Annotated in this window: 47 protein-coding genes and 1 riboswitch; all 47 genes read left to right on the forward strand. The window is 50.1% G+C overall.

Going from position 1 to position 57,671, the window contains the following annotated elements:
- Positions 1-395 precede the first annotated feature (395 nt).
- The 47 genes from prfA (at position 396) to BLQ82_RS22500 (ending at position 57,561) form a co-directional block, all read left to right on the forward strand.
- Positions 396-1,463, forward strand: coding sequence for a peptide chain release factor 1 (gene prfA, locus BLQ82_RS22270; protein ID WP_020426793.1), 1,068 nt, complete (start codon positions 396-398; stop codon positions 1,461-1,463).
- Positions 1,464-1,467: 4 nt separating this feature from the next.
- Positions 1,468-2,484: a N5-glutamine methyltransferase family protein gene (locus BLQ82_RS22275; protein WP_143013520.1), complete on the forward strand. Its 1,017-nt coding sequence runs from the start codon at positions 1,468-1,470 to the stop codon at positions 2,482-2,484.
- A 619-nt stretch (positions 2,485-3,103) separates the two neighbouring features.
- Positions 3,104-4,288, forward strand: coding sequence for an FtsW/RodA/SpoVE family cell cycle protein (locus tag BLQ82_RS22280; RefSeq protein WP_062521191.1), 1,185 nt, complete (start codon positions 3,104-3,106; stop codon positions 4,286-4,288).
- A 226-nt stretch (positions 4,289-4,514) separates the two neighbouring features.
- Entirely contained in the window at positions 4,515-5,681 is a 1,167-nt protein-coding gene (locus tag BLQ82_RS22285; protein ID WP_062521192.1) for an FtsW/RodA/SpoVE family cell cycle protein, read from the forward strand.
- 91 nt (positions 5,682-5,772) lie between these two features.
- Positions 5,773-6,531 carry a stage II sporulation protein R gene (gene spoIIR / locus BLQ82_RS22290; RefSeq protein WP_062521265.1) on the forward strand — a complete coding sequence of 253 codons (759 nt, stop codon included), beginning with the start codon at positions 5,773-5,775 and terminating at the stop codon, positions 6,529-6,531.
- 117 nt (positions 6,532-6,648) lie between these two features.
- Positions 6,649-7,911 (forward strand): L-threonylcarbamoyladenylate synthase, encoded by a 1,263-nt coding sequence (locus BLQ82_RS22295; RefSeq protein WP_074648499.1) that lies wholly within the window; start codon positions 6,649-6,651, stop codon positions 7,909-7,911.
- Between the two features lie 313 nt (positions 7,912-8,224).
- Complete coding sequence (locus BLQ82_RS22300; protein ID WP_143013521.1) at positions 8,225-8,797, forward strand: manganese efflux pump MntP; 573 nt, start codon at positions 8,225-8,227, stop codon at positions 8,795-8,797.
- Between the two features lie 52 nt (positions 8,798-8,849).
- The gene (locus tag BLQ82_RS22305) at positions 8,850-9,437 is read left to right on the forward strand and encodes a low molecular weight protein arginine phosphatase (protein WP_062521196.1); all 588 of its coding nucleotides are present in this window, start codon (positions 8,850-8,852) and stop codon (positions 9,435-9,437) included.
- A gap of 49 nt (positions 9,438-9,486) precedes the next feature.
- A riboswitch (ZMP/ZTP riboswitch) is annotated at positions 9,487-9,569 on the forward strand.
- 189 nt (positions 9,570-9,758) lie between these two features.
- Complete coding sequence (locus BLQ82_RS22310) at positions 9,759-10,412, forward strand: TIGR01440 family protein (RefSeq protein ID WP_082722564.1); 654 nt, start codon at positions 9,759-9,761, stop codon at positions 10,410-10,412.
- 91 nt (positions 10,413-10,503) lie between these two features.
- Entirely contained in the window at positions 10,504-11,754 is a 1,251-nt protein-coding gene (locus tag BLQ82_RS22315; RefSeq protein ID WP_062521198.1) for a serine hydroxymethyltransferase, read from the forward strand.
- A 1,013-nt stretch (positions 11,755-12,767) separates the two neighbouring features.
- Positions 12,768-13,397, forward strand: a complete 630-nt coding sequence (gene upp / locus BLQ82_RS22320; RefSeq protein ID WP_020426095.1) for a uracil phosphoribosyltransferase — start codon at positions 12,768-12,770, stop codon at positions 13,395-13,397.
- Positions 13,398-13,478: 81 nt separating this feature from the next.
- Positions 13,479-14,633, forward strand: coding sequence for a non-hydrolyzing UDP-N-acetylglucosamine 2-epimerase (gene wecB, locus BLQ82_RS22325; protein ID WP_062521200.1), 1,155 nt, complete (start codon positions 13,479-13,481; stop codon positions 14,631-14,633).
- A 194-nt stretch (positions 14,634-14,827) separates the two neighbouring features.
- Complete coding sequence (locus BLQ82_RS22330) at positions 14,828-15,082, forward strand: AtpZ/AtpI family protein (RefSeq protein WP_062521202.1); 255 nt, start codon at positions 14,828-14,830, stop codon at positions 15,080-15,082.
- Positions 15,075-15,452 carry an ATP synthase subunit I gene (locus BLQ82_RS22335; RefSeq protein ID WP_062521204.1) on the forward strand — a complete coding sequence of 126 codons (378 nt, stop codon included), beginning with the start codon at positions 15,075-15,077 and terminating at the stop codon, positions 15,450-15,452. The genes BLQ82_RS22330 and BLQ82_RS22335 overlap by 8 nt, the downstream gene beginning before the upstream one ends.
- 30 nt (positions 15,453-15,482) lie before the next feature.
- Positions 15,483-16,325 (forward strand): F0F1 ATP synthase subunit A, encoded by an 843-nt coding sequence (gene atpB, locus BLQ82_RS22340; RefSeq protein WP_062521206.1) that lies wholly within the window; start codon positions 15,483-15,485, stop codon positions 16,323-16,325.
- A gap of 102 nt (positions 16,326-16,427) precedes the next feature.
- On the forward strand, positions 16,428-16,652 hold the full coding sequence (gene atpE, locus BLQ82_RS22345; RefSeq protein ID WP_025709067.1) for a F0F1 ATP synthase subunit C: 225 nt from the start codon (positions 16,428-16,430) through the stop codon (positions 16,650-16,652).
- Positions 16,653-16,751: 99 nt separating this feature from the next.
- A complete protein-coding gene (gene atpF, locus BLQ82_RS22350) occupies positions 16,752-17,240 on the forward strand; it encodes a F0F1 ATP synthase subunit B (RefSeq protein WP_020426089.1) in 489 nt (162 codons plus the stop codon).
- A complete protein-coding gene (locus BLQ82_RS22355; RefSeq protein ID WP_062521210.1) occupies positions 17,237-17,788 on the forward strand; it encodes a F0F1 ATP synthase subunit delta in 552 nt (183 codons plus the stop codon). Before atpF ends, BLQ82_RS22355 begins: the two co-directional genes overlap by 4 nt.
- An 11-nt stretch (positions 17,789-17,799) precedes the next feature.
- Positions 17,800-19,311: a F0F1 ATP synthase subunit alpha gene (atpA, locus tag BLQ82_RS22360; protein ID WP_062521213.1), complete on the forward strand. Its 1,512-nt coding sequence runs from the start codon at positions 17,800-17,802 to the stop codon at positions 19,309-19,311.
- A 152-nt stretch (positions 19,312-19,463) separates the two neighbouring features.
- Complete coding sequence (gene atpG / locus BLQ82_RS22365) at positions 19,464-20,339, forward strand: ATP synthase F1 subunit gamma (RefSeq protein WP_062521214.1); 876 nt, start codon at positions 19,464-19,466, stop codon at positions 20,337-20,339.
- Positions 20,340-20,474: 135 nt separating this feature from the next.
- Entirely contained in the window at positions 20,475-21,872 is a 1,398-nt protein-coding gene (atpD, locus tag BLQ82_RS22370) for a F0F1 ATP synthase subunit beta (RefSeq protein ID WP_062521216.1), read from the forward strand.
- A 65-nt stretch (positions 21,873-21,937) separates the two neighbouring features.
- On the forward strand, positions 21,938-22,354 hold the full coding sequence (locus BLQ82_RS22375; RefSeq protein WP_020426084.1) for a F0F1 ATP synthase subunit epsilon: 417 nt from the start codon (positions 21,938-21,940) through the stop codon (positions 22,352-22,354).
- A 223-nt stretch (positions 22,355-22,577) separates the two neighbouring features.
- Positions 22,578-22,835, forward strand: a complete 258-nt coding sequence (locus BLQ82_RS22380; RefSeq protein WP_062521218.1) for a DUF1146 family protein — start codon at positions 22,578-22,580, stop codon at positions 22,833-22,835.
- Positions 22,836-23,039: 204 nt separating this feature from the next.
- The gene (gene murA / locus BLQ82_RS22385; protein ID WP_062521220.1) at positions 23,040-24,422 is read left to right on the forward strand and encodes a UDP-N-acetylglucosamine 1-carboxyvinyltransferase; all 1,383 of its coding nucleotides are present in this window, start codon (positions 23,040-23,042) and stop codon (positions 24,420-24,422) included.
- 141 nt (positions 24,423-24,563) lie between these two features.
- A complete protein-coding gene (spoIID, locus tag BLQ82_RS22390) occupies positions 24,564-25,745 on the forward strand; it encodes a stage II sporulation protein D (RefSeq protein WP_244280935.1) in 1,182 nt (393 codons plus the stop codon).
- A 61-nt stretch (positions 25,746-25,806) separates the two neighbouring features.
- Positions 25,807-26,550: a M23 family metallopeptidase gene (locus BLQ82_RS22395; RefSeq protein WP_062521222.1), complete on the forward strand. Its 744-nt coding sequence runs from the start codon at positions 25,807-25,809 to the stop codon at positions 26,548-26,550.
- Positions 26,551-26,739: 189 nt separating this feature from the next.
- A complete protein-coding gene (gene spoIIID / locus BLQ82_RS22400) occupies positions 26,740-27,027 on the forward strand; it encodes a sporulation transcriptional regulator SpoIIID (RefSeq protein ID WP_019915029.1) in 288 nt (95 codons plus the stop codon).
- Positions 27,028-27,255: 228 nt separating this feature from the next.
- The gene (gene mreB / locus BLQ82_RS22405; protein ID WP_062521224.1) at positions 27,256-28,254 is read left to right on the forward strand and encodes a rod shape-determining protein; all 999 of its coding nucleotides are present in this window, start codon (positions 27,256-27,258) and stop codon (positions 28,252-28,254) included.
- 50 nt (positions 28,255-28,304) lie between these two features.
- Positions 28,305-29,180 carry a flagellar hook-basal body protein gene (locus BLQ82_RS22410; RefSeq protein ID WP_062521226.1) on the forward strand — a complete coding sequence of 292 codons (876 nt, stop codon included), beginning with the start codon at positions 28,305-28,307 and terminating at the stop codon, positions 29,178-29,180.
- A gap of 17 nt (positions 29,181-29,197) precedes the next feature.
- Positions 29,198-30,013 (forward strand): flagellar hook-basal body protein, encoded by an 816-nt coding sequence (locus BLQ82_RS22415; protein ID WP_062521228.1) that lies wholly within the window; start codon positions 29,198-29,200, stop codon positions 30,011-30,013.
- 8 nt (positions 30,014-30,021) lie between these two features.
- Positions 30,022-30,264, forward strand: a complete 243-nt coding sequence (locus BLQ82_RS22420; protein ID WP_020428476.1) for a DNA-directed RNA polymerase subunit beta — start codon at positions 30,022-30,024, stop codon at positions 30,262-30,264.
- 289 nt (positions 30,265-30,553) lie between these two features.
- Positions 30,554-30,976, forward strand: a complete 423-nt coding sequence (fabZ, locus tag BLQ82_RS22425) for a 3-hydroxyacyl-ACP dehydratase FabZ (RefSeq protein WP_062521273.1) — start codon at positions 30,554-30,556, stop codon at positions 30,974-30,976.
- A 48-nt stretch (positions 30,977-31,024) separates the two neighbouring features.
- Entirely contained in the window at positions 31,025-32,743 is a 1,719-nt protein-coding gene (locus tag BLQ82_RS22430; RefSeq protein ID WP_062521230.1) for a phospho-sugar mutase, read from the forward strand.
- 116 nt (positions 32,744-32,859) lie between these two features.
- Positions 32,860-34,896 (forward strand): DUF5693 family protein, encoded by a 2,037-nt coding sequence (locus tag BLQ82_RS22435; RefSeq protein ID WP_062521232.1) that lies wholly within the window; start codon positions 32,860-32,862, stop codon positions 34,894-34,896.
- Entirely contained in the window at positions 34,872-36,038 is a 1,167-nt protein-coding gene (gene csaB, locus BLQ82_RS22440) for a polysaccharide pyruvyl transferase CsaB (RefSeq protein WP_062521234.1), read from the forward strand. Before BLQ82_RS22435 ends, csaB begins: the two co-directional genes overlap by 25 nt.
- A gap of 7 nt (positions 36,039-36,045) precedes the next feature.
- Positions 36,046-36,801, forward strand: a complete 756-nt coding sequence (locus BLQ82_RS22445; protein ID WP_062521236.1) for a WecB/TagA/CpsF family glycosyltransferase — start codon at positions 36,046-36,048, stop codon at positions 36,799-36,801.
- A 116-nt stretch (positions 36,802-36,917) separates the two neighbouring features.
- Complete coding sequence (locus BLQ82_RS22450; protein WP_062521238.1) at positions 36,918-38,045, forward strand: glycosyltransferase family 4 protein; 1,128 nt, start codon at positions 36,918-36,920, stop codon at positions 38,043-38,045.
- A 164-nt stretch (positions 38,046-38,209) separates the two neighbouring features.
- Positions 38,210-42,127: an S-layer homology domain-containing protein gene (locus BLQ82_RS22455; protein ID WP_062521241.1), complete on the forward strand. Its 3,918-nt coding sequence runs from the start codon at positions 38,210-38,212 to the stop codon at positions 42,125-42,127.
- Between the two features lie 153 nt (positions 42,128-42,280).
- The gene (locus tag BLQ82_RS22460; protein ID WP_025704045.1) at positions 42,281-42,622 is read left to right on the forward strand and encodes a hypothetical protein; all 342 of its coding nucleotides are present in this window, start codon (positions 42,281-42,283) and stop codon (positions 42,620-42,622) included.
- A 510-nt stretch (positions 42,623-43,132) separates the two neighbouring features.
- Positions 43,133-45,868, forward strand: coding sequence for an S-layer homology domain-containing protein (locus tag BLQ82_RS22465; protein ID WP_062521243.1), 2,736 nt, complete (start codon positions 43,133-43,135; stop codon positions 45,866-45,868).
- A 92-nt stretch (positions 45,869-45,960) separates the two neighbouring features.
- Positions 45,961-46,515 carry a hypothetical protein gene (locus BLQ82_RS22470; protein WP_062521245.1) on the forward strand — a complete coding sequence of 185 codons (555 nt, stop codon included), beginning with the start codon at positions 45,961-45,963 and terminating at the stop codon, positions 46,513-46,515.
- A 175-nt stretch (positions 46,516-46,690) separates the two neighbouring features.
- Positions 46,691-46,960, forward strand: coding sequence for an alpha/beta-type small acid-soluble spore protein (locus BLQ82_RS22475; protein ID WP_062521247.1), 270 nt, complete (start codon positions 46,691-46,693; stop codon positions 46,958-46,960).
- 258 nt (positions 46,961-47,218) lie between these two features.
- Positions 47,219-48,421, forward strand: coding sequence for a methionine adenosyltransferase (gene metK, locus BLQ82_RS22480; protein WP_062521249.1), 1,203 nt, complete (start codon positions 47,219-47,221; stop codon positions 48,419-48,421).
- Between the two features lie 227 nt (positions 48,422-48,648).
- On the forward strand, positions 48,649-52,674 hold the full coding sequence (locus tag BLQ82_RS22485; protein WP_062521251.1) for an Ig-like domain-containing protein: 4,026 nt from the start codon (positions 48,649-48,651) through the stop codon (positions 52,672-52,674).
- Between the two features lie 214 nt (positions 52,675-52,888).
- Complete coding sequence (locus BLQ82_RS22490; protein WP_082722565.1) at positions 52,889-55,618, forward strand: stalk domain-containing protein; 2,730 nt, start codon at positions 52,889-52,891, stop codon at positions 55,616-55,618.
- A 58-nt stretch (positions 55,619-55,676) separates the two neighbouring features.
- Complete coding sequence (locus tag BLQ82_RS22495; RefSeq protein WP_025703624.1) at positions 55,677-56,834, forward strand: sensor histidine kinase; 1,158 nt, start codon at positions 55,677-55,679, stop codon at positions 56,832-56,834.
- Between the two features lie 4 nt (positions 56,835-56,838).
- Positions 56,839-57,561, forward strand: a complete 723-nt coding sequence (locus BLQ82_RS22500) for a response regulator (RefSeq protein ID WP_062521253.1) — start codon at positions 56,839-56,841, stop codon at positions 57,559-57,561.
- The last annotated feature ends 110 nt before the right edge of the window (positions 57,562-57,671 follow it).

The raw sequence follows: 57,671 nt of genomic DNA on the forward strand, positions 1-57,671 counted from the left end.
GAAATGGAGGAATGAGAGGTAAAAGTACCTTTGAATTGTTCGAAGTAGGCGAAGTGGGTTGAGAGGCGATATAACTAGCTAAGTCCGTCTAACTGTAGTGAGTAGCCTTATCACCCATAGGGTGATTTTGTTCTAAATTATAACGATTAAACTTTTGCTCCCCTTTCCCATTTAATTCACTCGAGCTCCCGTGTTTTGAATAACTTTTCTGCCGGATCACATCATAAGGAATGGAGTTCAACCGGCTCTAAAAATATACAGAGCTGTGCATATGACACTGTAGCCAATCGGCCAGTTCAGTGGTATAATATAAAGTCGTATATCTATCTTTATTGTATCAACAATTTAAAGTATAAATATTGAATCTGAATTTGAATCAGGAGAGGTGAATTCCCTTGTTGGACCGATTGCAATCCCTGGCGGACCGCTATGAGAAACTCAGTGAACTGCTTTGTGACCCGGATGTTGCAAGCGACAGTAAGAAACTGAGGGACTATTCCAAAGAACAATCCGATTTGCAGCCCGCCTTTGAGGCGTATGCCGAATATAAAAATGTAATGGAAGAGCTTGAAGCCGCTAAGATGATGCAGGGCGAAAAGCTTGATGATGAAATGAAAGAAATGGTCAAGATGGAGATTGAAGACCTGTCCTCGCGCCAGACTGCGCTGGAGGAGAAAATCCGCCTCCTGCTGCTGCCGAAGGACCCTAATGACGACAAAAACGTGATCGTGGAAATCCGCGGTGCAGCCGGTGGGGATGAAGCCGCATTGTTCGCATCAGATCTGTACCGGATGTACACCCGCTATGCCGATGCCCAGGGCTGGCGTGTGGAGCTGATGGATGTCAATACGAATGACCTCGGCGGCTTTAAAGAGGTTATCTTCATGATCAACGGGCGCGGCGCGTACAGCAAAATGAAATTCGAAAGCGGCGCACACCGCGTGCAGCGTATCCCGACCACAGAATCCGGAGGACGTATTCATACCTCGACTTCTACCGTATCGGTCATGCCGGAAGCGGAAGAGTTCGAGATTGAAATTCTCGATAAAGATATCCGCGTAGATACCTTCTGCTCCAGCGGAGCGGGCGGACAGTCGGTTAATACGACCAAATCAGCGGTTCGCGTAACCCACGTGCCTACCGGCATCGTGGCTACGTGTCAGGACGGCAAGTCCCAGAACTCCAACAAGGAGAAGGCGCTGCAGGTGCTCCGTGCCCGGATCTCGGATATGAAGCGCCAGGAAGAGGAAGCGAAATATGCCGGAGAACGCAAGAGCAAGGTCGGCACAGGTGACCGCAGTGAGCGTATCCGTACCTATAACTTCCCGCAGAGCCGTGTGACCGACCATCGTATCGGCCTTACGCTGCACCGTCTGGATCAAGTTATGAACGGTGATATTACGGAAATTATCTCGGCCCTGTCGATTGCCGAACAAGCGGAATTGATGGAAAAAGGAGAATAATGCTTTGAAACACGACTCTTATGTCATGCCTGACGTGCAAAGCATCCGGGAAGCCTTTGCGGAGGCTTCTTCTTTTTTGGACAAATCCGGGTGCAATGAGCCGCAGCGCAGCAGCCAGCTTCTGCTGGAGCATGTGCTGGGCTTGTCCGGGGCGGCCTATTATATGGCGCTGGCTGATCCTTTTCCGCCAGCAGCGCGGGCGGCCTGGGAAGCCGGGGTTACCCGCCGGGCAGCCGGCGAGCCGGTGCAGTATATCATCGGCGAGCAGGAATTCTACGGGCGGGTATTCGAGGTAACGCCCGATGTGCTGATTCCCCGGCCCGAGACGGAGCTGCTCGTCGAGGCGGTTCTGAAGTACGGCGCGGAGCTGTGGCCGGACGGCTTGGCAGCGCCGCTGGGCGGAGCGGCGCGGGAAGGCGGGTGCGCTGCGTCCGGAGCCGCGCAGCGTCGTGATGAGGCGGGCGGCATGGCGGCCCGCCGAATGAACGGCGCGGCTGATACGCGCGCGCCCCGACCGCTGACCGCCGTCGACATCGGCGCCGGCAGCGGAGCGATCTCCGTCACGCTGGCGGCGGAAGCGCCGGCGTGGCGGGTCTGCGCCGGCGACATCTCGCCCGGCGCGCTGGCCGTGGCCGGGCGCAATGCGCAGCGGCACGGCACGGCAGTGGACCTGCGGCTCGGCGACCTGCTCGAGCCGTTTGCGGGGATGGAGACGGATATTCTCGTCTCCAACCCGCCGTATATCCCCGGCGGAGATATCGCCGGGCTGCAGCGCGAAGTGCGCGACCATGAGCCGCGCACCGCGCTGGATGGCGGCGATGACGGACTGGACCCGTACCGCCGCATGATGGAACAGCTGCCGCTGCTGCCGGCCCCTCCGCGGCTGGTCGGCTTCGAGCTCGGCCAAGGCCAAGCCGAGCAGGTTGCCGAGCTGCTGCGGGCAGCAGGCCATTGGAGCGAGATCGTCACCATTGACGATCTCGCGGGCATTCCCCGCCATGTGTTGGGTATAGCCCGCTAGAGCGGCGGGCCAAATGCTGTTAATTGCTGGCGATGATTACCCATTGAGCGCGGTCAGTTACCGCCGGGCAGAGACTGCCAGGGCACGCCGGACAAGCCGACTACGCCGGTACGCTGGGCACGCCGGACAAGCCGACTACGCCGGACAAGCAGGGCACGCCGGGATAAGCTGCGGGTATCTCCTGTCCGGAGCATGAACTTCTAAAGCTGAAGTGGAATTTCTCCACTTAACCAGCGGGAGTCCCGCCCAAATTGATGGTTAGTGGGAATTTCTCCACTTAATTCGAAAGAAATCAAGGCTAGTTACTCAAAACAGCCGGATTAGTTCTACTTTTTCCCACTAATGATGATGCTGAGGCCGATAACCGCTAAATTAGTTCTACTTTTTCCACCTATAACTATTAATGAGCGCATAAGTAAGGCATTCGAGTTACCTATTACCGGATATACTGCGCGCTACTATGAACTGGAGTGGTATGAGCAGGCATCCGCGCGCCGGAGCAGAACTGTTCCCGTATGAAATTGTATTTTTGCTGCCCCTTCCTTTACAATGGAATTGACGGGACTTTAGCGAGAGACAAGAAATTAAGAAGACCCAGTACAGAGTAAGGAGACAGAATATGCTTCAGAAGATTAAAAAGATCGACGGCGTCATCGTAATCATTTTAGTGCTGCTGATGGTCGTCAGTATTTTTTCCATATACAGCGTCACGCATGGACGGGATAAGCTGGATGGGGCGCATCTGCGGATGATCAAGTTCTATGTGCTGGGCATTATCGCTTTTTTCGGATTGACCTTTGTGGATTACCGGCTGCTCGTGAAGTACGCGCTGTACATTTATGTTACGGGAATTGGGATTCTGGTGCTGGTCAGCTTTATCGGCAAAGAGCAGAACGGAGCCCAGGGCTGGATTAAATTTGGAGGCTTCAGTCTGCAGCCGGCGGAGCTGTTCAAGCTGATATTGATTCTATTCCTGGCAGCTGTACTGGTGCGCAAGCACAAAAACAAGCTGATGTTCTGGCAGGATGTAGTTCCTTTGGGGCTGCTTACCCTGCTGCCGTTCCTGATCGTCATCAGTCAAAATGACCTGGGCAACGCCCTTTCCTATATCGTAATTCTGGTCGGGTTGCTGTGGATCGGCAATATTAAGTTTACCCATGCGCTGATTGGACTGCTGGTCATAGGCGGTGTCGCAGCGGGGGGGATTACCAGCTACATTCACTACCACGATGAAATCAAAGATTTCCTTACGGACATCGGCCGTTCACACTGGGTGGAGCGGTTTGATCCATGGCTGGTCCCTGACGAAGCGACGGCGAAGGCGAGCTACCATACCAAAAATGCCAAGCTGGCTATCGCTTCGGGCGGGATGAGCGGTGAAGGATACATGGAAGGCAGCTCCGTGCAGACGGACCGGGTGCCTTACACCTATTCGGATTCTATCTTTGTGCAGATCGCTGAGGAGTTTGGCTTTGTAGGCTCGGCGCTGGTGCTGCTGCTCTACTTTATACTGATACACCGGATGATTCTCATTGCACTGGAGAGCAAAGATAGGGGAGGGCCGTTCCTGATCGTCGGAATTGTCGCCATGATGCTCTATCAGATATTTGAAAATATCGGCGCATTCATCGGCCTGATGCCGCTGACCGGCATTACGCTTCCGTTCATCAGCTATGGGGGAACCTCGCTTATGATTAATATGGCCAGTATCGGCCTGGTCATGAGTGTGCGCCTGCACGGTCAGGAAGTGGAAGAGGATCTGCCGAGTCCATCGGTCTACACCTCCCCGGCCAAGCAGGGATAGTTGAATAAAGCAACCCGAAACCGCTGCAGCTCATCTGATGATGGGCCGGCGGTTTTTGCTGTGCAGCAGGCAGCTTAGCCCAGGGATTTGGTGGACAGTTGTGAAAAAATTGTATTTACCCTGCCCCTTGCTTTAAAATGGAAATCAACGGCTTCGCTCTAAATACCGCTCTAAATGCATGTGTAGCGGGCAAGCCTAAATCCGGACATAGTTAGGGGTCTGCACCATGCTGCAAAGGTTCAAAAAGATAGATGGTGTCATTGTCGTTGTGCTGCTGATGCTGATGGCGATCAGTATTTTATCGATATACAGCGTAACGCACGGGCGAAAAGATGATGGATTACACATCCAGATGATAAAGTGGTACGGGGTGGGCTTCGTTGCTTTTTTTGGACTGTCCCTGTTTGATTACCGGCTTCTGGTCAAATATGCACATTATATTTATATACTGGGTGTGGGGATCCTGGTGGTGGTCAGCTTTGTGGGTAAAGTGAAAAACGGGGCACGGGGATGGCTCGAAATTGGAGGGTTAAGTCTACAGCCGGCGGAGCTGTTCAAGCTGATCCTGATTCTTGCGCTCGCTGCGCTGCTGGTCCGCAAAAACAAGGGTGAGCTTCTGTTCTGGCGTGATGTTGTGCCGCTCAGTCTGGTGGCGCTGCTGCCGTTTGCAGTCGTCATTATCCAGAACGATCTGGGCAATGCGCTGAGCTACATGGTCATTCTGGTTGGTCTGCTGTGGATTGGCCGGATCAAATGGTCCCATGCCCTGATCGGTCTGATTATTTTTGGCGGCGCGATATTCGGTTTCATTTACAGCTATATCAACTATCATGAGCAGATGACAAATTTTCTCAGCGAGACCATTGGCCGCAAGCATTTTGTAGCCCGCTTTGACCCCTGGCTGGTCCCGGAGCTGGCCAGCAGCGATGACAGCTATCAGACGCGGAATGCCAAAATAGCCATTGCCTCGGGTGGGCTCAGCGGAGAAGGATATATGAAGGGCGGCTCGGTCCAGTCCGGTAAAATACCGGTGCTGTATACGGATGCGATATTTGCACAGATTGCCGAAGAGTTCGGTTTCGTAGGGGCGGCATTGCTGCTGCTGCTGTTTTTTATTCTGATTCACCGGATGATTATGATTGCTCTGGAATGCCGGGAACGTGCAGGACCTTTTCTGATTATTGGGATGGTGGCGATGCTGCTGTACCAGATTTTTGAGAACATCGGGGCGTATATCGGCCTTATGCCGTTGACAGGAATTACGCTTCCCTTCATTAGTTATGGCGGAACCTCTATTGTGATTAATATGGCCAGTATGGGGATTGCCATGAGTGTGCTGCTGTATGGACAGGATGTGGAGGAAAATCTGCCTGCGCCTGCCGTATATTTTTGAAGGGAATTAATTAATAGATTAATAGGTTTGCAGTCTCTCATCCCTGGGCATACTAGGGGCATAAGAGTTTGTGGGAGAGGGGCTGCTGGAAATGGAATGGAGCAAAACTGGAAAACAGGATTCTTTACGGGTAACTTTTAAGTATACTGCCATTTTAATTTGTTTTTTTATGATCCTCATGATGGCCTGGGAAGGGCAAAAAACCGATGCCGCCGTAGCGGATGCATTGATTCCGCAGGATTCGATACGGCTGCGCATTCTGGCAAACTCGGATGCGGCGGGTGATCAGCTGGTCAAACGCCAGATTCGTGACCGCATAGTCGAACAGATGAACCAGTGGGTGGCCCTGCTGGAAGACCCGCAGAGCCTGGAGCAGGCCCGGAAGCTGATCCGGAGCCATTTGCCGGAACTGAATGCGCTGGTGGCCGGGGAGCTTAAAGAGCGGGGGATTGACTATGGCTATACAGTAGAACTGGGCGTCGTTCCCTTCCCGACCAAAATGTACGGAGGTACTGTCTATCCGGCCGGAGAATATGAAGCGGTACGGGTCACGCTGGGCGCAGGTCAGGGGCAGAACTGGTGGTGCGTGCTGTTCCCTCCGCTGTGCTTTATCGACGCAGGGTCAGGGGATGCGGCAGCGCCTGCCGCGGCTAAGGCACGAACCGTCTCGGCTGCTGCCGCCGGAGAGGGAGCCAAGGTGAACGGGGCAGCGAAGGGAGCCGTTACCACAGCTTCTGACTCTAGTAAAGCTGATGTGGCAAGCGGAGAGGCGGAAACGCCGAAGGTACGATTCTTCTTCTTGGAACTGCTGCAGAATATCTGGAGCTGGATCAGCGGATTGTTCCGCTGAGCTTCTATGAATCTATAACGGGCTATGTTACGATAGAATGTGAATTGAAGCGGTTTTCCTGCGGCGCCACCTGGTGGGGCCGCTTTGTTGAAATTTCTATGAAAGCTTGTGATGTAAATGACCAAACCCCAAGATTCCTCGTTTGCGGTCCAGCGCCGCAGCGGCCAAATAGATTCAACCCGGTACTGGAAGTTGTCACCAGCAGAAGAACCTGGTGCGGATTCCGCACTCTATCCGCAGAGTGAAGGTGACCGGCAAGCCATTGCAGAGGCGGCAGCTCTGCTGCGGGAAGGAAGCACCGTCGCGTTCCCGACGGAGACGGTGTACGGGCTGGGGGCGGATGCCACCAGCACAGCTGCGGTAGAGGCTGTCTTTGCTGCCAAGGGCCGGCCTTCCGACAATCCGCTGATTGTGCATATTGCCCGCCGGAGCGATCTGGACGGGCTGGTGACGGAGGTGCATCCTTCTGCGGCAGCGTTGATTGACGCTTTTTGGCCGGGTCCGCTGACCGTCGTGCTGCCCGTCCGTCCCGGCGTGCTGTCGCCGCTGGTGACGGCGGGGCTGGACACGGTTGGCGTGCGTATGCCGGACCATCCGCTCGCGCTGGCGCTGATCCGCGCGGCGGACTGTCCGGTGGCCGCGCCCAGTGCCAACCGCTCCGGGCGGCCGAGTCCTACGCTGGCCGCCCATGTGCTGGAGGACCTCGCCGGATATATCGGCGGGGTGCTTGACGGCGGCGCGGCCGGGGTCGGCCTGGAGTCGACCGTCGTGCAGGTGCAGCCTGACGGGACGGCCGCGGTGCTCCGCCCCGGCGGCATCACCGCCGAGCAGCTCGCGGCGGTGCTCGGTCCCGGAGCCGTCGCTGCGGCTCCGGCTACTGCCGTGGATTACGCCGCCGGGCCTGGCGGCGCGTCCACGGCACCTGCGGAAGCGCCTGCGGCAGCTTCCGCCCAGCCCCCCGGCGCGGCGCAGGCCGCCGGGGACAGCAGCCCGGCGCCGCGCGCGCCGGGCATGAAGTACACGCACTACGCCCCGCGCGGAGCGCTTGGCGTAGTGCGCGGGGCTTCCGCGCGGCGCGTGGCGGAAGCCGCCGCGGGCCTGCTGCAGGCGGCGCAGCGCGCCGGCGAGATCACGGGCCTGCTCCTCTTCGAGGAGCATAAGGCCCTGTATCCCGCCGGGGCGGCCGCCTGCGTCGTTTCCCTCGGCTCGCTGGCCTCGCCGGAGGAAGGGGCACGCTCCCTGTATGCCGCGCTGCGGCGCTTCGATGAAGCGGGAGCGACCTATATTCTGGCCGAGGCCTGTCCGGATACCGGCCTCGGCGCCGCAATCATGAACCGGCTGATGAAAGCCGCCGGAGGTACCGTCATCGACGCAGACTGACCCGGTGAGTCTTCGGGCTGTCTCCCTTGACAGCCGCTGGCTGAACCAGCGGTGATCTGCCCGCCTCTTTGAACCGCTTTACTGCCGCATTTCCCGGACTGTATATGGTCCTGTTCTTATCGGGAATCATCGCTGCTGTGCGTTGTGATCTGATCTTGGGCTGACTTGTTTTTTAGTGTAAAATGCAATCAGTGCTATACTCCTATATTGGAATTGGAATTTACGTGCTCCGCTGCTTTTCCGCCCAGTCATGAATCCCCCCTTGTCCGCATATGATTGTGGTACAAGACTTTCGGACTTTGGGGGTATGGGCATGGACATGGGGGGAGTATATGCAGGCTGGGGTCAGATTGTAACGATTGCCATTATGGCAATCGCACTGGGGATGGATGCTTTTTCACTCGGTGTAGGCATCGGGATGAAGGGCATCCGTCTTTTGCATGTGCTGCAGCTCAGTCTTCTGATTGCTTTTTTTCATGTGCTGATGCCGCTGCTTGGCTTGTTTACGGGGAGCTATGTCGGGCATTTGCTCGGACAAGTTACTACTTATGCCGCCGGAGGGCTGCTCGTGCTGCTGGGTGGACATATGGTGTTCAACTCCTTCCGGGCGGATCATTCCCGCCGTGATCCCGTCAATCACCGCACATTCTGGGGGATGCTGCTGATTTCGCTCAGTGTAAGTGTAGATTCATTCTCCGTAGGGGTTTCCTTGGGGATGTTTGTGAATAGCATAGCACTAACCGTGCTTGCTTTTGGAGCCTGCGGCGGTCTAATGTCCATTTCGGGCCTGCTGCTGGGCCGGAGAGTCAGCCGTGGATTAGGGGATTACGGAGAGGCGTTAGGCGGCAGTATTCTGCTTGCGTTTGGCTTACTGTTCATCTTTTGATACAATAACGGCACAACAAAAATCAATTTATTCTTTCATGGAGGTGGAAAGTATGCTGCATATTTTATTCGTCTGCACAGGGAATACATGCCGTAGTCCTATGGCAGAGGGGCTTCTCCGGAAACTTGCGAAGGAGCGGGGAATTGACGTGGAAGTGCGGTCTGCAGGCGTTTCCGCCATTTCCGGTACTTCCATGTCCAGACATGCCGCGGCGATTCTGCGGGACGAAGGAATTCATGATCATATCCTGTCCACGCAGCTAAATGCAGAGACAGTAGCCTGGGCGGATCTGGTGCTGACCCTCACAGGGGGGCACAAACGCCACTTGCTGCAGTATTTTCCAGAAGCTGTTGCGAAGACTTATACCCTAAAAGAATATGTCTACGATGAAGAAGCCGTGAACGCAGATATCCGTGAGCTGGATAGCCTCTATGCCGATGCCGAGCTTAGCCTTGCGCTGGGTGCGGAGCCCAAATCGGCCGATCTGCAGCGGATCATAGAAATCCGTCAGCGGATTCCAAGCTTTGATATTTCCGATCCCTTCGGAGGTCCGCGGGAAGATTATGAGCTGGCCGCTGCCGAGATCCGTACAGCGCTGTACAGTCTTCTGGATAAGCTTGAGTCCTTACGTCGTTTGTAAAGAGGTTGATTTTTCGCGGCCATTCCTTTAAGATGAAATAAATATTACCCGGTTCCGGTGTAACTGGCGACAAGTGTGGATCAAACCACGATGGAGCACTGGAATAAACGGCCGGTCGCCTGGGCAAAAGAGCACATCCGCAGCCACCTGCGGACTGCTCTTTTTTGTTTAAAATACAGCATACTTTTAGGCTCAGTTTTTCAATGAAATATAAGGATTTATATGTTTCGCTTGTGAATTATCCTTATATTTCTTGCTGAAACGGTACTGTCCTATAAGGGACAGCAAAGCCGTTCTACTTGCTTGAGGGAGGCTTAAGTGATGGATCATGTCATGAAGCAGGACTCACGGGTGAATCCGGCAAACAGCAATGCAGCCGGAGATGCCGGTCAACCGGCAGCGGCGGAGCTGTCTTTAACGGCTGCAACCGCTGCTGTGGTAAGGGAACTGTCAGACACCGGGAAGCTGGGGCCCGGTAAGATTCTTGTTGTGGGCGCAAGCACTAGTGAGGTGGCCGGGGTCCATATTGGCACCGGCGGCGCGCTTGAGGTGGCGCAGCAGCTGTTGGAGGGAATTGTGCAAGTCGCTGAGGAACGGGGATTTGATCCGGTATACCAGTGCTGCGAGCATTTGAACCGTTCGCTGGTGATGGAACGCTCACTGTTGGAGAAGCTAGGACTGAGGGAAGTATCGGCGGTGCCGATACCGGGAGCCGGTGGTTCAATGGCTGCTGCTGCGTACCGTTCGATGGCTGATCCTGTGCTGGCCGAAACGGTGGAGGCACATGCCGGTATAGATATCGGCGAGACGCTGATCGGCATGCATTTGCGCCGGGTAGCTGTCCCTTTTCGGCCAAGCCTGCGCTACATTGGTTCCGCCCGGGTGAATGCGGCCTGGAGCAGACCTCCGCTTATTGGCGGGGAACGCGCGGTATACCGTAATCCGGAGACCAGCGGATCACGCAGCTGCGATTAAGGAAACACAGTTGGTTGACGGAATGCCGCTGATTATAGTTTGTTTTTACACAGGAAGCATAAACTAAAGGAGCACTAGGGAGGAAATAAGAATCATGGAACAATTGCGTAAGAGTGACCCGGCAGTACTGGAAGCGATGGGACTGGAGCTGAGCCGTCAGCGTGCCAATATTGAGCTTATTGCCTCGGAGAATATCGTCAGCGAAGCTGTAATGGAAGCGATGGGTTCTGTGCTCACGAATAAATATGCCGAAGGGTATCCCGGCAAACGGTATTATGGCGGTTGTGAAGATGTGGATATCGTAGAGAATCTGGCCCGTGACCGTGCCAAGCAGCTTTTCGGTGCCGATCATGCCAATGTGCAGCCGCACTCCGGTGCCCAGGCCAATATGGCAGTTTATCTTGCCGCGCTGAATCCCGGTGACACCGTCCTGGGGATGAACCTGGCGCATGGCGGTCATCTGACACACGGCAGCCCGGTGAATGCTTCCGGATTGCTGTATAATTTTGTGGCTTATGGTGTGCAGGAGGATACGTTCCTGATTGATTATGATGAAGTGCGCAAGGCTGCCTTCAAGCACCGCCCTAAGTTAATTGTAGCTGGAGCAAGCGCGTACCCGCGTACGATTGATTTTGAAGCCCTTGGTTCGATTGCGAACGATGTAGGCGCATTGTTCATGGTGGATATGGCCCATATCGCCGGACTGGTAGCCGCTGGTCTTCATCCGAGTCCCGTTCCGCATGCCCATTTTGTAACGACAACCACACACAAAACACTGCGCGGTCCCCGCGGAGGCATGATTCTCTGCAGACAGCCTTGGGCAGCAGCGATTGATAAGGCGGTATTCCCTGGCTCCCAAGGCGGACCGCTCATGCATGTGATTGCGTCCAAAGCCGTTTCCTTTGGCGAAGCTCTGCAGCCTTCGTTCAAAACCTATGCCGAAAATGTGGTCAAGAACGCCAAGGTGCTGGCAGAAACACTGATCGGTGAAGGAGTCAACATTGTATCCGGCGGTACAGACAACCATTTGATGCTGCTCGATACCCGTAACCTGAACATCACAGGCAAGGATGCGGAAAAGGTTCTCGATTCGATTGGCATTACGGTGAACAAGAATGCTATTCCGTTTGATCCAACCAGCCCGTTTGTAACGAGCGGTATCCGCATCGGTACACCTGCAGTCACTTCGCGTGGAATGAACGAGCAGGCGATGGTAACCATCGGCCGGATTATCGCCAGTGTATTGAAGAATCCGAAGGATGAGGCCAAGCTCGCTGAGGCTGCCCGTGAAGTAGCCGCACTTACTGAGCAGTATCCGATTTATCCAGGTTTGCAATACTAATCTGGCACAGCAGGACCAGCACTTTCAGACAGTGTTTACACAAGCCTCCGCAAACACCGGAACCCCCGGTGCTGCGGGGGCTTTTTATTGTCTATATAAGTTGAACTTTAGTTTTATATGTGGGTATAGTCTTAACTGCGGAGGATGTTTGGACATCAGCCGCTGTTGTCGTAAGAATTCCTTGAATAGAACCGCCTTTAGCTGTTGAAATTGACTGATTATCCTTCCGGGCTCCTGCTCTTGTGGATAAACGGACTAGATACTCAACTAACGCTTACTCACTGGTTTCTTCGTAAGTGATAGTTGGAAAAAGGGAACTTATTTTTCCTGAAAATCAATAATCTTGAGGTTTAGGTGGAAAAAAGAAACCTAATTGGGCTATATTACCCGTCCAATGGTGAAATTAGCTGAATTAGTTAACCTTTTTCCACTTCATCTGCGGAGAACAGATAGCTCAAGTAAATTAGTTAACCTTTTTCCACTTGGAGTTGCCGTAGGGTTCATGGAGGGGGAGTTTGGGGAGGCTGCGTAAGCAATTCACCTGAAAGAGGGAGTCGGATTCAGTATGTTTTCCCGCTATCGGTTGTAGGGCATTAGCAGGAATGTATGTTCTTAATTATTATTTAACCTGCTGCTTGGTTAGAGGAGGAATGAATTACAGGAGACTTGTTGCATAATGTTCACATTTAAAACCATAAATTTGTCGAAAATCCTCGTGAAATATTTATGAAAGTTCATGAAAATTTCAACAATAATGGTGAAAGAAATGTGAAAAGTATTAAATGAGCAAAATGGCACAAACTAAGCCGCGTTAATCATTGAATTAAAGGAGAAAGATCTGGACCCTTCGCAGATTCAACCTGGGCAATAGACGGATTTGCGTCTGCAGAACCAGTCCTTCGTAGGTGAAATACACCCCGGGTGATGATATAATAGACAGGATTTAGCCATGGGAGAAGCAAAAGCGCTTTCTGCGGCTATAAATAAGACTTACAATTACCGGAGGGACAAGAATGGGAAAATTGGTGATTTGCGATCATCCTTTGATTCAGCACAAATTAACATTTATTCGCGACGTGCGGACGAATACGAAAGAGTTCAGAGAGCATGTTGATGAAGTCGCTACACTTATGGCATATGAGATTACACGGGATATTCCGCTGGAGACTATCACCGTGCAGACACCGGTAGCAGAGACACAGAGCAAAGTGATTTCCGGAAGAATGCTGGGTCTAATTCCGATTCTGCGTGCAGGACTGGGCATGCTGGAAGGCGTGCTGAAGCTGCTTCCTGCAGCCAAGGTAGGGCATGTTGGATTGTTCCGTGATCCGGAAACTCTTCAGCCGGTCGAATATTATATCAAGCTTCCTACGGATGTCCAGGAACGCGAATTGATTGTGATTGACCCGATGCTGGCTACAGGCGGCTCTGCCATTGCCGCAATTACCTCGCTGAAGAACCGCGGATGCACCCAGATCAAGATGATGAACCTGATTGCCGCTCCGGAAGGTGTTGCTGCTGTACAAGCTGCCCACCCGGATGTAGATATCTATGTTGCTGCGCTGGATGATCATCTGAATGAACACGGATATATCGTGCCTGGGCTTGGGGATGCCGGTGACCGGTTGTATGGAACCAAATGAACTTCAATGAAGTAGTAGTACTATAGAACAAACAAAGCAGACCAAACAATAATGAAGATTTGTGAAGAGAGGGTAGGGGTTATGTCCAAAATTAAAGTGATGACGATTTTCGGAGTGCGCCCCGAGGCGATCAAAATGGCGCCTTTGGTCCTGGAGCTTGCCAAGCATCCCGAGCATATTGAATCCGTTGTTTGCGTAACAGCGCAGCATCGGGAACTGCTGGATCAGGTGCTTGAAGTATTCAAGATTACTCCTGACTATGATCTGGATGTAATGAAAGACCGCCAGACGCTGAATGAAATTACTATCCGGGTGCTGGAGGGACTGGAGCCGGTGCTTCGGGAAGCGAAGCCAGACCTGGTGCTGGTGCATGGGGATACACTTACCACCTTCCTCGCCAGCTACGCTTCTTTTCTGCAGCAAATTCAGGTGGGCCATGTAGAAGCGGGACTCAGGACCTGGAACAAGCTGTCTCCGTATCCCGAGGAAATGAACCGTCAATTGACGGGGGTTCTTGCAGATCTGCACTTTTCTCCGACCGACTGGTCAGCGGGCAATCTGAGACACGAGAACAAAAAAGAATCAAGTATTTATATCACAGGCAACACCGTAACCGATGTGTTTCAATATACCGTACAGCCGGACTACCGGCATCCTGTACTGGATTTTGCTTCAGGAAAACGACTTATTTTAATGACGGCGCACCGCAGAGAATCTCAAGGCGAACCGCACCGTCATATTTTCCGTGCTGTCAAAAGAATCGCTGATGAATTTGAAGATGTAGCTATAGTCTATCCTGTGCATCCGAGTCCGGCAGTCAAGGAACCGGCGCATGAGATACTTGGCGGACATCCGAGAATCAAGCTGATTGATCCGCTGGATGTCGTTGACCTGCATAATTTTTATCCGCATACCCACCTGATATTGACCGATTCCGGCGGCCTGCAGGAGGAAGCTCCCTCCTTTGGAGTTCCCGTGCTTGTGCTGCGTGATACGACCGAGCGCCCGGAAGGGATCGAAGCCGGAACGCTGGAGCTTGTGGGCACGGACGAGGAGAAGGTGTATCAACGGACACATGCTTTATTGACTGATCAGGAGCTGTATCAGTCCATGAGCCGGGCCGCCAACCCGTATGGAGACGGCAAAGCCTCCGAAAGAATTGTCAATGCGATTTTGCACCATTTCGGCGTAGTTCAAGACCGTCCGGAAGAGTTTCACAGAATGTTCACAAAATGAACAAAGTAGCTTGAAATCGATATTCTGAATGCACCAAAATCAACATACAGTAAAACTGTACGGTTTATATGGTTTTGGAATCTTTTGCTGTGATTATTTTCATACTTTCATCCGAAAAAGCCATTATTTTCGCTGGATTGACAAACTCTTGTAACATTCAGTAAAATGAATGGGACTTCTAAGGATGTGTTGAAATGAAGGGGCCTAATAAGCCTGCAGAACCGCATAAACAGACGGGTCACGCGCTCAAAGCCGTGAGTCTTGTCAGCGCTGTCGGGATCAATTTGGCCGCCTTTACACTGGGCGGTTATTTCTTGGGAGCATGGCTGGACGATAAGTGGAACAGCTCCGGTCTCGGGGTGGCACTTGGTGTCATTGTGGGTGTGTTGTGCGGGGTCACAGGTGTCATCTTCATTATTAAAGCTGTCATGGAGGAAAGTGATGGATGATCTGTCTCGATACCGCAAGGTATTGGCATTGGCAACACTTTGCTTCGTGGTTCTATGCGTTCTGGCTGCGGGCATATTCCCGGACTTCCGGAGTGTAGGCTTCGGCATGGCGCTTGGCGGAGCCATTGGATGCATTAATGTGACCTACCTGGGCTACAAAGTCCGGCAAGTGGCAGATACCATGGCGGGTGAAGGCAAGAGGCGTGTAAGCCTGGGGTATCTGACTCGTGCTGCGCTTAGTCTCTTGGGAGTAATGGTAGCCTTTAAAGCACCGCAGGTTTTTAATATGATTGCGGTGGCCGGCAGTTTGCTCTTGGCTCCAATTCTTCTTATTATAATAGGAATTGGGTTTTCGCGTAGAGAAAGTTAAAGGCTACAATGGAGAAAGGGGTGAGAAAAAATGCATAAATCACCAATTATTATGCTGGGCGGTTTACATATCGACCTTTCGATCGTGCTGATGCTATTAGTGACCTGTACCATTGTTTTTGTGCTTGCGCTTCTGGCAACGCGTAACCTATCGGTCGAGAATCCCGGCAAACTGCAAAACTTCCTGGAGTGGGCAGTTGAATTCGTTCAAGGCCTGATTTCAAGCACCATGGATCTCAAAAAAGGCAAACCGTTCCTTTCTCTAGGTATGGCGCTGATCATGTTTTTGTTTGTCGGCAACCTCCTCGGGCTTCCGTTAGGGATTGTCACGGATTATCACGATGCAGAGCATGCCAAGGTGTTCGGGAAGGAAATTGTTTCGGTAACCAAAGAACTGGACAAACTCCATGCTGATGCTGAAGCGGGAACGGTGAATTCCGACTCTCACGAGGAACCTGAAGTAGGAGTAGCGTGGTGGAAATCTCCAACAGCAGACCCTGCGGTAGCAATGGGACTCGCAGTTATGATTTTCTTGATGACCCATATTGTGGGTATGACGCGCAACACCAAAAACTATTTCAAACACTATTTTGAACCTTACCCATTCTTCTTCCCGATCAATTTGATTGAGCAGGTATCTAAGCTGCTGACACACGGGATGCGTCTTTTCGGTAATATCTTTGCCGGCGAGGTGCTGATATCCGTTATCCTCAAATTGGCTGCGCTTGGTGTAGGGGGCTGGATCGCTTCTGTACTTGGTTTGATTGTATGGCAAGGATTCAGTATATTCATCGGCACCATCCAGGCTTTTATCTTCGTTATGCTGACCATGGTGTATTTCTCACAAATGCTTGAAACCCATGATGAGCACTAAACGCTGGAAATGTAGGAAACAAGATTTATGCCAAGGCGGAAACAACTTTCGAGTCTGGCTGATAATACACACTAAAACATATCTTTGAGGAGGATTTACACAATGGGAGTTATGGCTTATTTGGCAGCTGCAATTGCAGTAGGTTTGGGAGCGCTTGGCGCCGGTATTGGTAACGGTCTGATTGTAAGTAAAACAGTAGAAGGTATCGCACGCCAGCCTGAAGCTAAATCCACACTGCAAACCACAATGTTCATCGGGGTCGCTCTGGTAGAAGCCCTGCCGATTATCGGTGTAGTACTTGCGTTCATGTTCTATGTTGGAGCTTAATTAATTACACATGTTTGGCGGGGAAGGCCACAGCCCTCCGCGCCTTCTTTTTAGAAAAGACCTAAGATATGAACGTGCAACAGAAAGGAGTGTCTAACATTGTCTTTTGTATGGGAATCTTCCGTGCTGGCAATTATTGCCTTCGGGATTTTATACTTTTTGCTGAACAAGTACGCTTTCGGACCGTTGTTCTCTGTTATGGAGAAACGCCGTGAACTCGTACTGCAGCAGATGAATGAAGCTGCTCAGACCCGCGAACAGGCAGTTTCTTATGTTGAAGAGCAGAAACAGGCGCTTCAAACTGCCCGTAAAGAAGCACTCGAGATCATTGAGCAGTCCAGACAAACCAGCAGCAAGCAAACCGAACAGCTGATTGATCAGGCTAAGGTCGAGGCTTCACGCATTAAGGAAGAGGCAGTCCGCGATATCCAGAACGAGAAGAACAAAGCGGTTGAGGAACTGCGCGGTGAGCTTGGAGCGGCATCGGTCAAGATTGCGTCCAAATTGCTGCAGAAGGAAGTCAGCTCCGATCCTGAGCAGGAAGCGCTTGTTGACCAGTACCTCAAAGAGGTTGGAGGCCGGTCATGAGTCAGGATACGATAGTCGCCAAAAGATATGCGAAGGCATTGTTCGAGGTTGCTTTTGAAGAACGGCAGATCATGGAAGTAGAAGAGGATCTGAAAAGCCTGGTTGCTGCGCTGAATTCGGATGTTGAGCTGCAGAGATTTATCAGCTCTCCGCGAATTACCGGTGAACACAAGCTTGCCGTACTGAAAAAAGCGTTGGAAGGCAAGCTGTCGGGGGCGGTTATCAATACTCTGGAGATTCTGATGAAGCGTGGCAGAATGGATATCCTTCCGGATCTGCTGGACAGCTATATCAAGATTGAAGGGGATAGTCTTGGCCTGGCAGATGCCACCGTCTATTCAACCTATTCGCTCAGTAGCAGCGAGCAAACGCAGGTTGCCGAAGAATTCGGCCGTTTGTCGGGCCGGAATATCCGGATCACAAATGTGGTTGATAAGAGCCTGCTTGGCGGACTTAAGGTCATAATTGGCGATACGCTCTATGACGGCAGCCTGTCCGGCAAACTTACGCGTCTTGAGAAATCTTTTAATGATAAGCATAGAAGATAGGGGTGAGGATATTGAGCATTAGACCTGAAGAGATCAGCAGTTTGATCAAAAGTCAAATTGAGCAATATAAAGCCGATATCGAAGTGGCCGAAATCGGCACCGTCATTCAAGTCGGCGACGGTATCGCCCGTGTCTACGGTCTGGAAAACGCGATGGCAGGGGAACTGCTGGAGTTCTCCAACGGAGTAGTGGGCATGGCGCTCAACCTGGAAGAAAGCAACGTCGGTGTTGTTATCCTGGGTGAGTACACGGAGATTCGTGAAGGCGATCAAGTAAAACGTACAGGACAAATTATGCAGGTTCCCGTGGGTGAAGCTATGCTCGGCCGCGTAGTGAACGCGCTGGGTCAGCCGCTGGACGGCAAAGGCCCGATTGCAACAACTGAATTCCGTCCGGTAGAAAACAATGCACCGGGCGTTATCGACCGTAAATCGGTGCATGAACCGATGCAGACAGGTCTGAAAGCCATCGACGCGATGGTGCCAATCGGCCGCGGACAACGCGAGCTGATCATCGGTGACCGTCAAACCGGTAAAACAGCCATCGCAATTGATGCGATTATCAACCAAAAAGGCAATGGCATGAAGTGTATCTATGTTGCCATCGGCCAAAAGCAGTCCACAGTAGCACAGGTTGTTGAAACCCTTCGCCGCCATGGCGCGCTGGAATATACAATCGTAGTAACCGCATCGGCTTCCGAGCCTTCTCCGTTGCTGTATATCGCCCCGTACGCAGGCTGCGCAATGGGCGAATACTTCATGTACAAAGGCGAGCATGTCCTTGTCATCTACGATGACCTTTCGAAGCAAGCGTCTGCTTACCGCGAATTGTCCCTGCTGCTCCGCCGTCCACCGGGCCGTGAAGCATTCCCTGGTGACGTATTCTATCTGCACTCCCGTCTGCTGGAACGTGCAGCTAAGCTTAGCGATGAGCTTGGTGGTGGTTCATTAACCGCGCTGCCGTTCATCGAAACACAGGCTTCCGACGTATCAGCTTACATTCCGACGAACGTAATCTCGATTACGGACGGTCAAATCTTCCTGGAATCTGACCTGTTCAACTCCGGTCAACGTCCGGCGATCAACGTGGGTATCTCTGTATCCCGTGTCGGCGGTTCGGCGCAGATCAAAGCGATGAAGAAGGTTGCCGGCTCACTCCGTCTGGATTTGGCCCAATACCGCGAGCTTCAGGCCTTCTCCCAGTTCGGTTCTGATCTGGATAAATCTACACAAGCCCGTCTGAACCGTGGTGCGCGTATGATGGAGATTCTGAAACAGGGCGTTAACCAGCCGCTGTCGGTTGAGCATCAGGTCATCAGCTTGTATACCGCTGTCAAAGGCCACTTGGACGATATTCCTGTCAAAGACGTAAAACGGTTTGAGAAGGAATTCCTGGCTTATATGGACAGCAATGCTGCTGCCGTTGCCAAGTCTATCACCGATACCAAGGATTTGACTGCTGATAACGAAGCTGCTCTTAAGGAAGCTATCGAGAAGTTCAAAAGAGGTTTCGCGACTAGCTAAGCCCTGCTGCAACTCTACTATTGCTTTAAATCGAGCTTTGGCCTAGCCAAAGCTCTGGAATATGCTTACGAAGTTAGCTTGAATTCGTCAAAGCTCAGATAATGCTTACGAAGTTAGCTTTGACTTCGTCAAAGCTTTAAGGTGGTGAAATCATGGCAAGAAGCATGCGTGATATTAAACGTCAAATCAAGAGCGTTCAGAACACCAGACAGATCACTAAGGCTATGGAGATGGTTGCCGCCTCCAAGCTGCGCAAGGCTCAGGAGAAGGCAGAAGCAGCCCGTCCGTATTCAGAGAAGCTGAAAGAGGTCGTAGCCAGCATTGCTGCCGGTTCTCAGGGTGCTACACATCCGATGCTGGTCAGCCGTCCCGTGAAAAAAACCGCGTATCTGATTGTAACCTCCGACAGAGGTCTCGCCGGCGGATACAACGCTAATATTCTCCGTAAAGTGACAATGCTGCTCGCAGAGCGCCATAAGTCCAAGGACGAATATGCGCTGTTCGTTATCGGCCGCAAAGGCCGTGACTTTCTGCGCCGCCGTGAATATCCGATTGTGGAGGAAATTACTGAGCTCTCCGATACACCGAAGTTTGCCGACATCAAATCGATTGCCTACTCGGCGGTTCAGCAGTTCGAAACAGGCGTCTACGACGAACTGTATCTCTGCTACAACCGTTTCGTGAATGCAATCAGCCAAGTGCCTACGGTAGAACGCTTGCTGCCTATGGAACCTGTAGAGAATCAGGAGAAAAAGGCAGAAGGCTTGCATGCAGCGTACGAATATGAGCCTTCACCAGAAGGTGTACTTGAAGTGCTGCTTCCCAAGTACGCAGAAACACTGATTTACAGCGCTATTCTGGATGGCAAGGCCAGCGAGCTGGGTGCGAAAATGACAGCGATGGGCAGTGCAACGAAGAACGCGTCCAAAATGATCGGGAACCTTACCCTTACGTATAACCGTGCCCGTCAGGCGGCTATTACGCAGGAGATTACCGAGATTGTGGCCGGAGCGAACGCGCAGTCTTAGGATATAAGCGAAGCTATGTCTTCGGCTTATATTTTTCATAAGAAACGGGTGCCGTACATGCGAATGTTGTTCGTCGCTTATGCGGCGCGGTGATTTCTTCTTAATGCAACAGCTTTCGAGGAGGGAAATATTAAGATGAACAAAGGACGCGTTGTAAGCATTATGGGTCCGGTTGTCGATATTGAATTTGAACGCGGCCAGTTGCCCGAGATTTTCAACGCTATCAAGATTGTAACCAGCTTGGCAAACGGCAGCACCGTTGATCTGACCCTGGAGGTTTCCAATCACCTGGGTGACAATCTGGTGCGTTGTATCGCCATGTCTTCCACAGACGGTCTGGTTCGCGGCTTGGAAGCACTTGATCAGGGGGGACCAATCTCGGTTCCGGTTGGCGATGCAACTCTTGGACGGGTATTCAACGTGCTGGGCAATCCGATTGATAACGGTGCTGAAGTTGTTGCGGAGAGAAACCCGATTCACCGCCTGGCTCCGACATTTGATGAATTGTCGACACAAGCGGAGATTCTGGAAACCGGGATCAAGGTTATCGACCTTCTCGCCCCATACGCCAAAGGCGGTAAAATCGGCCTTTTCGGCGGCGCGGGTGTAGGTAAAACCGTAACGATTCAGGAACTGATCAACAATATCGCACAGGAACATGGCGGGATCTCCGTATTCGCAGGCGTTGGCGAACGGACCCGTGAAGGTAATGACCTCTATCATGAAATGACCGATTCCGGCGTTATCAAGAAAACGGCCATGGTATTCGGACAAATGAATGAGCCGCCGGGCGCACGTCTTCGTGTAGCCTTGACCGGTCTGACCATGGCGGAGTATTTCCGCGATGTGGAAGGCCGCGACACGTTGCTCTTTATCGATAACATATTCCGCTTTACCCAAGCGGGTTCCGAAGTATCCGCACTGCTTGGCCGCATGCCTTCTGCCGTAGGTTACCAGCCTACGCTGGCAACGGAAATGGGCCAGCTGCAAGAGCGTATCACTTCCACCAAAAAAGGTTCGGTTACCTCGATCCAGGCGATTTACGTGCCGGCGGATGACTACACTGACCCTGCTCCGGCAACGGCGTTTGCCCACTTGGATGCAACTACCAACCTGGAGCGTAAGATCTCCGAAAAAGGTATCTTTCCTGCCGTTGACCCGCTGGCTTCCAGTTCACGTATCCTCGCTCCGGAAATTGTCGGTGAAGAGCACTATAACGTGGCACAGGGCGTTAAGCAGCTGCTGCAGCGTTATACCGAGCTTCAGGACATTATTGCCATCCTGGGTATGGATGAGCTCAGTGAAGAAGATAAGGTCATTGTAGCCCGTGCCCGTAAGGTTGAGCGCTTCCTGTCGCAGCCTTTCCACGTGGCCGAACAATTCACTGGCTTCAAGGGCAAATACGTGCCAATCAAAGAAACCGTACGCAGCTTCAAAGAGATTCTGGAAGGCAAGCATGATGATCTTCCCGAAGCAGCGTTCCTGTTTGTCGGAACGATCGAAGAAGCGGTTGAAAAAGGAAAATCGATGTAACCCTGAACTATGGATAATGCTTTCGATGCGAGCTTTATTTCGTAAAGCTCTGAGGAGGAATGAAAGTGAATACCTTTCTGTTGGAAATTGTCACGCCGGAGCATCTCGTTTACTCCAAGCAGGTTAACAGCCTGACGGTAAAGGGAGCCGATGGCGATCTGGGTATTTTGCCGGGACACATTCCGCTTGTGACTCCACTTCAGGTTGCTCCGATGTTCATAAAAGCGGATGGTGCTACAGTCACTATCGCTGTTCATGGCGGGTTCGTGGAAGTGCATAAAGACAAGGTGACAGTTCTGGCCGAAAGTGCCGAGCTGCCTACGGAAATCGATGTTGAACGCGCCGAAGCGGCGAAGGAACGGGCCCAGCGCCGCCTTCAGTCCCGCAGCAAACAGGATGAAATTGACCACCGCCGTGCGGAGCTGGCGCTTCAGCGCGCCGTTACACGGATCAAAGTGTCCACCGGAAAAGGACAACAATAATAGCTGTACGGTCAAGCCTGGGGCTTGGCCGTTTTTTTTCAATATAAGGATAAATAAAGGAATCGCGGTGCCATTTCTGCTTGAAAAAGTAAATAAAATGCTAACCTTCATCCTCACATGGCCTGAAAAGTTTAAAAGTTTGTAAAAGTACTGGATTCTTTTCCCCTGCACAAGTATGATATAAGAGTCGATTTCCGAGTAACTTAATACACGGGGGGCTAACATGGATCAAAGGTTCTATGATGAGTTGTCAAGCTCAATCGGCACCAGCGGTTTGGTTTCAATGATCGTTTCTTTATTTTGTGTTGCAATATCTTGGTGGGCACTTCAGAACCTTAAGCTCGATCTGATCATAAGATATCCCAAGAGCCCTCAGGGAAGACTGCTGCATCTATTGCTGGCGATCGTACTGGGCCACTTCGTGGCCGGGTTTCTGCTGGATTATCTGGGCTGGAGCGGGCAGATCCGCAACATGTTTTAAGAAAGGCCGCTTTGGTTATATCAGTCTTAGGCCCTAGGCGGTAAAAAACGTGTCGAATAATACGGTTTTATTATGTCAACACTGATGTTTAAGGAGCGTGCCCGCACCTCGGGCGCAGGTCAGGCAATGGTAGCAAATGAATTATACCCTGAGCATTAATATCAGAAATAATTTCAGAAATAATGGACGCGGAGGGAAACCGTAATGAGCAAATTTATCGTCCGCGGTGGCAACAGATTGACCGGGAGCGTGAAAGTTAGCGGCGCAAAAAATTCCGTACTACCGATCATAGCCGCCTCTCTATTGGCAGAAGAAGGAGTCAGCGTCATTGTGGACGCACCTCCGCTAGACGATGTAATGACCATCAGCAAAGTGTTGGAATCTCTGGGTGCGGGTGTTACATACCAGAACGATGTGATTGAGGTTGATGCCAGAAGCATTACTTCCTATGAGGCACCATACGAATGGGTGCGTAAAATGCGGGCTTCTTTTTTGGTGATGGGCCCTCTTTTGTCCCGACTGGGTCATACGCGCATTTCTTTACCTGGCGGTTGCGCCATCGGAACAAGACCGATTGACCAGCATCTGAAAGGGTTTGAAGCGCTTGGCGCCGAAATTAGTCTGGGTCAGGGATACATTGAAGCGAAATCAAACGGACGGCTGCGCGGAGCCAAGGTATATTTGGATGTGGCCAGCGTAGGAGCGACCGAAAACATAATGATGGCGGCAGCACTCGCCGAAGGCATAACAGTAATTGAGAATGCGGCAAAAGAACCGGAAATTGTAGACTTAGCCAATTACCTGAACGGTATGGGCGGGATCGTGCGCGGCGCAGGGACTGGAGTAATCCGCATTGAAGGCGTGGAACGCCTGCATGGCGTGAAGCACCATGTCATTCCTGACCGGATTGAAGCAGGCACCTATATGGCGGCTGCGGCAATAACGGGCGGTGACGTCTATGTGGAAGGCGCGATTGCGGACCACCTCGGGCCGGTTATCGCCAAGATGGAGGAGATGGGTGTTACGATTATTCCGGATGAGAATGGTGTCCGCGTAATCAGCGACAAACCGCTCAAGGCTGTGGATTTGAAAACACTGCCTTATCCGGGCTTCCCGACCGACATGCAGTCCCAGATGATGGCATTATTGCTTCGTTCTGAAGGGACCAGCGTGGTAACAGAGACGGTATTTGAGAACCGCTTCATGCATGTGGATGAATTCCACAACATGAATGCGGAGATCAAGATTGAAGGCCGTTCCGCTATTGTAACCGGCAACGCTCAGCTGGTTGGCGCCAAAGTGTGCGCTACAGATCTGCGTGCGGGCGCTGCGCTGATTTTGGCGGGCCTTGTTGCCGAAGGTACGACAGAGGTCAGCGGGACCCATCATATTGACCGCGGATACGTAAATTTGGCTGAGAAGCTGTCGGGACTTGGTGCAGATATATGGCGGATTTCCATGGAAGAATCGGATACAGCTGCTACGGCAGTGAAGGAAGAGGTTCTCAAACCGGAAGCAGTCCGAAGCGAATCTTTCAAAAGCGAAGAAGTTAAGCCCCGCTTTCAGATTCAGCCAACCTGGGTATAACAACACAACATTAGGAAAGGTCTTGCCGCTGCTGCGGTAAGGCCTTTTTAGCTTGCTCTTTCTCTCAGAATAGCGTTCTAGCAGTTGCCCGAAATTCATATCTATAAGAATCAACGGTGACTGAGGGAAGGAGACATAGAGATGAAAGATTACTGCTGCCTGCTGCGGCGCAGAATGAAACAGCTGCGGCATAGCATGAATCGGCCGCGGGGCTTCGCGCCCGCGCGGCGCGCGAAGCCCCGGATCAGGCGGCTCGCCCCCGCCGCCTGGCTTGCAGCGCCCCTGCTGGCGGGGCTGCTGCTGCCGCTCGCCGTTGTCCCGCTGCGCGGGGGACAACCGGCGCCGCCGGCCGTGCCGCAGGCCACGGCCTCTCCGGCGCCGCCGGCACCGGCTGCGAAGGAAGCCCCGCAGCCGAAGGTCTCCGTCTATTTGTCGCATAGCGGACAAATTGAGACATTGCCGCTGGAGGACTACGTCAGCGGCGTGGTTGCGGCCGAGATGCCGGCCGATTTTGAGCTGGAAGCGCTCAAAGCGCAAGCCGTCGCGGCGCGCACCTTCATTGTGCGCCGCCTGCAGGCCGGCGACCACAGCGGCGTGCCCGTTCCGGGCGCAGATGTGACGGATACGGTAAGCCATCAGGCTTACGTCTCCAAGGCTGCGCTGGAACGGAAGTGGACGCGCGGCGGCAAAAGCGCCGGGCTGGCCAAGGTCCGCCGCGCGGTCCTGGAGACGCGCGGGGTGGTTATGACTTACCAGGGACAGCCGATCACGGCATCCTTCTTCGCCTCCAGCGGAGGCTATACCGAAAATTCGGAGGATTACTGGAATGCGGCTGTGCCTTACCTGCGAAGTGTGGCAAGTCCATGGGATCAGGACATTACGCCGAATCTGGCGGTGACATATACGTTCTCGAATGCCGAGCTGATACAGAAGCTGGGGATTGCAGACACGGCACTTCCGGCTTCCAGAGATCTTGCAGCTTCTGCACTTGCGAAGCCCGTTTCCTCGTCATCCGTCTCTGGGCTGCCTGCAGAAGTACTGTCCCGGACAGCCGGACACCGGGTGCAGAAAATATCCATCGGCGGTACGGTGTTCACCGGAAGGGAGGTGCGCGAGAAGCTGGGGCTGCGTTCCAGCCAGTTCACCTGGAAGCGGAAGGGGAACAAGGTTCTGATTACAACCTATGGAAACGGCCATGGGGTAGGCATGAGCCAGTGGGGGGCGAACGGCATGGCCAAGCAGGGGAGTACCGCTACGCAAATTCTCAAACACTATTACAGCGGCATCTCTTTTCAGCAAGTCTCAACTCTCCTGAAAAAATAACTTGCAAGATACGTATAAAAGCGAAGCGCCCGGTAACACTGGTTACTGAGGTGATAAACATATGAATGAACAAGACAAAAACAAGACAAACCATGATGAATCTCTCAAAAACAAGCAGGGAGATTCAGGCGCTAAGCCTTCTTCATGGAACAGAATGTTATCTAAACGCTGGGTATTCCCGGCAGTCTACACGGCGGCAGCGGCAATTATACTAACCTTGGTGTGGGTCTATCAGGACGCAGGCCAGAAGCCGCTGAAGCCGGACACCGCGGCCGTCGTTTCCCAGGAAGCCGCAGGTACAGGGACTGAAGCAGGAACAGCCAAAGATGACCCTGCAGCACTCGAAGTAGTTGCTTCGGCCGAGAGTATGGTCTGGCCGGTAGCCAGTCCGGCTGATGTGGAAGTAGTTAAGCCATTCTATGACGAGAACGGGACCGAAGAGAATCACGTGGCAGCCATGGTGCAGTATAATGACACCTTCGTGCCTAACGCAGGTATCGATATTGCCCGTGAAGACAATCAGCCTTTTGATGTCAAAGCTGCACTCAGTGGGGAAGTTACGCGGGTTGAAGATGTTCCGGTATTCGGCAAGGTTATCGAGATCACAAGCGCAGGCAATGTGAAGACGGTCTACCAAAGCCTCGGTGACACCAAGGTAAAACAGGGCGATGAAGTGAAGCAAGGCGACATGCTGGCAACCGCCGGCCGCAGTGAAATCGAGAAGAATCTTGGCAACCATGTGCACTTTGAAGTGTACGAGGATGGCAAGCCAGTTAACCCTTCCGATTTGCTGCCGCAGCGCTAAGCCGGAGAATTGAGCAGGAGGCTGCAGAGCCTCCTGTTTTTTTGCTCAATTGCATCGCCCGTAAGAGCATTTTAGGTTGTCCAGGAAATAAAATGAGCCTTCAGAAGCTTGTCACGTCCTGAAAGCGCGAATATATAGGCCCGCCCCTCATATAATGTACCAAACTATCCACAGTTGGGAGGCGGGAGCGTGCACGATTACATCAAGGAACGGACGATTAAAATCGGACGCTGCATCGTGGAAACCAGGCATACGGTCCGGACCATAGCCAAGGAATTTGGCGTTTCGAAGAGCACGGTGCATAAAGATTTAACAGAGCGGTTGCCCGAGATCAACCCTGATCTGGCCGATCAGGTGAAGCACATTCTCGAATATCACAAATCGATTCGCCATCTTCGGGGGGGAGAAGCCACAAAAATTAAATATAAAAAAACAACAGGAAAAAAGCGTGAGGTCGCCGTGGCCTCAAAGCCATAAGATTTTCGGAATTTAAGGAATAATTCGGTTTTATTTCATTGTATCCATCCCCTAAAGTATGGTATTTTTAAATTTGGGACTAACTAACTATTTTACTCATTTAAGAGGTAACGGCTGCTCTGTTATAGAAGCACGGTATCCGTTCCAGTGAGAAATAGAAGGTTTAAGGTATATGTAAAACTTATACTTTCTTTTATTTTAAAATAACACTTTGGGGGCTCTTTCATTATGCTTAGCAAGGATATCGGAATCGATCTCGGCACGGCCAATGTGCTCATACATGTCAAGGGAAGGGGAGTCGTTCTGGATGAACCCTCCGTGGTCACGCTCGAAAGTGATACGAAGAAAGTCCTTGCTGTAGGCGAACAGGCGCGTCGAATGGTAGGCCGTACACCGGGAAATATTACGACGATCCGTCCACTTAGGGATGGTGTCATTGCAGATTTTGCGATTACGGAAATGATGCTGAAATATTTTATTGACCGCGTAGGCGGCCGTTCCTGGTACGCAAGGCCCCGTATTTTGATCTGCGCCCCCACAAACATTACATCAGTTGAGCAGAAATCAATCCGGGAAGCAGCCGAACGCAGCGGGGCCAAGGAAGTTTTTATGGAAGAAGAGCCCAAAGCTGCAGCGATAGGCGCGGGCATGGACATTTATCAGCCAAGTGGAAATATGGTCGTCGATATTGGCGGCGGAACGACGGACGTAGCCGTGCTGTCTATGGGCGACGTCGTTACCGCCTCCTCGATCAAAATTGCGGGAGACAAGTTCGACGAGGCCATTTTAAGATATATAAAACAGAAGTACAAGCTATTGATTGGCGAGCGTACGGCAGAGGATATTAAGATGAACATCGGATCGGTCCGTCCGGACGGCATGAAGTCCGAAATGGACATCCGCGGCCGCGATATGGTAAGCGGGCTTCCCCAGACGCTGACAATTTCTTCGGGCGAGGTAAAAGAAGCGTTGTGGGACCCGGTTTCCTCCATCGTGGCTGCGGCCAAATCGGTGCTGGAACGCACACCGCCGGAGTTATCGGCGGATATTATCGACCGGGGTGTCGTATTGACCGGCGGAGGCGCACTGCTTAACGGACTGGACGAGCTGCTCTCCGAGGAGCTGCATGTTCCGGTCTGGGTGGCCGAGGATCCGATGCATTGTGTGGTTAAAGGAACCGGAATGATGCTTGATCATTTGGATAAGAACGTTAAGAAAAAATTCTAGGCTGCCGATAATATAAATGAACAGCTCAATCAGGAAGGGGATTAACCCTCATGCTTAGAGGATTATATACGGCGGCTGCCGGAATGGTAACACAGCAGCGCAGACATGATACAGCAACGCAGAATATTGCCAATCTGAATACAACGGGATACAAGCAGGTGGACAGTGTCAGCCATGCTTTTCCCGAGGTGCTCATTTCTGCAATGAGCGGCGGCACGGTAAAGCCTGTCGGCCGAATGAATACAGGGGTATTTGCCGAACAGTCCGTTTCCCAATATCTGCAGGGAGACCTCATTGAAAGCGGCAAGCCGGCGGATTTTGCATTGTCGACTGATCTGCAGGTAGCAGACCCGGCGACGGGTACTAATATTAATTTTGACGGCTCAGGCAAGTATATTACTCCTGACGGCGAAGTAATCTATCGTCCGCAGGCTTTTTTTACGGTTCAGGATAATGACGGTAATCAATTGTATACCCGCAACGGCAGCTTCACAGTAAACGCGGCGGGAGAAGTGCTCAGCGCAGGCGGATTCAAGGTGCTTGACAGCAACGGCAACCCGCTTATCTTGACAGGTCCGCAGGACAATCTTAAAGTAGACGGACAGGGTAACCTGTTGAATCCTGCAACAGGACTTCCTTCAGGAACCCGATTAGGCATCAGTGTGGTTACAAGACCCCAGGAACTGGTTCGTGACGGTAACGGTGTCTTCCACGCCGACGATGTGGAGAACGCGGATATCCGTTTCGCCAATGGGACGGACAATCTGCAGGTGCGGCAGGGATATCTGGAAAATTCCAATGTTGATGCAACCAAGGTGACGGTCGATATGAATGCGGCTTACCGGGCGTATGAAGCGAATCAGAAGGTTATCCAGTTTTATGACAGCAGCTTGCAGAAGGCTGTAAACGAAGTCGGCAGAATCTAGGACAGGAGGAGTAACGTATGAACAACTCAACGATAGGCGCAGCCGTCTCTATGTCCAGTCTCCAGCAGCGGCTGGATATTATAGCCGACAATGTCGCCAATATGTATACCGATGGCTACAAGAGCAAGGAAGGCTCCTTTGAGGATGTGCTGACCCGTGTCCAGCAGCAGTCCAAGGATTATGATCAGCCGGGCCGCAGCACACCGCTCGGTTTTAATATCGGCTTTGGGGTCCGTGTACCCACGGTGACAACCAACTGGGAGGAGGGCCCTCTTAAGGAGACGGGAAATCCGACGGATTTGGCCATTCAAGGTAACGGGTTGTTTGGCGTTCAGGTGAACGGAGCTACTGCTTATACTCGCAAAGGGGACTTTCACTTTGTTCCGGACAGTGCGAATCCGGATAGAATGATGCTGGTAGACAACACAGGGAATCCTGTGCTGAACACGCAAGGCAAACCTTTGACCGTTCTCACAGACGTAAGTGCCGCCATTGATGAGAGCGGACAGGTATGGACGAAGACGGCTGAGAATGCGCCTGCGCGGCGAGGGGAAGCAATTATGATCGTGGAGCCCTTCAGCAAAAGTGCGCTGCAGGCAGTGGACGGGAATTTCTATGTGCTTGCTGATGGAGTCACAGCTCAGCAGGCTTTCAAGGGAGCAGGGGAGCCTTCCACTATAGGCGTCCGGGCCGGATACCTGGAACAGTCGAATGTGGATCTAAGCAAGGAAATCACTGAAATGATGCAAATTCAACGCACTTATCAGCTTGCCGCCCGGGCGCTCACCTCAAGTGACCAGATGCTCGGCCTGGCTAATAACATGCGCGGGTAGGTGAAGGAATGGCTCGTCAGAACAACAGTAAGCCGGAAGCAACACATGAAGCGGAACAGCATCAGCCCGTACGGCGGCGCGGAATTTCCAAATGGACGATCGTTCAGTGGTTTCTGATTCCTGTGCTGCTGGTGGCAGCACTGTGCGGTGGCATGGTTGCCGGGTATGTCGTTCTGGGCAAAAAGGAATTCAGCGATGTGCTTCAGTGGAGTACATGGAAGCATGTGTATGATTTGGTGTTTGCGCCATAACTGTTCATATTAGAACTCCCTTGTTGTATAAGGGAGTTTTCTTTTTTATACTGGAAAATGTATAATGATGGAGGCCCCTGAGAGCAAAAAGGGCCCTCTCCGCCATGTTGCCTTATGCGGTGGAGAAAGCCCCTTATCTCAACCTCCACTGCTGCAGGTGGTGAAGGATATTATAGTTTTTGCCGAAGCTGTCCATATTTATGCAGGCTGGCCGGAAATAAAACTAAAACGCTGCAGTGGCAGACAAGTTACCAGGGTGCGGTTTATATGCGAAGGGAGCTTTGTATCCATGTTGAATATCAATGAAATCCAAGAAATAATCCCCCATCGGCCTCCATTTCTGCTGGTGGACAAAATTACCGAAATAGAAATGGGCAAGCGGGCCGTCGGCATCAAGAATGTAACAGTGAATGAACCGTTTTTTGCCGGCCATTTTCCGGGATATCCGGTAATGCCGGGTGTTCTGATCACCGAAGCACTGGCTCAGGTTGGCGCTGCTGCCATACTTGGAGTTGAAGCCAACAAGGGGAAGATCGGTTTTTTGGCAGGCTTAGACGGCTTCCGTTTCCGTGGTCAGGTGGTTCCGGGAGACACGCTTGTGCTTGAAGTGGAAATTACCCGCCTAAAGGGCAGCATTGGCAAAGGGCAGGCCACCGCGAAGGTTGAAGGCAAAGTGGTCGCTTCCGGGGAAATTATGTTCGCACTGAGCTAGAACCTGTTATAAAATCATATATTATAGATGGAGAAGGAGAGATTTGATATGACTCAATTAAGCCCCAAAGCCGCAGAAACACTGTCACGCTGGCTGCAGGACCCATCGGTTGACGAGAACACGAAGGCAGAACTGAATCTGCTTGCGAATGAGCCGCAGGAGCTGGAAGAACGTTTTTACAGAGATCTGGAGTTCGGCACAGGCGGCTTGCGCGGGGTTATCGGAGCAGGCAGCAACCGGATTAACCGGTATACGGTTGGCAGAGCGACCCAGGGTTTCGCGAATTATATCCTTGAACAGCATTCCGGTGAAGGCAGACCTTCTGTCGTCATTGCGCATGACTCCCGCCGTTTTTCGCCGGAGTTCACCCTTGAGGCTGCGCTGGTATTGGCCGGAAACGGAATTGAGGCCCATCTGTTCCCGTCCCTGCGCTCCACGCCGCAGCTGTCCTTTACGGTCCGTCATCTGAAGGCTACCGGGGGTGTAGTGATTACTGCAAGCCATAACCCTCCGGAGTACAATGGCTACAAGGTGTACAATGCTGAAGGCGGTCAGCTTGTTCCGCATGAGGCTGAAAAAGTCATCTCCTACATCTTGGAGGTGGATTCCTTTAATGGAGTAAAACGCATGTCCCAGGAAGAGGCTGAAGCTGGAGGGCTCCTGCATTGGCTGGGCGAGCAGGAAGATGAAGCCTTCACCGATACAGTAGCGGCTGTCAGCGTTGCCCGTGACGAAATCACATCCACGCTGGGACGTGATTTCAAAATTGTCTATACACCGCTTCACGGGACAGGCAATCTCCCCGTCCGCAGCGTTCTGAACAAAATCGGCTTTACTCAGGTACATGTAGTACCGGAGCAAGAGTTGCCCGATTCAGAATTCTCTACCGTAAAATCGCCAAATCCTGAAGAGCGGGAAGCCTTCACCCTGGCAATCAAGCTGGGAGAGGAGCTGGGTGCTGATCTGCTGATCGGTACAGACCCGGATGCAGACCGCATGGGTGCTGTAGTGCGCGACAATGAAGGCAAGTTCGTTGTTCTCTCCGGGAATCAGTCCGGAGCACTGATGATCCATTACTACTTGAGCCGCCTGCAGGAGCAGGGCAAGCTGCCAAGCAATGGTGCTGTCGTAAAAACCATTGTAACCAGTGAGATGGGAGCAGCTGTAGCCGAGCATTATGGTGCTACCGTATTCAACACGCTTACAGGGTTCAAATATATCGGTGAAAAAATGACCCAGTTCCAGCAGTCCGGTGAATACACCTACCTGTTCGGTTATGAAGAGAGCTATGGCTACCTTGCCGGGAATTATGCCCGTGACAAGGATGCCGTGCTGGCTTCTATGCTGATTGCTGAAGCTGGAGCCTATTACAAAGCCCAAGGGAAAACGCTGTACGATGTGCTTCAGGAGCTGTATAAGCAGTTCGGCTATTTCCTGGAAAGTCTGGAATCACGCACATTGAAGGGCAAGGACGGTGTGGCGCAGATTCAGGGGATTATGAATGACTGGCGCAGCAATCCTCCGCAGGAGATTGCCGGTGCAGCAGTAACTGAGGTTCTGGATTATTCGCTGGGGTTGAACGGACTTCCTAAGGAAAATGTGCTGAAATATTTGCTGTCTGACGGTTCCTGGTTCTGCTTGCGCCCGTCGGGTACTGAGCCGAAGATCAAAGTGTACTTTGCTGTGCGCGGAGAATCGCTGCAGAATGCCAAAGACAAGGTTGCCACGCTCACGCAGCAGGTTATGTCACGCGTTGACGGGAAATAAATAATAGAAGATACAGGATTCAAGCGAAACGGATACTGCTCCTCTATGGACGCGCATCCGTTTCTGCTTGAAATTAGCCTTGAGAAGGCTTTAAGTGAAAGAGGAGGTACTTTGGAGTGCAGCAGAAATGGCAACGTTGGAACATCGCTTCACGGAAGTGGTTATGGATAGTTGTGGTGATTGGTGTGCTTGCCGCATTACCTGTCGTCTATGACCGTCTGCAGACGGAGAAATCTTCCAAAACGGTTGAATTTGTTTTTGATTACCGTGACCTGGTGGAAGCGGCCAGCTACCGGGCGAACCCGCAGGATTATATTTCGGAGCAGCTTGACCTCTTAAAATCTGCCGGCGTAGGCAGCATGGCTATTTATGAAAACACGCTGGAGGATTACCGCAAGGCCCGCCGGCTGATGATATGGGGAGCGGCAGATATTGCCAACCTGACGGATACCGTGATTCCGGAGAATGAGAACTATACATATGTCCTCTTTACCAGTCCGGAGAATAGTGAAGCCCTCGCGCCGATTATCCGTGATACTTTCAGCAGCCTGGATATAGCGACCGAAAACTGGAGTTTCCGCGGGCAGCAAGGGCTTATTGTCAAAACTCCGCTGGAGGATGCCACGCTGAAGCCGATGCAGCCGGACCCGTTCACCCTGGAAATGCTGCATAGCAAAGGGTTTAACATTGTACCCCGTCTTGTAGATTCCCTGCCTTACAATGAGGCTGCTGTTACCAAGCTGCTTGACCGCTATCAGGAGCTAGGAGTCAAACGTCTGCTTTTTGAAGGCGAGTCTGTTAAAGGATTTAATGATGATGCTGATTTGAACAGCATTACAGCTTTTGCCGGTCTTCTTAAGAAACGCGGAATGGGGATCGCCGCCATTGAGAATATCAAAGCGCAGCAAAAAGGATTCAATAAATTAGCTTTTCTGCTGGATTACAATGTAACCCGGCTGTACTCGCTCAGTGAAGGTGATTCCGCCCTTCCTCCGGAAACGATAGCGGACCGCTTTGCACTGGCAACGAAAGACCGCAACATTCGCATGATCTATCTCAACACGATTCCGTCGCGGGACACTTCTAAGGCGCAGATTAAGGATACTCTGGAAAATCTGATCACCAGCCTTAGCGAGCCTGGGGGTGCGGTAGAGAAAATTGAGAGCAACGGCTTTACCTTGGGCCAAGCCACTGCATTTGACGTTGTGGACTCTTCTTTCCAGCGTTATTTTAAATTAATTGCAGTCATCGGTGCTGTAGCCATGGTGGCCCTTTTGGTTTCCTACTTTATTCCATGGCTTACGCTGCCTGCCTGGGTGCTTGGTCTGGTGGGAAGCGCCGGGCTGATGCTGATTAAGCCGCAGCTGTTCGAGCAGGCCCTGGCACTTGCAGTAGCCATCAGCGCACCGACAGTGGCAATGATACTGGCGGTACGCAAAATAAATGAGAAGGGTCCTCCGCTCCGGGCGAATTCCTTGACCTATGCGGTTATGACTCCGCAGCGCCGCCTGGCTCACAGTCTCGTCCTTTACGTCAAAACAGCCTTGATTTCGCTGAGTGCGGTGCCGTTTGTGATTGCACTCCTGAACAATATCACCTACAGTCTGGTCCTTAACCAGTTCCGCGGTGTCAGTCTGCTGCATTTGGCGCCTATTGCACTGATTGCTGTATATGTACTGCTCTATCGTGGTGAGTTTGTCCTTAGTAAAACAGGCAAGCTTCTGCGGACACCTATTACGTTGGCTTGGGTCATTGCAGCCGGTGTTTTGGGGATTATAGGGATGTATTATTTGAGCCGGACCGGCAACAGCGGCAGTGTGAGCGCACCGGAAAAAATTCTCCGCACCTTTTTGGAAAATACAGCGGGGGTCCGGCCGCGCAACAAAGAATTCCTGCTGGCTCATCCGTTATTTATACTGGGTGCCTTTATGGCCTATAAATACCGGAATGCCGCATTTATCTTGATTATCGCCGTGATCGGGCAGCTTTCAATGGTAGATACTTTTGCCCATATTCACTCTCCGGTTCTAATCTCGCTGGTCCGTGGTCTGCTAGGGCTGGGACTTGGTCTGATTATCGGGCTGATTGCGGTAGGAGTATGGCAGCTTGCAGAGGGGTGTTGGAGACGATGGTCGCCGCTTCTCAAAAAATAATTATCTCCGGCTATTACGGTTTCCGGAACAGCGGAGATGAGGCGGTGCTGCAGTCCATTCTAAATGCGCTGCAGAAGCACTCGCTGGCAACGGGAACAGTCATTGAGCCTGTTGTGCTGTCCATAGATCCGGAATGGACGACAGCGACCTATGGAGTGAAGGCTGTACACCGTATGAAACTTAGCGAAGTACGCAGCGCAATCTCAGAAAGCGCCGGTTTGATCAGCGGGGGAGGCAGCCTGCTCCAGGATGTGACTGGAAGCAAATCCATCCCATATTACCTGGGCATCATCAAGCTAGCTCAATGGATGGGCAAGCCGACTTTTATCTATGCTCAAGGTATTGGTCCGGTTAACCGCAAGCTTTTCCACCCCTTGATCAAAGCGGTTTTCCGCAAATGCAGATATATCTCTGTAAGAGATGAGCAGTCGCGCGACCTGCTGCAATCCATGGGGCTGGGTGGGAACAAGATTGATGTCGTTCCCGACCCGGTGATGGGATTAAGTCTTCCCGAGGACGGCCGGGGAAGCAGCGCGGAAGCAGGAGGCGAATCACCTCCTCAGAAAACTCCGTTATCCCGGCCTGATCTCCCGACCGTAGGGGTTTCTGTTCGCTTTTGGGAGCAATCCCGAAGTGAACTGGATGCTGTCGCAGATGGTTTGCTGAATGCAAGCGCCCGGACTCCGTTTCATCTGCGTTTTCTGCCGTTTCATCATCCTTCTGACCATGAAGCTTCACGTTATATCATGCAGAAGCTGGAGAAGGGGATTTCGCAGAACGGTGGAGTAATCAGCCTGTGTGAGGACGCTGAGCATCCGCAGCAGATGCTGCGGGAGGTAGGGACATGTGATGTCTTAATCGGAATGCGGCTTCACAGTCTGATTTATGCCGCAGGAAGACGGGTGCCGCTCATCGGTATCTCCTATGATCCTAAGATTGACCATTTTCTGGAGCGGGTGGGCTGCCGGCCTATCGGGGCTACGTCCTCTCTGGACAGCGGCAGGCTTGCTGCCGAAGTGCTTCAGCTTTTGGAGTCGGGAGAGGAATGGAAACGTGAGCGCGAGCCGTTGATTGCTTCTTTGGTCCAGGAGGCCGAAGCGCCAGCCCGGCAAATTATCGAATATTTCCGCCGTAAAGGGTGATAGATATATGAAAGCAGAAAGTGTGATCCCCACGGTGCCGATTTTTGGCATCCGGGTATCCAAAGTCGATATGAAAGCCACGGTATCCTACTTGACCGAGGCCGTACAAAGGCGTGAACCGCATCAGGTCATTACAGCCAATCCGATCATGGTGATGACCGCCCTGGACAATCCGGCTTATATGGAGATCATGAAATCAGCCGAACTGGTGGTTCCTGACGGAACAGGGGTTGTATGGGCTGCTGAATATTGCCAACAGCCTGTTGCTGAACGTGTTGCGGGTTTTGATTTGTTACATGAATTGCTTCGCCAGGGCGAAAGCTATAAATGGAGGGTATATTTGCTGGGGTCTACGCCTGAGGTGATTCGCGAGACCGCCTCCCGGTTACAATCTCAGTATGCCGGTATCATTATAGCGGGATATCATGACGGTTTTTTCGGGCCGGAAGCGGACGAGGAGATTGTGAATGAAATTATCGAAGCTCAGCCCGACCTGCTCTTTGTTGCCAGAGGAGCAGATAGTCAGGAGCCTTGGATCGCCAAATACAAATCCCGGCTGAACATTCCGGTAATGATGGGTGTCGGCGGGAGCTTCGATGTGATCTCCGGCAAGAGCCGCAGGGCGCCAAAAGCCTTCCAGAAACTCCGTGCAGAATGGTTATACCGTCTTCTTAAGGAGCCTACCCGTTACAAAAGAATGCTTGCACTGCCGAAATTCGCAGTAAAAGTGCTGCGTGAGAAAGATAAAGTGACAAAAGTATAGCAAAACGACGTTATTTACCGTAAAAATCCGTGCAACAGCCTAAAAACGGAATTGGAATTTGTTTTACGTTCAGCGTATAATTCAATGCGGTAGAGAAATGGGGGTCGACTGATCAAATGTTAATCATATACATCGCCGGATTCGTTGTGTGCATGGGACTTGCACTGCTGTTGACACCGCTCGTGAAGAAGTTCGCGATTAAGATTGGTGCCACAGATGTGCCAAATGCCCGTAAAGTGCATACTAAGATTATGCCCCGCCTCGGCGGACTAGGTATTTTTCTGGCGTTTGTGTTAGGCCTGCTTGCCGTATTGCCGATTATTCCTTATGATTTTACTCCGCGGGAGGCAAGTTTCATCAAAGCGCTGCTTTCGGGCGGCGGACTGATCGTTCTTATCGGCGCACTGGATGACCGGTTTGAGCTTTCAGCGAAGGTGAAGCTGCTGGGCCAGATTGCCGCAGCGTGCATCGTTGTTTTCGGATTCGGGATTACCGTTGATTTTGTAAACATTCCATTTAATAATACGTATTCCTCATTAGAAAGCTGGATTGCTATTCCGCTGACGATCTTCTGGATTGTCGGGGTTACGAACGCCGTTAACCTGATTGACGGGTTGGACGGGCTTGCTGCCGGAGTATCCGGTATTGCGATTGCTACAATTGCTGTCATGGCATTTTTGATGGGTAATACCATGGTTGCCTTGCTTTGCCTGCTTCTGCTTGGCAGTATCCTGGGTTTCCTGTTCTTTAACTTCCATCCCGCCAAAATTTTCATGGGTGATACAGGTTCGCTGTTCTTAGGCTTTTGCCTTGCGCTACTTGCCTTGCTGGGCTTTAAGCAGATTGCGGTCGTCTCCTTTATCACACCACTCTTAATTATCGGAGTTCCGCTGTCTGATACGTTTTTTGCCATCGTCCGCCGGAAGCTGCAGAAGAAACCAATCTTTGCTCCGGACAAAGGTCATCTTCATCACTGCCTGCGCGAGCTTGGCTTTAGCCACCGCCAGACGGTATTGATTATATACGGTATTGCCGGTTTCTTTGGAATCTTGGCTGTAATTCAGACGTCTGCGTCTCTCTATGAAGCCAACTGGGTGACCTTCGTCGTCATTTGCGTCATGCTCTTCTTCCTGCAGATCGGCGCAGAGATCACCGGTGTCATCAGCAAGACCAAACGTCCGTTGATTGACTTCCTGCTAAGAATGCGGGTGAAGGCTAATCCGGAACGCGGCTCCAAATCATAACAAATGCCTCAATTTGCGTCATGCTATTATCTTCCTTATCTGACAAAGCTCACTCTACAAAAGGGTGAGCTTTTTTGTGATATTCCTAAAAAATCCTGCCGCATTGACCGATAAAGAACAAAGTGAGGAATAACGAGAACATAACTCAAAGGAGAGATATACACATGTTACGCTTTAAGAGACCATTCGTTTGGCTGCTGCTGGCGGCTCTAATCGTTTCCATGTTCCCAGGCAAATACACGCCGCAAGCTGCGGCAGCAACAGCGACTACGACCTATTTCAGTCCGGATGATCTCACGCTGCGGAATACGGCGTCACTCAAAATGGATGTCGCAAATTCTATTACTAGAAGCACAGTATATAAGACAAGTGCCCCCAACTTTTCCATTTCAGGTACTTACGCACAGGTAACAGCCTCCACAATGAAGGTTACTGTTCAACAGATGACGCAGAGTGGGGACAAATGGGTGACAGATGACACACATTCCACTACTGGTGCAGTAACTACCGACACTACTAACCCGGATAACCGGTTTGTTGCAAGCGGACTAACCCTGTTCACAGGATTTAATAAAATCACCTTCTCAGGGATGCAGGGGACATTGCAGCGCTCTGAATCGTTTTATGTTCTGTATGATAAGGTTCCTTATGTCACTTCGCTGCAAGTGCTTGGAGGAGGTCCTGCTGCCATTAACTTAAATGAAGGTACAAAGGTTGTTGTACCGAATCAGCAGATTACGCTTCAGGGTAATGTGACGAATGCTACCAAAGTTAGCGTATCGCTCAACGGTGGCTCTCCAATGCAAACCTCTCTCCTTGAGGACGGCACCTTTTTTACGCCGGCATTAACCTTGAAGTCCGGTGAGAACACGCTGGACATCGTTGTGCAGAATGCAGCCGACTCTATATCAATCAAACGCTCGGTTTATTATTTTGACACCAACAAGCCTTTTACCGATTTGAGAATTGTCCACAATAATATAGCGTACAATATACTTGATAATGTCCCTACGCTTACTGCTACAGACACCAATGCTACTATTATAGGACAAGTGCTTTTACCGTATAATGCGAGTACCAAGTCCTTTAATGATGACCATGAAGTGAAGATTAACGATACTGTGGTTTCAGTGGATGTGCTTCAGTCTTATAATGTTGCAGCCGATGGTACTGTCTCTGTGGTTCCGGGTACTACACCACAGAATGAGACTGTAATTCCGGCTCCGGATGGCGTAACCCCTCAATACCGCCTGATTGCCTTCAAGACAACGGCACCATTCACACTCACAGCGGGATCGTCCAGCGTAACCGTCGGAATTAAATACGGAACGTACAGTACGTCTGTAAAAGAAAACTACAAATATTTATCAGGTGAGAATGTTATTACCGAGATGTACTATTTGTCTGGATATAATGGTGAAGCAATTGCCAGTACAGGACTATCCAAGCTGGCATTGAACGGTGCTCAGGTTGAGAAATCAGATTTCTACATTCTGGTTAAGTCGAGTGCTATACCTGATGCTGCTAAGACTTTATTGGCTTCCTATCTGCCTTTGGGCGCTTCGCTTAAACTGGAGAAACAGACTAATGTATCAGGGTTGGCGGGGAATGAGGTCGTATATAAGGTAGTTGGATTCTCGAATGGACAACAGAAAGTGAAATTTCAATATTCAGGTTCACAATCCTTTTATAATGCAGACATTGCCTATGTCTCCAAGAACTACATTTACGTTGCCAACTTAAATGATGGTCAGACTTATACGTTTAGCTCGGCTAATAGTTCTAATATATTGAAAGTCTCAGGTGAATATATCGGATTTGAGAACATCAGCAATGCACAATTTTTTGTCAACGGTATTTCAAACGATAAGCTGAAATCGACAGAGGTTAGTAATCTTGATTTTAATCCGATGAATAAATCGACTTTCTCCTTTGATTTAACCATATCAGCTTCCGGGCCCCTGGTTTACGGAGAAAACAAACTTGTATTCACAGGAACCTCCATGGACAATGTAGGCAACAAAAGAGAAATACGAAAAGAACTGAAATTCTATATTGTAGATACCAATGTCTCCAACCTGTCACAATTCCATCCCAAGCTGTCCAAAGGCAGAGCTGCGCTCTCGCACACAGACATTAAGGCTTACACCGACAAAGAGCTTAATGATATCCTTGGATTAACTGCAGAATTCACGTTCAAGGACGACAAGTTTGTTACAAGCCAGACCAGCTATGACTTGGTTCTTAGAGGCGGAGCTGCAAACAAGCTTAATCTATACCAGGGATCAGATCTGTTTCTTTCATTAGACAACACAGTCCTGGGTGATACTTCAATTCAAAAGGGACCAGAAAATTTTGTGTACAAAGGGAAGACCTATTACTATGATTTTGTAGGTGGCAGCAAAGACTTTATCCTGCGGATTTTGGATATTCCGGCTGAAACTGCAGGCAGTATTGTTTATAATCTGGAGCTGATCAATGAAACTGGTGCACGCACGAATCAGCGCATGGAAGTAGTACGTGAAGTTTCTCCATACCGGATCTTATCTCCAGTTGCCACTGTAGGGAAACAAATCGTTGTGAATAAGAATTTTGTCCGTTTTGATATTGAGGCTGAAGGTGCCACTAAAGTAGTAATCGACAAATTCGATGCTGTGAAACGCACCGACTTGCCGAACCGGTTCACGCTGGACTATGTAGGATTAAAACCGGATAAAGCGACTTCAATCAAAATTAAAATTGTGCGTGCTAATTCAACCTTAAATGATACTGTTTCTGTTTATTATGCAAGTGCTGTTCAGATAGACACGCAATTTATGGCTGAGAAAGTTGCTGCTAAATATAGTGTGTTTAACAAAGGGCTTGAGCTCACGTTCCCGAAAGGAACATTGATGAAGGGCTTTACTACCTCTGGTGCAGCGAAGTACTATCCTGACACCAAGCTGCTGTTCGGTATTGCCGATCCTGTTGATGGGGTCGTTGAACGTAAAAATGATTATGGCAATACAATTAATGTGGATGCTGATGCCCGTACACCTGGCGGCCTCGGTACACTGTTGATTCCTTCTGACTTAGTATTGCGGTTTAACTCAACAGTAGAAACCAATAATTTCTCCCGCGTTTCGGATATTTATTGGCTTAGCGGCGGACTTGGTGAAAAAGGAACCCAAGGCAATGCCCTTTATAAACCAGCCACTAATGGTATTGCTCCATACTCAATAGAAGGAAACTTTACGCAAATTGAAGCCGAACGAAAAATTGTTCCTTCTCAGCGGGGAAAACTCACATTAACCTTTAATTCAAGCATTGTGGATGAAGTGGGGTCGACAATCACTGTGTTCCGTTATACCGATTCGGGACAGTGGGAGAACATCGGCGGTGAGGTGGATACGAAGAAACATACGATCACAGTACCTTTTGATCAGTTTGGGTATTATACAGTAATGAAGCTGCGTCGTGGATACACGGATATCACTAACCACCCATGGGCAAGAAACATTCTTAACGGCCTGTACTCCAAAGGTATTATGGAAAATCTGAGATTTGACCAATTTGGAGCGGATGATACAACGACACGCGGTGAATTCGCCACTTTGCTGGTAAAAGGGCTGAATATTCCTCTGAACTATAATAATAATCAGCAGACTTTCTTTGATATCGTGCCTGAGGCGGTGTCTACGACTTGGGATTTCAAACATATCGAGACTGCGGCTAGAGCAGGGATTGTCACCGGCTTAAGTGATGGGTTCTTCGGTCCGGACCAGCCGCTCACAAGAGAGCAGGGTGCTGTCATGATTGCCAGAGCCTTGAAGCTGAAAATGGCTACTAATGATGCCAAACTGCAGGCTACCCTCGCAAAATCATTTGTGGATACGGGAAGCATGGATTTCTATTCGAAACCAGCGATTGACGCGGTGTCCAAAGCCAAAATCATGGAAGGCAGCGCAGTAACCATTACAGGTCAAACCAAACCGGTATATAATTTTAATCCAAAGGGTAAAATGACTAGAGCGGAAGCCGGAAAGATTGCTGTAGCCCTATTGAAGAAGAGTACAAGCATCTTCCCAAAAACCTTTAATTAAGCTAATCAAAAGAACAACAGGTCCGCGAAAGCTGTACGCGGGCCTGTTGTTTGTAATTAATTTACAAAGTCTTCGACATAAACTTTGTAATCTGCACCATTTTACGTTACAATAACTTAGAAAATAATATTTTCTGAAAGGTGAAAGCCATCGATGAAACCGATTTTATCAAAAGCACAGCTGGATTACATGAAAGCAAAGAATTCGTTTGAGAATAGAGCAAAGGTAATGGAGAAGGAGATTGCTGCAAAACGGGCACTCCAGGAGATCACGCAGGAGGTTATGGAAGAGCTTGTACAGACTACCGGGTTCCATGATGCATACAATGATCTTGTAACTGCAGAGAATGCTTTAATTGAATGGTCGCATACCACGATCAAACATGAGAAGACTTACCGGGAGAACCGCGGTGCAATTGATGCCATGTATGAGAATGTCAATTCAAGTCCTGAGAAACGCCAGGAGCTAATTCAACTATCCATGAAGATACGTTAGACTTTAGATAAAGGCGCCGGAAACGGCGCCTTTTGTTTTGTCAGGAAGAACTATTAGCTAAGTTGGTTTAAAAATGGATGATTATGTTTATTTACTTAACAAATATTGCTTAATGACGTCTGGAAAGTCCGTATGCTATACTGGTTCCCGTAGCGACCCATCATTAACATAGTTAGTAGAACATACATATTGTCTCTTCTAATTGGGACAGGGCCAGCCGTAACAATATTCAAAAATTTTTTTTGAACAAAGCGCAACTTTCTAGAAACTCCTGCGTTTAAGATGTAGAGTCACTTGCAGAAGGCATTGTTATTCATCATGATACTGAATAACAACGCCCAAATGGAAAAATTAGCTTTACGTGACTTGAGGCACATTGTATAATACTTAGGTAGAATTAGGAATCTAGTATTACTATGCCTTGAAGCTGGTTACAAGTTTCTGTGATACCCGTCACAGACATTATTTATACTTAATATGCTCAACTCGGGAAAGGGGGTGCATCGGCTAATGAGTGACATGAGCTACCCAACTAAAGAAGAATCTCAGTTCATGAACGTCCAAGGAGGAGAAAAAAAGGTTATGAAGAAAATTTTATCCGTAGCATTATCTACAGCAATGGCATTCTCGATGTTTGCCTCTGTAGCGTTTGGTGAAACTGCAACAACTCCACAAGCAAAATTTGATGCTTTGGCAGCAAAAGGTATCCTTAACGGCTACCCAGACGGTCAAGCACATCTTGAAAAAGATCTGACTCGCGGTGAATTCGCTAAGATCGTTACTAAATTGTTCGGTCTTACTGAAGTAACCGGCAAATTGTCTTACAAAGACAAAGGTTACACCGCCAAGAACTGGGCAGTGCCTTACATCGAAGCTGTAACTGCAGCTGGTTATATGCAAGGTCAAGATACTGTTAAAGGTATCTTCAACTACAACGGTAAAGTAACAGTTCAAGAAGTAGCGGCTGTATTGTTCCGCGCTCTGAAGCTGGAACAACCTGCTACAACTGATAACTCCGCATCCGCATGGGCTAAAGGCTATGCTCAAGCAGTTATCAACGCTGGTCTGGTTGCTCAAACCACCAACTTCAAAGGTAATGCTACTCGCTCTTTGGTAGTTGAAACAGCTTATGCAGTTGATCAAAAGACTGTAGCTCCTACTCTGACTGTAACTTCTGCAGAAGCAGTAAGCCCAACCAAAGTAGTTGTAACATTCTCTGACAAAACTACTGCAAATGTTGATCTGACAACTGCTCTGGTAGCAGGCGTTGAAACTCCAGTAACTTTCAAACACCTGGAAAAAGAATACACTGTGAAAGTAACACTGCAAGCGCCTAAGGTTGTTAGTGTTACAGCTCCAAACTCCAAGCAAGTGGTTGTGAAGTTCAACCGTGCTATCGATCCAGATACTTTGGTTGAAACTAACACCCTGATCGAAGGTGTAGTGAAATTAACTGAAGTTAGCAAAACAGTTGATGTAGCTAAGGATGCTAAGGTTGTTATCAGCGATGACGCAACTCAAGCTACAATTACCCTGGATGGGAATACTTTCCTTAAAGGTAACTATACTGTAGTAATCAACGACACAATTAAAACAACTGCTGGTGAAGCGATTCCTGCTTACACTAATTTGTTGCCTGTAGCTGATGTCGTTGCACCAACAGTGGTTTCCGTATCTGCTGTTGCAAAAACAACTACAAATAAAGTATATGTTAAACTGAGCGAGCCAGTTAAAACAGCTGGATTGATTGCTTATGTTAACGGTGCGGCTGCAAGTGTATCCCGTGATACTTACCAACCATTGGATGAAGTGACACTGACTGCTGGTACACTGAACAGCGGAACATCGTATGACGTGTCCCTGACTAACCTTTCAGACTATGCTGGTAACCTGGCTACACCTAATCCAGTTAAAACAACAGTAACTGTAACTTCCGATGTGCAAGCACCTGTAGTTCAAAAAGTAACTGCAATCGGTGACAAGACTGTTGAAGTTGTATTCAACAAAGCAGTCGATTACAACTCTTTGGTAGGTAATGTTCGTCTGTTGGATGCAAATGGCGAAAGCAAAGGCGTATTCACAATTAACACTACCAGCGATACCAAAACTTTCAAACTGACTAGCCCACTTGGCTCGTTACCATCCACTGGTACATTCTCCGGTAGCATCGTATTCGGTGCAACTGTTCGTGATACCATTGGTAACAACCTGGGTACTGCGGTGACTCAGCCTATCACCTTTAACAAAGACACTGTAGCTCCAACGGTAACAAGTATCACTTACAAGAGCAACAGCGGTCTGGTTATCAAGTTCTCTGAAGAAGTTAACCATGTAGCTGGAGTGAGTGGTCTTACCTTGATTAAAGATTCCACAGGCGTAGGTACAGCAATAACTTCTACCCCATTAAGATCTAAAGATGGTAAATCTTTGACCTTTGCTACTCCGGGTGGTGTTGTAGGGGCACATACACTGCGTCTGCCAGAAGGTTTGGTAGTTGATGCAAGCTTTGCTAAAAATAAACTTGCTGCAACAACTGTAGCGGTAACAGGAAGCACTACTTCTTCCGATTCCGACAGACCTAAAGTAACAAGCATTGTATATGCTGGAGAAAACACAAACGACTTCATCATTAAGGTAACTGTAACTGACAATTCGGGCGTAAGCGTTGCTTCCCTGACTGATCGCAACAGCTACACAATGGACAGCAAAGCATTGCCAACGGGCGCATTCATTACACTTGAATCCGCTGCTGATAATGCTACAACAAGAGTTGCACTTATCAATATCCCTAAATCTTCGATCAGTGAAACTAAGGACTATAAGTTCTTGGCTAACGGTGTGGCTGATACTGCCGGCAACGGTGTTGAAGCACACAATGAAGTAGCGATCAAACTTTATGACAATGTAGCTCCTAAACTGTCCTCTGCTGCAGTATCGTCTACAGATTCTGCTGTACTGATCGTAACCTTCTCTGAAAATGTTAAGGATATTCAACCAGCAGATCTGCTATTCAGCATCAACAGCAAAGAAATCACTCCTTTGACCTTTGATAAGGTTGGTAACAGCACCGATAAATGGTATGTTACATTCAATAAGAAGGACATTGATGCTTCCGCATCTTCCGGTGCTCAAGATCTTAACGCTAACAATATCAACACTATTACAGTTAAAGTTAAAGACACTGCAGACATCACTGACATCGCGAATAACAAAATTACTACTGGTACTGAAGTATCCGGTAAATAATACTGTTCCTCGTGTATTACCGAAGCAAAGAATAGCCTCTTCGGAGGCTATTCTTTTTTTTAATCATTTTCCATCCCTGAAGGAGGAAAGCAATGAAACCAGCAATGAAAGTATCGATGGCGGTTGTCTTGTTGAGTGGAGCCGTATGGGCGGGATCACTGATGAATCTTACTGCTGAAGGCGCTAGTGTAGGCAATCAGCCGGGTACAGCCGATGATCCGGTTGTCACCAAGAGCTATGTAGATCAACAGATTCAGAAAGCATTAGGGGGCGGAACAGCTGCAACGAACCCTCCAGTAGCTACAGCCACCGCATCCCCGACACCAACGGCCACTGCATCATCAAGTCCGCAGACATCTGCCCCTGCTAACAGTAACGAAGCTGTGATTGTAGATGTCAAACCAGGACAGACTTTATTTGGAGCTGCCGGTGCTGAATTTATTGTGCGTGCAGGTAAAGCCGTGATTTTCTCGGAAGCGGCCAATGGTGTAGCTGATTTGACGGATGGTAAGGATCTGGCCAATGGACAAGCTGCTCCCATGAATCATCTGTTATCTTTTCCCCGCGATGGGCGGGGGATCAACGTACAAGATGGTCAGAAATTAGGACTTGTTGTAATGGTTCGTGGTGGATATACGCTAAAATAATCTTTTATCATATGATTCGACAAGTCCTCTTCTATAATAATGTTGCCTGCTTAAGCAAAAATCATACCTGAGCGGCACTCATTACCACTGTTAACAAAGATTGATACGACTGAATGCAGCAACGCCGGCACACAATACTCCTGTATTCTTAAAATCTTCAGGAGGTGCAATAGACATGGCACGTAATAATCGCACTGTGGTACCGGAAAGCCGGGCTATGCTGAAACAAATGCAGTATGAGATTGCTTCTGAGTTTGGTTTATACGGTGCTTCTTATGGCGGAGGAACTGATACTGAATTTGGTTCTGAGCTAGGGGTAATGGGCGGCTCGATGGGATATGGAACTCCGTATCTGGGACATCTCACTTCCCGGGATAATGGATCTGTTGGGGGAGAAATTACCAAGAGGCTTGTGAAGCAGGCCGAACAGTCTCTTTTTAAATAAGAATGGGTTGAATTGACACCATCCGGTAAATAAGATAATATGACTTTTGTGGAAAGCCATAAACCTTTTCCAATCGGAAAAGGTTCATTTTTTGAACTTATCTGACAATATCAACTATGATTATTGAGTCTGGGGAATGGATATATTCTAGTTGGAAGCGGATCTGCCGGTTCTATTATCACACAATTCATCTGATCTGGCAGCCGTTGAAGCATCCCCTTATACAGTGTCAGACTAACAATATGGGAGGTTGTTGTATTGTCTATTAAAGGACGTCATTTGTTTACTTCAGAGTCCGTAACAGAAGGGCATCCCGATAAAATCTGCGATCAGATATCCGATGCAGTCCTTGATGCATTTTTAGCTAATGATCCGAATGCCCGTGTAGCCTGTGAAGTAGCTGTTGCCACCGGTCTGGTGTTGGTTATTGGAGAAATAAGCACCAAGTCGGAGTATGTAGATATCCCGGCAATTGTACGCAATACCCTCAAGGAGATTGGTTACACCCGCGCAAAATATGGTTTTGACTATAATACCTGTGCAGTGCTGACCTCGCTGAATGAACAATCGGCCGATATCGCACAAGGTGTAAACGCTGCATTGGAAAATCGTGACCCTGCACAGGTTGCCGAGGAAACGGCGAATATTGGTGCGGGTGACCAAGGGCTGATGTTTGGTTTTGCGACAAATGAAACGCCTGAATTAATGCCGCTGCCTATTGCCTTGTCTCACCGTATTGCCCGCCGTCTCTCTGAGGTGCGCAAGGATGGAACGCTTAATTATTTGCGCCCGGACGGCAAAACCCAGGTCACTATTGAATATGATAATGAAAGACCGGTGCGCGTGGATACGATAGTTGTCTCTACCCAGCATGCCGAAGAAATCTCACTTGAACAAATTCAGGCAGACATTAAGGAATATGTAATTTTGCCGGTGGTACCTTCTGAGCTGCTTGACGAGAACACTAAATATTTCATTAACCCTACTGGCCGTTTCGTCATTGGCGGTCCGCAAGGAGACGCCGGTCTAACCGGGCGCAAAATAATTGTCGATACCTATGGCGGGTATGCCCGTCACGGAGGCGGAGCTTTTTCAGGGAAAGATCCAACTAAAGTCGACCGTTCCGCAGCTTATGCAGCGCGTTATGTGGCTAAGAATCTAGTGGCTGCCGGGCTTGCTGAGAAATGCGAGATTCAATTGGCGTATGCGATTGGTGTAGCTAACCCTGTCTCGATTAATGTAGATACATACGGAACAGGCAAAATCAGTGAAGAAAAGCTGGCTGAGCTGATCAGCAGCAATTTTGATCTTCGTCCAGCCGGTATTATCTCGATGCTGGATCTGCGCAAACCACTCTATAGACAAACCGCGGCTTATGGTCATTTTGGACGGACGGATGTTGATCTTCCTTGGGAGCGCGTGGATAAAGCTGAAATGCTGAGGGGTCAGGCTGGAGTATAAACTATTGTAGGTTTTTATATTAATTTCTTCCTTATTATATGCAGGCCCGCAGGACAGCGCTTCGATCTTTGGAGCCGCTGCTGCGGGTTTTTTTGCGTACCAAAGTTTACTGATTTCTATTTACCTTTTTTCGACTGGAGCGTTTTCTAAACTTTGGAAGCCTTTTAACCGAAATAAAAGAATATATGTAAAAACGAAAGTTTGGCTTGAGAGGAGTCTATCACCACATGAAAAGAAAAATTACCATATGGGCAGCACTCATTCTGGCAGGGGATTTGCTCTTGGGGACTGTCTCCCCATCACTTGGACTTGGGACACCGGCAGTCTATGCTGCGGGTGAATTTGGAATGTCGGCAACTTCGCCGGCGGCAGGAGAAAAAAATATCAGCCTAGGCTCCTCGATCAAATTGAGCTTTGACCGTGTGGTGAACCCGCAGAGCGGGGATATCACGATAACTCAGGCTGGGAACCCCTTTGTCACTGTCTCTGTTGGCACTTTGGGTCTAGTCGGCAGCTCTAATTACTATGAAATCAGATGGGGGGCTGACAAGCCGTTAGAGCCTAACAAGAGCTATACGGTATCAATCCCTAAGGGATTGTTCAAAGACGGATCAGGAGCTGAGTCATCCGCGGCTTCCTGGGAGTTTACTACTTCTCCGGAAACAAGCCAGGGAGTATCGATAACGGAGTTCTCGCCGGTGAACAACTCGCGGCCGGATTCTGCAGCTCTAAATCAGTTAAGCTTCAGGCTGGGAAAAAAATTGCAAAAAGGCGGAGGGTCCGCCAAACTTATCTCTTCAGCAGATAACACGCTTGTTCAGGAGTTCAAATTCAGGGACGGAGAACCTAATGTTAATGTGCAGACCGATGGGACTACCACTTCTGTAAGTATGACATTGGCCAGTAAGCTGAATCCAGGGAGTACATATTATGTATTGATTGATAACTATGCGTTAAAAGATGATGAGAATCGCACATTTTCCGGGGTTTCCAGCGGCAGCATGTGGAGCTTCACAGCTAAAAGCACTGGAGTAGGCGCCAACGTTTCTCCTGCCGGGGGTTCTACTGGAGTAAATCCTACTAGTGATCTTCAGCTAGGCTTTGACCGTCCGATGATGCCGAATGCGGGAGTGATCTCGCTGACACCGGCTAACAATCCGGGGGGGACAAGATATTTTAACGTCAATTCTACAGCGGTTACCGGAGGCGGCACGACGACAATTACAATCGATGCTGCCTCAGAAGCGAATCCCCTGCTGGAAAAAACTATGTATACCGTTACTGTGCCGCAGGGAGCCTTTCATGACCAGGATGGAAATTTGTTCCCGGCTTCAGGCCCGCTTACATGGAGTTATACAACGAGTGAAGTCAAGGGGTTTGGCATCGAGGCCCTCTCTCCGGCAGACCGCAGCGAATCGGTAAGTCTAAATCCGCCGATCAAAATTACCTTTAACCGGAATGTTGTTCTTAATAACGCGGTGGCCGGTCCGGTAATCTTGTATAAAGGCGATGGAACGAAGCTGGAATCCACCCTCTCAGTGGGTTCCTCAGCCAAAGAGTTTATCGTAACTCCCGCTGCAGCGTTTGATAATAATACGACGTACTACTTGGATATTGCGAATGGCGCTTTTGTGGATGCCAATAACAGCCAAGTGATCTACGGTGGACTAAGCGGCAAAAATGCCTGGAGTTTTCAGACCTATTCTCTGGACAAGACTGCTCCCGTGCTCAAGTCGGCCCTGGTGGATAATAACCGCACGATCCGTCTGATTTATGACGAGGCGCTGAAAACGGAGGCAGCGCTGCTGCCCTCCAGCTTTGCAGTTACCGTTAATGATGAGAAGCGCGCTATTGATAGTATTTCTACCCAGGGAGATAGTATCTATATCAAATTAAGTACTGGTGTTACTGTTGGCCAGATTATCAAAGTCAGCTATTCAGGCGGGCTGCGCCCCATTCAGGATTCGAGCGGGAATAATGCCAGTACCTTTTCACAGTATCAGGTAACGAACGGAGTCCAGTCCGCACTGACTACTATAAAAGACGGGACGCTTACCGGGAAAACCGTATTGCTGAATTTTAATGATACACTGCAAGCAGTCAATCCCAATGCCTACAGCCAGTTCAACGTCTATGCAGATGGTTATTCGCTTGGGACAAATGCAATATCGTCGAGTGGTGCAAAGTTGAATTTAAGTTTAGACAACGCTGCAACGAACGCGCAGGTTATCCGTGTATCTTATTCTGCGGGCTCTTATCCCGTAGCGGATACGAATGGGCAGAGTGTAGCAAATTTCAGTGATTTTTATATCCGCAACAGTGGTGATAATGTGCCACCAGTATTTCAGAGTGCGGCCGGTTCCGGCAACAAAATAGTACTGACGTATAACGAGGGACTATCCTCAGCCAGTCTTCCAATGAACAGCCAGTTTTCCGTTCTGGTGGGCAATAAACCTAACTATGTTACGGCAGTAGCTGCTGGGGGCAATCAAGTTACCTTGACGCTCCAGAGTGCGCTGGCGGTTAATCAGCCGACTACAGTTTCATATGTACCGGGGACTTCAGGGATCACCGATCTTAACGGTAACCGTGCTCCCTATCTGAATCAGCAGAACGTAAACATTTCGGGAACCACAGTTTCAGATATCAGTTCAGCAACAATAACGGGCGATGAACTGCTGGTGACATTCAACAAAACCATGCAAGCTTCTTCAGGGCTGAACGCCAATCAATTTGGAGTCAGATTTGACGGCAGCACGGTTGGTATACAATCCTACTACATCTCCGGTAGTACGCTTAAATTGATGTTATCCAGTGTCGTGAAGAGCGGTCAAACGGTTGATTTATCCTACATGTCTGGTTCAGGGACGATCTCGGATCAAAGCGGGAATCTCTTAACTTCCTTTACCTCGCTGTCGGTACAGAATATGACGGGGGTGGCAGGGAATTCCTCGACAGCTGGCCGTCCCTCATACCTGGGGACACTTGCTGCAAGTGAGTTCGGAAAAGAATATCCTTTGCTCAAAACGGATTCCTCCACAGCAGCAGATGATCGTTCCGTATACAGCCAATCTGTAAAAAGATATAACCTGACGGCGGAACGCCTGGCTGCCAGCTATGATTATATATACAAACAAGGTACTTCTGCATTAGCATTTGAGGTGCCTTCAACCGACCGGTCAGCTTATGTGAGTGTGCCGCTCAAACCGCTGCTGGATGCAGTCAACCGTGACAGTAAGGCTGCTTTCCTTTTGCGTTATGGCGACAATATGTACCGTCTCGCGCTGAATGACGTGAATATGAACAGTCTTGCCGCGACTTTAATTGCGGACAGCAATAATATTTCGCTTGTGCTGCGGCTGGAAAAAGTCCCTGCCGGAACCTTTACACCGTTTGAGCAGAAGCTTCAGTCACAGGGGCTTCAGACCATCACAGGACTCATGGATATCCGCTTGAGCGCTGCGGTGAGCAGCAATTATGCTAATACTACCGCGCTGAGCGTACCGGCAGAATACGCAATCCGTACGACAGCTACGCTGAATAATGATCAGACTTCGGCGGCCCGATTGGATCTTGCCTACTATGATGCCGTTTATCTCCCTACCAAACTGAGTTCGGCAGGCAGTTATACAGTGGTTACAGCCAGTACTGTAGGCAACCAGGTCGTGGGTACATTCCTTTCGACCCGGAGCTTTACAGATATGAATAGCCATTGGAGCAAATCCATTGTGTCCCAGCTTGCCGCCAAGAATATAATCGACAGCAGCTATGGCAGCACCTTCAAACCCGAACAGAAGATCACCCGCGCAGAATTTGCGGTCATGCTAAGCCGTGGGCTGGGGCTGCTTGGCAGCCGTGAGACGGCACAGCGGTTTAGAGATGTACAGCCTTCCACCCAAACCGGTGATTATATTGGTGCGGCTGCCAAAGCGGGGATTATTACCGGAAATACGGATGCAACATTCCGCCCCAATGATAATATCACCCGCGAGCAGCTGGCGATTATGATTATCCGGGCTATGGAGTACACCGGACATCCGATAACCTTAAATGGAACTTCTGCTACCGCATTGGCTGCATTTAAGGACCGCTCTAAGATTCAGAACCAAGCTGCTGAATTTGTGGCGAAGGCCGTGCAGCAAGGGATTATCTTGGGGATGACAACCACTGAATTCCAGCCACAGGGGAATGCCACACGTGCCCAAGCTGCGGTTATGCTGCAGCGGATGCTTACTATGGCCGGATATCTATAAAAAATCTTGCTGCACTGAGGCTCCGTGTATACGGGGCCTTTTTGCATGTTATGAACCGTTTCAGCCAGCTGTCAAATTGAACCCAGTCTAGCAATATTCGCAACTTTTCCTCTCAAAATCAGTCTATTAAAGGTATAGCAGGAAACTAGGAACGCGTTTCCAGCCTTTGAAAGACGTTTATATTTGAAAATAGAGATGGGAGAGTTACGTTGAAATGAATGAAGTTTTCATGGGGAAGAAAAACGAAGAGCAGTTACGGGGAATGAATAAGCTGCCGGCTAAAAAATGGATTGCTGCCTCATTAGCCGGTGTATTGTGGATCATGCCTGTCCTGGGCAGTGAGGGGCTGCCGCAATGGGCTTCGGGACCGGCCTCTGTGGCCCAAGCAGCCTCCTCCTTGAATGTAACCAAGCTGGGTGAAGAGGTTATTACCTCAGGGGCTATTATGATGAAGTATAAATTCACAACGGTCCGTTCCGGAAAAACGGCAACCGGTCTGGCAGATGTGATCCGTGTAGATCTAAACAATCCTTACGTATCCCTGGATGTAATGACCGGCAAAGGCGGCAAACTGACTACACGGCAAAGCACCGGCGGTATGGCTGCGGAGACAGGAGCGGTAGCTGCGGTAAACGGGGACTATTTCAATACAGGCGGAGAAGGCGCCCCTATCGGGGGACAGGTATCCGGCGGGGTTGTAGTATCTACACCTTCGCAGCTTAACGGAATGTACGCCTTTGCTGTAACCAAGGACCGCAAACCCGTAATCGACCAGTATTCGTTCGAGGGACTGCTTACTGCAGAGGACGGAGCGCAGTTTCCGCTGGCAGGCATCAACAAGGGAGCATACAGCCCCGAGGACGGCAGTTCAACGTATAGTCATGCCAATGCAGCTTACATCTATACAGATGCCTGGACCGCGCTAGAGCGTCCTAAGAACAGCTCCACTACACCTACTGAGGTGCTTGTGGAGAATGATATCATTACCCAGATTTCAGCAGATAAGGCCTTGTCCATGGCTGTTCCAAAAGGAGCCTACATCTTGCGGACACACGGGCTTGGGGCGCAGTTTGTGAAAAACCATCTTGCTGTAGGGCAAAAGCTCAGCAGTGCCTACACCCTGAAGTCCAAATCTACGCAGCAGGAACTTGATCCGGCCAGCCTGCAGATGATGATCGGAGGGCATACCATTCTGGTGAACGATGGGAAGGCGACATCCTTTTCCCGTTCGACTTCCAGTATCGGCGGCTTCCGCGCCCGTACAGCACTGGGGTATTCGCAGAGTGGCCAGTATGTGTACGTGGTCGCAGTGGAGGATAATGCCAACAGCGCAGGCATGTCGCTAACCGAACTGCAAAACTTCATGGCGAATATCGGTGTCTGGAAAGGCATGAATCTGGATGGAGGCGGCTCTACAACGATGGTAGACCGGCCGCTTGCGGAAACTTCCGCCACACTTACCTTCAATACCGAATATGGCACCGAGCAGCGCAGTGTCGTCAATGGCCTGGGTGTCTATACCTCGGCTCCCAAGGGGGAAGTGAAGGGGATTAAGATTAGCGGCAGCACAGTGCTGCTGATCGGGCAAAAGGCAACGTACTCTTTAAAAGGTTATGATACTTACTACAATCCAATTGATGTAGCATCAGGCAATCCTTCCTGGACGGCAAGCAACGGCAGCGTAACTGTAAATGGCGGGGAAGCCACTGCAGTCAAAGCCGGTACAGCGACAATAAAGGCTGCCAGCGGCACAGCCAGTGCCTCGACCGAGGTTACGGTACTGGGTGGTGAGAATTTATCCAGCCTGACGGTGGGGACAGCTACAGCGCCGCTTACCCCAGGAGCATCAGTATCGGTACCGGTGACAGCCTTAGCAAAAAATGGAGCTTCGCTTACCGTTCCGCCTGCATCCTTGAAATGGGAGCTTATCGGCTTTAAGGGCAGTGTGCAGGACGGCAAATTGACGGTCGATTCGGTAGACCCCGGAGTTACGACAGGTTATGCTATCGCCCGTTATGACGGATTCAGCACTGCTGTTGTACTATCAGCAGCAGCGGCTACCCCATGGGAGAATTTCGAAAATGTGAGCTATCCTATTGCATTTACATCCAATGTTAACAGTGTGACAGGAACAGCCGGAGTTGCAGCCGGCAGTGCAGAAAAAGCTGGCTCCAAAGTGCTGTCACTCAGCTATGATATGACAGCCGGCAGCGGTAAGATGTACGCTTATGCCCAGCTCAATGGAACCAGCGGCAAAAATATTCCTGCTGCAGCAACATCCATGTCGCTTGATGTGATGGGGGATATGAGTCTTAACTGGCTGCGGGCTGAGGTGGTGGACGGAAGCGGAAAAATATCCTATATCGATCTGGCCAAAGTAATCGACTGGAATGGCTGGAAGAGCCTAAATATTGATCTGTCAGGCTCCGGCATCAAATTCCCGGCAGCGCTGAAGCGCCTGTATGTGGTCAATGTGGAAGAAGGCCAGGATGAGCGGGCCAAGACAGGTACGGTTGCTTTTGACAATATATCTTTCGTAATGCCTTCGCTCTCCAGTGAAGCCGGACTTCCGAAGGGAACCGCTGCAATGAGCATCGGCTCCAAGTCCATAACGGTCAACGGCGCAAAGAAGGCGATCGATGTGGCTCCAATTGTCAAAGATGCAAGCACTTATGTGCCGATTAAAGTCGTTTTGGATGCCTTTGGCGGCAGTGCGGCATGGGATAAAAACACCAAGAAAATTATGGTGCTCCGTGGAGCCAAGGCGCTTGACCTGACGGTTAACAAAAAGGAATTTGTATTGAATGGTAAACGCCAAACTGCTGAAGTAGCGCCTTTAATCCTACAGGGCAGGACTTTAGTACCGCTAAGATTGGTCTCGGAACAGCTGGGATTAACCGTAAAATGGGAACAGAAAACGAAGACCGTAACTATCGAATCATGATATGGTAATATTAAAGGAAAGCCTTTAATACGATCCGATAGAAATGGGGCAAGCATCCGTGGAATTTCAAGCCGATGCGATAGATCGCGTTATTAAGAATACCATCGACGTGATGGAGAGCAGCAAGTATCAGATATTTGAAATATTGCAGGTTGCACGGGATGAGCTTGTTGCACTCACCAAAGAACTGCAGCGGGTTATGGAAGAAACGGATGAAACATTGCAAAAGGTAGACAAGCTGGAGCTTCAGTACCACCGCTCCCGGATCCGGCTGACGGAGGTCAGCCGGGATTTTGTCCGCTACTCTGAGAAGGATATCCGGGTCGCTTATGAGAAAGCAACAGAGCTTCAGCTTGAGCTCATGATGACGAGGGAGCGGGAGGTCTATCTTCGGAGCAGGCGCGATGAACTGCAGATGCGTGTCCGCAGTGTCGAAAATTCAGTAGAGCGTGCTGAATCCATCGGTTCGCAAATGAGCGTTGTGTTGGAATATCTGTCCGGAGAACTAGGACAAGTGACTAGAATTGTCGAATCTGCGAAAAACAGACAGATGATCGGACTAAAAATAATCCTGGCTCAGGAAGAGGAACGGAAGAGAATTGCCCGGGAAATTCATGACGGTCCTGCTCAAATGCTGGCGAATCTAGTCCTAAGGACGGAAATTGTAGAAAGAATGCTGGTAAAGCAGGAATTTGGGTTGGTGCAGGACGAAGTACTAGACTTGAAAGGGCAGGTAAGATACAGCCTGGAAGAAATGCGGAAGGTGATCTTTAATCTGCGCCCGATGGCGCTCGACGATTTGGGACTGATTCCGACACTTCGAAAATACGTGCATGATTATGAGGAAAAGACGAAAATCCGTACCTCTTTTGAAACAAGGGGCAAGGAGCACAGGCTGTCATCCGCCATGGAGGCAGCGGTATACCGTCTGGTGCAGGAAGCGTTGTCGAATGCGGCCAAGCATGCTTTTCCAAGTTACGTATTGGTGGAGATCACCTATCAGGCACAGCTGATCAAGATTGTCGTGAAGGATAACGGGTTAGGCTTCAATGTGAAAAAAACCAGTGAACAGGCAAACCGCGAAAGCTTTGGGCTGGTCGGCATGCGGGAACGCGTGGAACTGCTCGAAGGAAGAATGGAGATCCTGTCAGCCGAGAATCAAGGCACAACAATCGTAATTCACATTCCGACGAATGTGGAAAAAGGAAAGGAGTAATGTGATGGAAAACCAGAGTACTGGCAAGTCGCCCATTAAAGTTCTTTTGGCCGACGATCATCAGTTGTTTCGTGAAGGGCTTAAGCGGATTTTGAACATGGAGGAAGATATTGAGGTTATCGGGGAATGCGGTGACGGTATCCAGGTGCTTGAATTCTGTAATGAAAACAAACCGGATATCGTACTGATGGACATCAACATGCCGATTGAAAATGGTGTGGAGGCCACGCAAAAGCTGCGGGAAATGTTCCCTGATGTCAAAGTGATTATTTTATCGATTCATGATGATGAGAGCTATGTGTTTGAAACACTGCGCAAGGGGGCCAATGGATACCTGCTGAAGGATATGGAGGCGGAATCGCTGATCAATGCTATCCGTTCTGTCTGTGAAGGGCATGCCTTCATTCATCCGAAGGTTACCGGGAAGCTGATTAACCAGCTGCGCCGCATGACGTACCTCAATGAGACAGGAGCTATTGCGGAAACCGCGGTTAAAGAGGCTGGCGTCAAATTTGTCGCTGGTGACAACAATCCCCTGACCCGGCGTGAAGCGGAGGTACTGCGGCTGATGGCGGAGGGCAAGAGTAACAAGATGATTGGAGAATACCTCTTTATCAGCGAAAAAACCGTCAAAAACCATGTTAGCAGCATCCTGCAAAAAATGGAGGTTGACGATCGTACGCAGGCTGTCATTAATTCGATTAAATATGGGTGGGTAACCCTCTAATCCTCCGCTGGTTTTTGAAATATTACATATAATGATTGCAGCTGTTCTGCTGCAGTCAGAGTATTGTTTGAGTTCTACCCGTAAGGATGAAAAGCAGCCCGGCTGTATGC

Source organism: Paenibacillus jilunlii, assembly GCF_900102965.1.
Taxonomy (GTDB): domain Bacteria; phylum Bacillota; class Bacilli; order Paenibacillales; family Paenibacillaceae; genus Paenibacillus_AQ; species Paenibacillus_AQ jilunlii.

Bases quoted from the DNA above. Each gene is read 5' to 3' on its own strand.
- BLQ82_RS22280 (WP_062521191.1), top strand. From the start codon at position 3,104: ATGCTTCAGAAGATTAAAAAGATCGACGGCGTCATCGTAATCATTTTA.
- BLQ82_RS22285 (WP_062521192.1), top strand. From the start codon at position 4,515: ATGCTGCAAAGGTTCAAAAAGATAGATGGTGTCATTGTCGTTGTGCTG.
- spoIIR (WP_062521265.1), top strand. From the start codon at position 5,773: ATGGAATGGAGCAAAACTGGAAAACAGGATTCTTTACGGGTAACTTTT.
- BLQ82_RS22295 (WP_074648499.1), top strand. From the start codon at position 6,649: ATGACCAAACCCCAAGATTCCTCGTTTGCGGTCCAGCGCCGCAGCGGC.
- BLQ82_RS22300 (WP_143013521.1), top strand. From the start codon at position 8,225: ATGGACATGGGGGGAGTATATGCAGGCTGGGGTCAGATTGTAACGATT.
- BLQ82_RS22305 (WP_062521196.1), top strand. From the start codon at position 8,850: ATGCTGCATATTTTATTCGTCTGCACAGGGAATACATGCCGTAGTCCT.
- BLQ82_RS22310 (WP_082722564.1), top strand. From the start codon at position 9,759: ATGGATCATGTCATGAAGCAGGACTCACGGGTGAATCCGGCAAACAGC.
- upp (WP_020426095.1), top strand. From the start codon at position 12,768: ATGGGAAAATTGGTGATTTGCGATCATCCTTTGATTCAGCACAAATTA.
- wecB (WP_062521200.1), top strand. From the start codon at position 13,479: ATGTCCAAAATTAAAGTGATGACGATTTTCGGAGTGCGCCCCGAGGCG.
- BLQ82_RS22330 (WP_062521202.1), top strand. From the start codon at position 14,828: ATGAAGGGGCCTAATAAGCCTGCAGAACCGCATAAACAGACGGGTCAC.
- BLQ82_RS22335 (WP_062521204.1), top strand. From the start codon at position 15,075: ATGGATGATCTGTCTCGATACCGCAAGGTATTGGCATTGGCAACACTT.
- atpB (WP_062521206.1), top strand. From the start codon at position 15,483: ATGCATAAATCACCAATTATTATGCTGGGCGGTTTACATATCGACCTT.
- atpE (WP_025709067.1), top strand. From the start codon at position 16,428: ATGGGAGTTATGGCTTATTTGGCAGCTGCAATTGCAGTAGGTTTGGGA.
- BLQ82_RS22355 (WP_062521210.1), top strand. From the start codon at position 17,237: ATGAGTCAGGATACGATAGTCGCCAAAAGATATGCGAAGGCATTGTTC.
- atpG (WP_062521214.1), top strand. From the start codon at position 19,464: ATGGCAAGAAGCATGCGTGATATTAAACGTCAAATCAAGAGCGTTCAG.
- atpD (WP_062521216.1), top strand. From the start codon at position 20,475: ATGAACAAAGGACGCGTTGTAAGCATTATGGGTCCGGTTGTCGATATT.
- BLQ82_RS22380 (WP_062521218.1), top strand. From the start codon at position 22,578: ATGGATCAAAGGTTCTATGATGAGTTGTCAAGCTCAATCGGCACCAGC.
- murA (WP_062521220.1), top strand. From the start codon at position 23,040: ATGAGCAAATTTATCGTCCGCGGTGGCAACAGATTGACCGGGAGCGTG.
- spoIID (WP_244280935.1), top strand. From the start codon at position 24,564: ATGAAAGATTACTGCTGCCTGCTGCGGCGCAGAATGAAACAGCTGCGG.
- BLQ82_RS22395 (WP_062521222.1), top strand. From the start codon at position 25,807: ATGAATGAACAAGACAAAAACAAGACAAACCATGATGAATCTCTCAAA.
- mreB (WP_062521224.1), top strand. From the start codon at position 27,256: ATGCTTAGCAAGGATATCGGAATCGATCTCGGCACGGCCAATGTGCTC.
- BLQ82_RS22410 (WP_062521226.1), top strand. From the start codon at position 28,305: ATGCTTAGAGGATTATATACGGCGGCTGCCGGAATGGTAACACAGCAG.
- BLQ82_RS22415 (WP_062521228.1), top strand. From the start codon at position 29,198: ATGAACAACTCAACGATAGGCGCAGCCGTCTCTATGTCCAGTCTCCAG.
- BLQ82_RS22420 (WP_020428476.1), top strand. From the start codon at position 30,022: ATGGCTCGTCAGAACAACAGTAAGCCGGAAGCAACACATGAAGCGGAA.
- fabZ (WP_062521273.1), top strand. From the start codon at position 30,554: ATGTTGAATATCAATGAAATCCAAGAAATAATCCCCCATCGGCCTCCA.
- BLQ82_RS22430 (WP_062521230.1), top strand. From the start codon at position 31,025: ATGACTCAATTAAGCCCCAAAGCCGCAGAAACACTGTCACGCTGGCTG.
- csaB (WP_062521234.1), top strand. From the start codon at position 34,872: ATGGTCGCCGCTTCTCAAAAAATAATTATCTCCGGCTATTACGGTTTC.
- BLQ82_RS22445 (WP_062521236.1), top strand. From the start codon at position 36,046: ATGAAAGCAGAAAGTGTGATCCCCACGGTGCCGATTTTTGGCATCCGG.
- BLQ82_RS22450 (WP_062521238.1), top strand. From the start codon at position 36,918: ATGTTAATCATATACATCGCCGGATTCGTTGTGTGCATGGGACTTGCA.
- BLQ82_RS22455 (WP_062521241.1), top strand. From the start codon at position 38,210: ATGTTACGCTTTAAGAGACCATTCGTTTGGCTGCTGCTGGCGGCTCTA.
- BLQ82_RS22460 (WP_025704045.1), top strand. From the start codon at position 42,281: ATGAAACCGATTTTATCAAAAGCACAGCTGGATTACATGAAAGCAAAG.
- BLQ82_RS22465 (WP_062521243.1), top strand. From the start codon at position 43,133: ATGAGTGACATGAGCTACCCAACTAAAGAAGAATCTCAGTTCATGAAC.
- BLQ82_RS22470 (WP_062521245.1), top strand. From the start codon at position 45,961: ATGAAACCAGCAATGAAAGTATCGATGGCGGTTGTCTTGTTGAGTGGA.
- BLQ82_RS22475 (WP_062521247.1), top strand. From the start codon at position 46,691: ATGGCACGTAATAATCGCACTGTGGTACCGGAAAGCCGGGCTATGCTG.
- BLQ82_RS22485 (WP_062521251.1), top strand. From the start codon at position 48,649: ATGAAAAGAAAAATTACCATATGGGCAGCACTCATTCTGGCAGGGGAT.
- BLQ82_RS22490 (WP_082722565.1), top strand. From the start codon at position 52,889: ATGAATGAAGTTTTCATGGGGAAGAAAAACGAAGAGCAGTTACGGGGA.
- BLQ82_RS22500 (WP_062521253.1), top strand. From the start codon at position 56,839: ATGGAAAACCAGAGTACTGGCAAGTCGCCCATTAAAGTTCTTTTGGCC.